This window comes from Mesorhizobium sp. B2-6-2, assembly GCF_006440615.1.
Lineage (GTDB): Bacteria > Pseudomonadota > Alphaproteobacteria > Rhizobiales > Rhizobiaceae > Mesorhizobium.
The window spans coordinates 281,295-338,680 of sequence record NZ_VFUG01000002.1 but is presented as its reverse complement, the minus strand read 5'-3'; the positions used below and the strand labels follow the sequence as shown (position 1 = coordinate 338,680).

General features: G+C 64.3%; 56 protein-coding genes (2 of these 56 cut by a window edge). 39 read left to right on the top strand and 17 right to left on the bottom strand.

Going from position 1 to position 57,386, the window contains the following annotated elements; translation table 11 throughout:
• A protein-coding gene (locus FJ419_RS07000) for an acyl-CoA dehydrogenase (protein WP_140688824.1) crosses the window boundary here: on the bottom strand, positions 1–679 show its 5' portion. It extends 518 nt beyond the left edge of the window; 679 of the gene's 1,197 nt are visible here — the first part of the coding sequence; the start codon lies at positions 677–679; its stop codon lies off the left edge, out of view.
• A 106-nt stretch (positions 680–785) separates the two neighbouring features.
• Between FJ419_RS07000 and FJ419_RS06995 the strand changes: the two genes are divergently transcribed.
• Positions 786–1,697 carry a LysR family transcriptional regulator gene (locus FJ419_RS06995; protein ID WP_140688822.1) on the top strand — a complete coding sequence of 304 codons (912 nt, stop codon included), beginning with the start codon at positions 786–788 and terminating at the stop codon, positions 1,695–1,697.
• Here FJ419_RS06995 and FJ419_RS06990 read toward each other — a convergent pair whose 3' ends face one another.
• The 8 genes from FJ419_RS06990 to FJ419_RS06955 all read right to left on the bottom strand — a co-directional run bounded on the left by FJ419_RS06990 (position 1,698) and on the right by FJ419_RS06955 (position 12,476).
• Positions 1,698–4,019, bottom strand: a complete 2,322-nt coding sequence (locus tag FJ419_RS06990; RefSeq protein WP_140688820.1) for a Tex family protein — start codon at positions 4,017–4,019, stop codon at positions 1,698–1,700. It abuts the gene before it with no gap.
• Between the two features lie 122 nt (positions 4,020–4,141).
• The gene (locus FJ419_RS06985) at positions 4,142–5,320 is read right to left on the bottom strand and encodes a serine hydrolase (protein WP_140688818.1); all 1,179 of its coding nucleotides are present in this window, start codon (positions 5,318–5,320) and stop codon (positions 4,142–4,144) included.
• A gap of 29 nt (positions 5,321–5,349) precedes the next feature.
• Entirely contained in the window at positions 5,350–6,546 is a 1,197-nt protein-coding gene (locus FJ419_RS06980; RefSeq protein ID WP_140688815.1) for a serine hydrolase, read from the bottom strand.
• A 229-nt stretch (positions 6,547–6,775) separates the two neighbouring features.
• Positions 6,776–7,810, bottom strand: a complete 1,035-nt coding sequence (locus FJ419_RS06975; RefSeq protein ID WP_140541766.1) for an extracellular solute-binding protein — start codon at positions 7,808–7,810, stop codon at positions 6,776–6,778.
• Positions 7,811–7,838: 28 nt separating this feature from the next.
• On the bottom strand, positions 7,839–8,642 hold the full coding sequence (locus FJ419_RS06970) for an ABC transporter permease (RefSeq protein ID WP_140688813.1): 804 nt from the start codon (positions 8,640–8,642) through the stop codon (positions 7,839–7,841).
• Entirely contained in the window at positions 8,635–9,558 is a 924-nt protein-coding gene (locus FJ419_RS06965; RefSeq protein WP_140688811.1) for an ABC transporter permease, read from the bottom strand. The genes FJ419_RS06970 and FJ419_RS06965 overlap by 8 nt, the downstream gene beginning before the upstream one ends.
• 9 nt (positions 9,559–9,567) lie before the next feature.
• Positions 9,568–10,668, bottom strand: a complete 1,101-nt coding sequence (locus tag FJ419_RS06960; RefSeq protein WP_140688809.1) for an ABC transporter ATP-binding protein — start codon at positions 10,666–10,668, stop codon at positions 9,568–9,570.
• A gap of 140 nt (positions 10,669–10,808) precedes the next feature.
• The gene (locus FJ419_RS06955; protein ID WP_140688807.1) at positions 10,809–12,476 is read right to left on the bottom strand and encodes an amidohydrolase; all 1,668 of its coding nucleotides are present in this window, start codon (positions 12,474–12,476) and stop codon (positions 10,809–10,811) included.
• A 146-nt stretch (positions 12,477–12,622) separates the two neighbouring features.
• Here FJ419_RS06955 and FJ419_RS06950 point away from each other — a divergent pair, with 146 nt between their 5' ends.
• The 4 genes from FJ419_RS06950 to FJ419_RS06935 all read left to right on the top strand — a co-directional run bounded on the left by FJ419_RS06950 (position 12,623) and on the right by FJ419_RS06935 (position 16,366).
• Positions 12,623–13,381 (top strand): TetR/AcrR family transcriptional regulator, encoded by a 759-nt coding sequence (locus FJ419_RS06950; RefSeq protein ID WP_246679135.1) that lies wholly within the window; start codon positions 12,623–12,625, stop codon positions 13,379–13,381.
• Between the two features lie 42 nt (positions 13,382–13,423).
• Positions 13,424–14,455, top strand: a complete 1,032-nt coding sequence (locus FJ419_RS06945) for a histone deacetylase family protein (RefSeq protein ID WP_140688805.1) — start codon at positions 13,424–13,426, stop codon at positions 14,453–14,455.
• A 433-nt stretch (positions 14,456–14,888) separates the two neighbouring features.
• Positions 14,889–15,599, top strand: a complete 711-nt coding sequence (locus FJ419_RS06940) for a helix-turn-helix transcriptional regulator (RefSeq protein ID WP_095766396.1) — start codon at positions 14,889–14,891, stop codon at positions 15,597–15,599.
• Complete coding sequence (locus FJ419_RS06935; protein WP_140688803.1) at positions 15,596–16,366, top strand: helix-turn-helix transcriptional regulator; 771 nt, start codon at positions 15,596–15,598, stop codon at positions 16,364–16,366. Before FJ419_RS06940 ends, FJ419_RS06935 begins: the two co-directional genes overlap by 4 nt.
• A gap of 162 nt (positions 16,367–16,528) precedes the next feature.
• Here FJ419_RS06935 and FJ419_RS06930 read toward each other — a convergent pair whose 3' ends face one another.
• From FJ419_RS06930 to motA, 6 genes are read right to left on the bottom strand one after another with little or no spacing between them, the layout of a single operon-like run.
• Entirely contained in the window at positions 16,529–16,966 is a 438-nt protein-coding gene (locus tag FJ419_RS06930; RefSeq protein ID WP_140541758.1) for a hypothetical protein, read from the bottom strand.
• Between the two features lie 17 nt (positions 16,967–16,983).
• Positions 16,984–18,066, bottom strand: a complete 1,083-nt coding sequence (gene flhB / locus FJ419_RS06925) for a flagellar biosynthesis protein FlhB (RefSeq protein ID WP_140688800.1) — start codon at positions 18,064–18,066, stop codon at positions 16,984–16,986.
• 24 nt (positions 18,067–18,090) lie between these two features.
• Positions 18,091–19,113, bottom strand: coding sequence for a flagellar motor switch protein FliG (locus FJ419_RS06920; RefSeq protein ID WP_140688798.1), 1,023 nt, complete (start codon positions 19,111–19,113; stop codon positions 18,091–18,093).
• Between the two features lie 43 nt (positions 19,114–19,156).
• Entirely contained in the window at positions 19,157–19,537 is a 381-nt protein-coding gene (fliN, locus tag FJ419_RS06915; RefSeq protein ID WP_140541755.1) for a flagellar motor switch protein FliN, read from the bottom strand.
• A 30-nt stretch (positions 19,538–19,567) separates the two neighbouring features.
• Complete coding sequence (locus FJ419_RS06910) at positions 19,568–20,506, bottom strand: FliM/FliN family flagellar motor switch protein (protein WP_140688796.1); 939 nt, start codon at positions 20,504–20,506, stop codon at positions 19,568–19,570.
• Between the two features lie 34 nt (positions 20,507–20,540).
• Positions 20,541–21,416 carry a flagellar motor stator protein MotA gene (gene motA / locus FJ419_RS06905; protein WP_140541753.1) on the bottom strand — a complete coding sequence of 292 codons (876 nt, stop codon included), beginning with the start codon at positions 21,414–21,416 and terminating at the stop codon, positions 20,541–20,543.
• A 148-nt stretch (positions 21,417–21,564) separates the two neighbouring features.
• Between motA and FJ419_RS06900 the strand changes: the two genes are divergently transcribed.
• From FJ419_RS06900 to FJ419_RS06735, 34 genes are all read left to right on the top strand, one after another.
• Positions 21,565–22,686, top strand: a complete 1,122-nt coding sequence (locus FJ419_RS06900) for a DUF1217 domain-containing protein (RefSeq protein WP_140688794.1) — start codon at positions 21,565–21,567, stop codon at positions 22,684–22,686.
• A 7-nt stretch (positions 22,687–22,693) separates the two neighbouring features.
• The gene (flgF, locus tag FJ419_RS06895; protein WP_140688792.1) at positions 22,694–23,416 is read left to right on the top strand and encodes a flagellar basal-body rod protein FlgF; all 723 of its coding nucleotides are present in this window, start codon (positions 22,694–22,696) and stop codon (positions 23,414–23,416) included.
• Between the two features lie 4 nt (positions 23,417–23,420).
• A complete protein-coding gene (gene fliI / locus FJ419_RS06890) occupies positions 23,421–24,827 on the top strand; it encodes a flagellar protein export ATPase FliI (protein WP_140688790.1) in 1,407 nt (468 codons plus the stop codon).
• Entirely contained in the window at positions 24,808–25,584 is a 777-nt protein-coding gene (locus FJ419_RS06885) for a hypothetical protein (protein WP_140688787.1), read from the top strand. The genes fliI and FJ419_RS06885 overlap by 20 nt, the downstream gene beginning before the upstream one ends.
• A 195-nt stretch (positions 25,585–25,779) precedes the next feature.
• Positions 25,780–26,160, top strand: a complete 381-nt coding sequence (flgB, locus tag FJ419_RS06880; RefSeq protein ID WP_140688785.1) for a flagellar basal body rod protein FlgB — start codon at positions 25,780–25,782, stop codon at positions 26,158–26,160.
• Positions 26,161–26,162: 2 nt separating this feature from the next.
• Positions 26,163–26,579 (top strand): flagellar basal body rod protein FlgC, encoded by a 417-nt coding sequence (flgC, locus tag FJ419_RS06875; protein WP_095766383.1) that lies wholly within the window; start codon positions 26,163–26,165, stop codon positions 26,577–26,579.
• A complete protein-coding gene (locus tag FJ419_RS06870) occupies positions 26,579–26,908 on the top strand; it encodes a flagellar hook-basal body complex protein FliE (protein ID WP_140688783.1) in 330 nt (109 codons plus the stop codon). Before flgC ends, FJ419_RS06870 begins: the two co-directional genes overlap by 1 nt.
• Positions 26,909–26,912: 4 nt before the next feature.
• Positions 26,913–27,701 (top strand): flagellar basal-body rod protein FlgG, encoded by a 789-nt coding sequence (flgG, locus tag FJ419_RS06865; protein WP_140688781.1) that lies wholly within the window; start codon positions 26,913–26,915, stop codon positions 27,699–27,701.
• 3 nt (positions 27,702–27,704) lie between these two features.
• Positions 27,705–28,229: a flagellar basal body P-ring formation chaperone FlgA gene (gene flgA, locus FJ419_RS06860; protein WP_140688779.1), complete on the top strand. Its 525-nt coding sequence runs from the start codon at positions 27,705–27,707 to the stop codon at positions 28,227–28,229.
• A 149-nt stretch (positions 28,230–28,378) separates the two neighbouring features.
• Complete coding sequence (locus FJ419_RS06855) at positions 28,379–29,467, top strand: flagellar basal body P-ring protein FlgI (protein WP_245442033.1); 1,089 nt, start codon at positions 28,379–28,381, stop codon at positions 29,465–29,467.
• 68 nt (positions 29,468–29,535) lie between these two features.
• Positions 29,536–30,081 (top strand): MotE family protein, encoded by a 546-nt coding sequence (locus FJ419_RS06850; protein WP_246679134.1) that lies wholly within the window; start codon positions 29,536–29,538, stop codon positions 30,079–30,081.
• Positions 30,078–30,782: a flagellar basal body L-ring protein FlgH gene (flgH, locus tag FJ419_RS06845; protein WP_140688776.1), complete on the top strand. Its 705-nt coding sequence runs from the start codon at positions 30,078–30,080 to the stop codon at positions 30,780–30,782. Before FJ419_RS06850 ends, flgH begins: the two co-directional genes overlap by 4 nt.
• Before the next feature lie 18 nt (positions 30,783–30,800).
• The gene (locus FJ419_RS06840; RefSeq protein ID WP_140688774.1) at positions 30,801–31,295 is read left to right on the top strand and encodes a flagellar basal body-associated FliL family protein; all 495 of its coding nucleotides are present in this window, start codon (positions 30,801–30,803) and stop codon (positions 31,293–31,295) included.
• Positions 31,292–32,023 (top strand): flagellar type III secretion system pore protein FliP, encoded by a 732-nt coding sequence (fliP, locus tag FJ419_RS06835; RefSeq protein WP_140688772.1) that lies wholly within the window; start codon positions 31,292–31,294, stop codon positions 32,021–32,023. The genes FJ419_RS06840 and fliP overlap by 4 nt, the downstream gene beginning before the upstream one ends.
• Before the next feature lie 244 nt (positions 32,024–32,267).
• Positions 32,268–33,263 carry a flagellin gene (locus FJ419_RS06830; protein ID WP_140688770.1) on the top strand — a complete coding sequence of 332 codons (996 nt, stop codon included), beginning with the start codon at positions 32,268–32,270 and terminating at the stop codon, positions 33,261–33,263.
• A gap of 256 nt (positions 33,264–33,519) precedes the next feature.
• A complete protein-coding gene (locus tag FJ419_RS06825; protein WP_140688768.1) occupies positions 33,520–34,590 on the top strand; it encodes a flagellin in 1,071 nt (356 codons plus the stop codon).
• Positions 34,591–34,764: 174 nt separating this feature from the next.
• On the top strand, positions 34,765–36,423 hold the full coding sequence (gene fliF / locus FJ419_RS06820) for a flagellar basal-body MS-ring/collar protein FliF (RefSeq protein WP_140688766.1): 1,659 nt from the start codon (positions 34,765–34,767) through the stop codon (positions 36,421–36,423).
• 3 nt (positions 36,424–36,426) lie between these two features.
• A complete protein-coding gene (locus FJ419_RS06815; RefSeq protein WP_140688764.1) occupies positions 36,427–37,053 on the top strand; it encodes a hypothetical protein in 627 nt (208 codons plus the stop codon).
• Positions 37,050–38,447, top strand: coding sequence for a MotB family protein (locus tag FJ419_RS06810; RefSeq protein WP_140688762.1), 1,398 nt, complete (start codon positions 37,050–37,052; stop codon positions 38,445–38,447). Before FJ419_RS06815 ends, FJ419_RS06810 begins: the two co-directional genes overlap by 4 nt.
• A gap of 122 nt (positions 38,448–38,569) precedes the next feature.
• Positions 38,570–40,009, top strand: a complete 1,440-nt coding sequence (locus FJ419_RS06805; RefSeq protein WP_140689326.1) for a chemotaxis protein MotC — start codon at positions 38,570–38,572, stop codon at positions 40,007–40,009.
• Complete coding sequence (locus tag FJ419_RS06800) at positions 40,006–41,355, top strand: flagellar hook-length control protein FliK (RefSeq protein ID WP_140688760.1); 1,350 nt, start codon at positions 40,006–40,008, stop codon at positions 41,353–41,355. Before FJ419_RS06805 ends, FJ419_RS06800 begins: the two co-directional genes overlap by 4 nt.
• On the top strand, positions 41,285–41,875 hold the full coding sequence (locus tag FJ419_RS06795) for a transglycosylase SLT domain-containing protein (RefSeq protein ID WP_140688758.1): 591 nt from the start codon (positions 41,285–41,287) through the stop codon (positions 41,873–41,875). The genes FJ419_RS06800 and FJ419_RS06795 overlap by 71 nt, the downstream gene beginning before the upstream one ends.
• 221 nt (positions 41,876–42,096) lie before the next feature.
• On the top strand, positions 42,097–42,765 hold the full coding sequence (locus FJ419_RS06790; RefSeq protein ID WP_140688756.1) for a response regulator transcription factor: 669 nt from the start codon (positions 42,097–42,099) through the stop codon (positions 42,763–42,765).
• A gap of 214 nt (positions 42,766–42,979) precedes the next feature.
• Positions 42,980–44,233, top strand: a complete 1,254-nt coding sequence (locus FJ419_RS06785) for a flagellar hook protein FlgE (RefSeq protein ID WP_140688754.1) — start codon at positions 42,980–42,982, stop codon at positions 44,231–44,233.
• A gap of 29 nt (positions 44,234–44,262) precedes the next feature.
• The gene (gene flgK / locus FJ419_RS06780) at positions 44,263–45,714 is read left to right on the top strand and encodes a flagellar hook-associated protein FlgK (RefSeq protein ID WP_140688752.1); all 1,452 of its coding nucleotides are present in this window, start codon (positions 44,263–44,265) and stop codon (positions 45,712–45,714) included.
• Positions 45,715–45,717: 3 nt separating this feature from the next.
• Positions 45,718–46,767 (top strand): flagellar hook-associated family protein, encoded by a 1,050-nt coding sequence (locus tag FJ419_RS06775; protein WP_140688750.1) that lies wholly within the window; start codon positions 45,718–45,720, stop codon positions 46,765–46,767.
• A 31-nt stretch (positions 46,768–46,798) separates the two neighbouring features.
• On the top strand, positions 46,799–47,146 hold the full coding sequence (gene flaF / locus FJ419_RS06770) for a flagellar biosynthesis regulator FlaF (protein ID WP_040989989.1): 348 nt from the start codon (positions 46,799–46,801) through the stop codon (positions 47,144–47,146).
• Positions 47,143–47,580, top strand: a complete 438-nt coding sequence (flbT, locus tag FJ419_RS06765; protein ID WP_140542852.1) for a flagellar biosynthesis repressor FlbT — start codon at positions 47,143–47,145, stop codon at positions 47,578–47,580. Before flaF ends, flbT begins: the two co-directional genes overlap by 4 nt.
• A gap of 1 nt (position 47,581) precedes the next feature.
• Positions 47,582–47,989: a flagellar hook assembly protein FlgD gene (flgD, locus tag FJ419_RS06760; protein WP_027165132.1), complete on the top strand. Its 408-nt coding sequence runs from the start codon at positions 47,582–47,584 to the stop codon at positions 47,987–47,989.
• Positions 47,990–48,114: 125 nt separating this feature from the next.
• Positions 48,115–48,381: a flagellar biosynthesis protein FliQ gene (fliQ, locus tag FJ419_RS06755; protein ID WP_095766361.1), complete on the top strand. Its 267-nt coding sequence runs from the start codon at positions 48,115–48,117 to the stop codon at positions 48,379–48,381.
• Between the two features lie 161 nt (positions 48,382–48,542).
• Positions 48,543–50,408 (top strand): asparagine synthase (glutamine-hydrolyzing), encoded by a 1,866-nt coding sequence (gene asnB, locus FJ419_RS06750; RefSeq protein WP_140688748.1) that lies wholly within the window; start codon positions 48,543–48,545, stop codon positions 50,406–50,408.
• 150 nt (positions 50,409–50,558) lie between these two features.
• Positions 50,559–52,202, top strand: coding sequence for an MFS transporter (locus tag FJ419_RS06745; RefSeq protein ID WP_140688745.1), 1,644 nt, complete (start codon positions 50,559–50,561; stop codon positions 52,200–52,202).
• 248 nt (positions 52,203–52,450) lie between these two features.
• The gene (locus FJ419_RS06740) at positions 52,451–53,050 is read left to right on the top strand and encodes a molybdopterin-dependent oxidoreductase (protein WP_140688742.1); all 600 of its coding nucleotides are present in this window, start codon (positions 52,451–52,453) and stop codon (positions 53,048–53,050) included.
• Positions 53,051–53,066: 16 nt separating this feature from the next.
• Positions 53,067–55,037 carry a bifunctional diguanylate cyclase/phosphodiesterase gene (locus tag FJ419_RS06735; protein ID WP_140688740.1) on the top strand — a complete coding sequence of 657 codons (1,971 nt, stop codon included), beginning with the start codon at positions 53,067–53,069 and terminating at the stop codon, positions 55,035–55,037.
• Positions 55,038–55,173: 136 nt separating this feature from the next.
• Here FJ419_RS06735 and FJ419_RS06730 read toward each other — a convergent pair whose 3' ends face one another.
• Both FJ419_RS06730 and FJ419_RS06725 read right to left on the bottom strand, forming a co-directional pair.
• Positions 55,174–56,955: a chloride channel protein gene (locus tag FJ419_RS06730; RefSeq protein ID WP_140688738.1), complete on the bottom strand. Its 1,782-nt coding sequence runs from the start codon at positions 56,953–56,955 to the stop codon at positions 55,174–55,176.
• A 235-nt stretch (positions 56,956–57,190) separates the two neighbouring features.
• Positions 57,191–57,386, bottom strand: partial view of an NAD(P)-dependent oxidoreductase gene (locus tag FJ419_RS06725; protein ID WP_140688736.1) — the final stretch only. It continues 530 nt past the right edge of the window; the window shows 196 of its 726 coding nt (coding positions 531–726); the start codon falls outside the window, past its right edge; its stop codon occupies positions 57,191–57,193.

Sequence of the window (57,386 nt, the reverse complement as noted above, 5' to 3'; positions counted from 1 at the left end):
CCTCGCCGGTAATCGACGCCCGCAACGACAACTTGCCGCCGATCTTCGGCGCCGACAGTCCCTTCATGCCCTTTTCCAGCACGAAGCCGCGGATCTCATCCTTGCCGCTGTCGCCCTTCAGCTTCGCCCACACGACGAAGACGTCGGCGATCGGCGCGTTCGAGATCCACATCTTGGAGCCGGAGAGCTTGTAGCCGTTCGCCGTCTTCTCGGCGCGCGTCTTCATGCCGCCTGGATCGGAGCCGGCGTCCGGCTCGGTGAGCCCGAAACAGCCGATCCATTCGCCCGACGCCAGCTTCGGCAGGTATTTCCTGCGCTGCGCTTCCGAGCCATAGGCATGGATCGGATACATGACCAGCGAGGATTGCACGCTCATCATCGATCGATAGCCGCTATCGATGCGCTCGACCTCGCGCGCCACCAGGCCGTAGGTCACATAGTTGGCGCCCAGCCCGCCATATTCTTCCGGAATGGTGATGCCGAGCAGGCCCGCTTCGCCCATCTCGCGGAAGATCGACGGGTCGGTCTTCTCGTCGGCATAGGCTTCCTCGATTCGCGGCGCCAGCTTGTCGGCGGCGAAGGCGGCAGCGCCGTCGCGCACCATGCGCTCGTCCTCGGAAAGCTGGTCCTCGATCAGGAAAGGATCGTTCCACACGAAGGCGTTCTTCTCGGCGGTCATGGCCTCGTTCTCCCGACAAATTTGTGAGGTGGCCGGCTTATCGGCTTCCGCCGAGGAAAAATCAAACGAAATTGCATCACGGATCAATGAGCGTTAGTAATGGATCATGAATGTCCAGCGCCGCCTTCTACCCAACACCGCCGCCCTTGCTGCCTTCGAGGCGGTGGCGCGTCTCGGCTCCTTCACCGCCGCCGCGCGCGAGCTCGATCTGACGCAAGGCGCTGTCAGCCGGCAGATCAACCTCTTGGAAGAGCAATTCGGTCGCCGGCTGTTCGAACGCGACAGCCGCAACGTCCGGCTGTCGCCGCCCGGCGAGATCTATGCCGAAGCGGTGCGCTTGGCACTTGGCCAATTGCGTGATGCGGCGCTGGGATTGATGAGCAATCGGCATAGCGGCGTTCTCAACCTTGCTATCCTGCCGACTTTCGGCACGCGCTGGCTGATGCCGCTGATCCCGGATTTCGTCGTCCGCCATCCCGACATCACCATCAACTTCGCCACCCGCATCGGACGCTTCGACTTTGCCCGCGAACGGCTCGACGCCGCGATCCATCACGGCATGCCCGACTGGCCCGAGGCCGACTGCACGCTCTTGATGCGCGAGGCCGTGATGCCGGTGGTTTCGCCCGAATTCCTCGCCACCCGCGCCATCGTCACGCCGGCCGATATCAGCCGCCTGCCGTTGCTGCATATGGCAACCCGCCCCGGCGCCTGGAGCGAATGGTTCGAGCATCAGGGGCTCGAGGCCCCGACCGGGCCCGGCATGCAGTTCGAGCAGTTCGGCACCGTCGCGCAGGCTTGCATGGCTGGCCTCGGTGTGGCGCTGCTGCCGGAAATCCTGATTGCCGGCGAATTGCAGCGCGGCCAGCTGGTGCCGGCGCCGGGCACGCCGATGCAGAGCAGCAGCGCCTATTACCTCGTCGTGCCGCACGACAAGCACGGCCACCCGCCGGTCGCCATGTTTCGCGACTGGCTGCTGGGTCAGATCGGCAAGGAGCCGTCTGTCCTGGCCTGGTAGCTATTTGCGCTTCATCGCCTCGGCGAGCGCGGCGCCGAACGCGCCCTGCGAAGGCCGCTCCGGCTGGCGTTGTGGCACCTGAGATCGCGGCGCCGGCTTGCTGCCGCCGTGATCGCGCTGGCCGCCACGGGGCGCCCCGCCCTCGCCGCCATCCTTGCGCATCGATAGGCCGATGCGCTTGCGCTTGATGTCGACATCGACGACCCGCACCTTCACCACATCGCCGGCCTTCACCACCTCATGCGCGTCCTTGATGAAGCGGTCGGCCAGTTGCGAGACATGCACCAGCCCGTCCTGGTGCACGCCGATATCGACGAAAGCGCCGAAGGCCGCGACATTGGTGACGGTGCCTTCGAGCAGCATGCCCGGCTTCAAATCCTTGATGTCGTCGACACCCTCGGCAAAGGTCGCCGTCTTGAAGCCGGGGCGCGGGTCGCGTCCGGGTTTTTCCAGCTCGGCGATGATGTCGCGCACCGTCGGCAGGCCGAACCGCTCGTCGACGAAGACGCGCGGGTCGAGCGCCTTCAGCGCGGCGCTGTCGCCCATCAGCGCGCGCACGTCGCGGCCGCAAGCGGCGACGATTTTCTTCGCCACGCCATAGGCTTCCGGATGCACCGATGAGGCATCGAGCGGCTCTGTCCCGCTCGGGATGCGCAGAAATCCGGCGCTTTGCTCGAATGCGCGCGGCCCGAGCCGCGCCACCTTGAGCAGATCCTTGCGGCTGGCAAACGGCCCGGCCGCGTCGCGATGCGCGACAATGGCCTCGGCGAGCGACGGCCCAAGTCCCGACACGCGCGCCAAGAGCGGCGCCGACGCCGTGTTGAGGTCGACACCGACAGCGTTCACCGCATCCTCGACCACCGCCTCCAGCGAACGGCCGAGCCGGTATTGGTCGACATCATGCTGGTACTGCCCGACGCCGATCGATTTCGGCTCGATCTTGACCAGCTCGGCCAGCGGGTCCTGCAGGCGCCTGGCGATCGACACCGCGCCACGCAGCGAGACATCGAGACCAGGGAATTCCGCCGCTGCCGTCGCCGAGGCCGAATAGACCGAGGCGCCAGCCTCGCTGACGATCACCTTGAGCGGCTTCGGTCCGGCACCTGCCGGCAGGTCCGCCAGCATGTCGGTCACCAGTTTCTCGGTCTCGCGGCTGCCGGTACCGTTGCCGATCGAGATCAGCTCGACCTTGTGCTGGCGGATCAGGGCGGCGAGCTCGACCTGCGCGCCGCGCACATCGTTCTTCGGCGGGAACGGATAGACGGTCGTCGTCGCCACCAGCTTGCCGGTGCCGTCGACCACCGCAACCTTGACGCCGGTGCGTATGCCCGGATCGAGCCCCATGGTCGGTCGCGAACCGGCGGGAGCGGCAAGCAGAAGATCCTTCAGGTTGCGGGCAAAGACATGGATCGCTTCTTCCTCGGCCCGCTCGCGCAAGTCGCGCATCAGATCGAGCGTCAGATGCAACGACAGCTTTATCCGCCAGGTCCAGCCGGCTACGTCCATCAACCATTTGTCGCCGGGCAAGCTGCTGCCGATCGCATAGGCGTTGGCGATCATGCGCTCCACCGGTTTCATCGGCGATTGATCATCCGCATCGACCTCGATGTCGAGCGACAGCACCTCTTCGTTGCGGCCGCGCAGCATGGCCAAGGCGCGGTGGCTGGGCACGCCTGCCCAGCGCTCGACATGGTCGAAATAGTCGGAGAATTTCGCGCCGGCCTCCTGCTTGCCGTCAACGACTTTTGCGCGCAGGAAGGCGCGTTCCTTCATATAGGCGCGCAGCTTGCCGACCAGATCCGCATTTTCGGCGAACTGCTCCGACAAGATGTCGCGCGCGCCTTCGAGCGCGGCCTTGGTGTCGGCCACCTCGTCCGTGACATAGGCGAGCGCAAGCTCGGCGGGAATTTTCGAGCGATCGGCGAGAATCGCCTCGGCGAGCGGCCCGAGCCCGCGTTCCCTGGCGATCTCGGCCTTGGTGCGCCGTTTCGGTTTGTAGGGCAGATAGATATCCTCGAGCTCGGCCTTGGTGCTTGCCGCCGCGATCTTGGCTTCCAGTTCCTCGGTCAGCTTGCCCTGTTCTCGGATCGAGCTGACGATCGTCTCGCGCCGTGCATCGAGCTCGCGCAGATAGGCGAGCCGCTCGGAAAGGTCGCGCAATTGCGTGTCGTCGAGCCCGCCGGTGACTTCCTTGCGGTAACGCGCGACGAAGGGCACTGTCGCGCCCTCGTCGAGCAGCCCGATGGCCGCCGCTGCCTGCTCCGCCCGCGCGCCGATCTCGGCCGCGATGATTGCGGCGATGCGTTTGATGTCCGATGCCATGCTGGTTCCTGCGGAAATGAGCGGCGACCATAGGCCGGGAGAACCGCTACGCCAACCGCGACGGTTTCATCACGCGCCGAAGGTCCACAGAAAATAGCCCTTGGAACCAGCCTCTGCTCGGCTCAAACCATCCCGCTCAACGCCTCGAAGAACGCCACGAGCTCCCCATCCAGCTTGTCGTCCACCGGTTCCGGCTGCGACGACATCTTGGCGATGACCACTTCCGTCTTCGGATTGACGTAAAGCCATTGGCCGTGAATCCCGATGCCGCAGAAGGCGCCGCTGTCGTGGCCGGTCTGGTACCATTTGTTGCGGTAGCGTCCCTTCGGGAACAGGAACGCCATCGTGCCGCGCTGCCAGGCCTCAAAGCTGCCGCCGGTGGCCACCGTGTCGCGCACCCAGGCTTCCGGCACGATGCGGCGGCCATTGGCCGTGCCGCCCTGCCGCATCATCTCGCCGATACGGGCAAGGTCGCGCGGCGTCATCGACATGCCGCCGGCGGTGCGCGCCGTGCCTTCCATGTCGACCGTCACCGACATTTCGCTTCCAGCACCCAGCGGCTGCCACAGTTTCTCACTGAGCAATTCGATGACGCGCCTGCCCGACGCGCGTTCGATCAAGATGCCGAGCACATCGGAATTGGGCGAGCGGTAGCGATAGGTCTGGCCATGCGGCTCGGCAAGGCGCTGGATGGTCATAAGGAACGCGGCGAGGCTCTCCGTTCCGCCGCCAGGGTTCCACAGAGTCGAGCGGCGGTAGCGGGCGAAGGCGCTTTCCGGATCGAGATAGGCTTCCTCGAAATCGAGGCTGACCGTCATGTCGAGCACGTTGCGCACGCTCGCGTCGCCATAGGCCGAGGCCTTGGCTTCAGGGATGTAGTGCGTTACCGGCGCGCTGGGATCGAACAACCCCTCGCCTTCCAATATGCCGGCGAGGATCGCCGTCACCGACTTGCTGATCGAAAAGATGATATGGCGCGCTCCGAACGGCATATGCGGCGCCGACCAGTTGCCGACCAGCTTGCCGGCTTTCAGGATCGTCAGCCCGTCTGTGTCGGAACGCTTCAGGAAGCTCTCGACGGTCTCGCTGCCGCCGGCAAGCGATATCCTTTCCTCAAGCAATGCGCCGAGCGGTTTCGCTTGGCTTTCGCCGCCAGGCGCCGCCGCGACATGCGCGCTCGGCACCAGCTCGCCGACATTCTGGAACGACCATCGGTTGAACGGCGAAAGCCGCCAGTTGTCGAGCCGCACATCCTTGCGGGCAAAGCCGTATCTGGCCTCGAACGCGGTCTTGCCGCTCATGATACTCTCCCGGATCTTGTTTTGCGGTTTCAGGCCAGCGCGGCGGCAATGGCATGCACCGCCTTCTGCGTCGCCATCGAATAGGCGGAGTTGACGAAATCCGGATAGGTCGAAAGCTTCACCACGACCATCCTGTGTTCCCAGTCCATATGGATCAATTGACCGAACACCCCGCGGCACATCAGCGAGCGCGAGCGCGAATCCTCGATCCAGAACTGGTTGCGGTAGCTGCCGTCGGGAAGGCTCGGGCTGAAATTCGGCCCGTGCCTGCCGCTGCGCGTCGCCTCGATCCAGTCGGCGGGGATCACGCCGCCGCCATTGTCGAGGATCAGCTGCCCGAAGCGGCCATAGTCGCGCAGCGTCGCGTTGAAGCCGCCATCGGCCAGCGCATAGCCGGCGCTGTCGACGGTGAAGCAGGCGCTTTCGTCGGCGCCGAGCTTCTGCCAGAGCTCTTCCGAGACCAACTGCGCCAGGCGCTTGCCGCTCACCCGTTCCATGATGAAGGCGAGCACGTCGGTCTCGATCGAGCGGTATTCGAAGGCTTCGCCATGCGGGCGCACCCTGTCCTTCAGCCGCAGGATCAGCTCGAACAGGTGCGAGGGCCACTGAAAATCCGGGTCGCTGCCCGGCGGGATGGGCTTCCAGCCGGTCGCCACATCGACCTGGCCGATCTCGGAATAGCGATCGGTATATTCCTCGGAAAAGCGCACGCCCGTGGTCATGTCGAGCACATGCTGCACAGTGGCGCCGGCCCAGCCGGTCTCGACAAGCTCCGGCAGATAGTCGGTGACCAGCCTGCCCGGATCGATCAGGCCGCGCCCGACCAGGATGCCGCACACCGATCCGGTGACCGACTTCGCCATCGATTGCGACAGATGCAGCGTGCGCTCGTCCATGCCGTTGAAATAGCGCTCATAGGCGATCCTGCCGTCCTTCAGCACCAGGAAGCCGTCGGCATAGGTTTCGTCGAGCAAGCCGGCAAGCGTCGTCGGCGCTCCGTTGCTGTCGGCCACCGGCAGATCGTCGAGATCCACCTCCGCGCGCTCGAGGCGATGGCGATGGCCGCTGCCGCGCCACACCTCGATGGTCGGCAGGAATTCGCGGATATGCTGGAAGGCCCAGCGGTTCCAGGGCGGCCGATCCCAATCGAGCCTCGGCGGCACCAGCCTGGGCGGCGAGCCCTGCATGATCGGCGGCCGCGGATCGGAGCTGCGATAGGATTGCATGAGAATTTCCCTGCCGCCGCATGCCGCCCCTTCCGTTTACTTGAACGAGGAGCGGTCTGCACAGCGGACGAAAGCCCCGAATGGGCCCTCGAGTGACGACGCCCGACGCCATGGCGAAGGGCAGCCCCGGCATGCCAGGTGAGGGGCGGCGCGAACGTGCGAATTGAGCGCCACCCCTCATCCGGCCCTTGACCCTCTTCGCGCTCGCGCGGGAAGAGGCGGCGTGCCGCTATTTCTGAACGTCCGTCCAGATGCGCGTGTAGAGTTGCTGCACTTCGGGCGAGCAGGGGGTGAGGAACTGGCCCGCTTTCTCCAATTCTGGCGGTACCACCAGTTCGGGCGCATCCTTCATGTCGGCTGGCATGAACGCCTTCGAGCCCTTGATGCCATTGGCATATTTGGCGAAGGCGGAGATCATGGCGGCGTTCTCGGGATCCATGATGAAGTTCATGAACAGCTTGGCGTTGTCGACATTCTTGGCATCCTTCAGGATGGCAACGCTGTCCATGAAAAAGGGGAAGCCCTCCTTCGGGTAGCCGAATTTGATGTCGGGGTTCTTGATGCGCGAGCGCATGATGGCGCCGTTCCAGTAATAGACGGCCGAATAGTCGCCGGCCGGCAGCTTCTCGGTCACGCTATAATCCATGGCCAGCCATTTCGGCTTGGCCTCCACCAGCTTGTCGCGCACTTTCTTGAGCAGTTCCTTGTCGTCCGTGCACCAGTCGCCGCCCAGATATTTGATGGTGGCGAACAGCACGTCGTTCATTTCCGGCGCGACGTTGATCTTGCCGACCAATTCCTTCGGCGGATCGAGGAAGATGGCCGACGTGTTGATATCGCCGCCATAGACCTTTGTATTGACGCCGATACCGGTCACGCCCCACTGCCACGGAACCGTGTAGTGACGGCCCGGATCCCAAGGAACGTTCACCCAGCGCTCGTCGACATTCTTGAAGTTCTCCATCTGGTCGGGCCGTGCCTCGAGCAGAAGCCCTTCCTTCACCCAGATCTGCACGTAATTGGCGGACGGCACTACAATGTCGAAGCCGTGACCGCCGGCGCGTACCTTGGATAGCGCGGTGTCGTTGGAGTCGTAGTCGGTGATCGTCACCTTGACCTTGTAGGTATCCTCGAACTTCTTGATCATTTCGGGGCTGGTGTAGTCGCCCCAATTAAAGATGTTGAGTTCGCCGTCCGCATACGCGCTGCCCGCAAAGGCAAACAATGCGAATGCCGCCGTGGCGGCCGTTGTCTTCCATTTCATTGCTATTCTCCCGTTTGGCAATCGTTGATCATGGCTTGCGCCGATTGACGAAGTAGAACGCGGTTACGAGCACCACCGACAGCGCCAGGAATACGGTGGCGATCGCATTGATTTCCGGGCTCGTTTCGCGCCGCAACTGGCCGAGCATGTAGGTGGGCAGCGTATCCTGCCCGCCGGATTTGACGAATTCGGTGATGACCACATCGTCGAGCGAAATGACGAAAGCGAGCATGAAGCCCGCGATGATGGCCGGCCTCAAAAGCGGCAGCGTCACGAAACGGAAGGCTTTCCAGGGCGTGGCGTATAGGTCGGCGGCTGCGCGCTCCAGCGTCAGGTCCATGCTCTCCAGCCGCGCCCGGATCGGCAGGTAAGCGAACGGGATGCAGAAGGCGGTGTGCGCGGCGATCAGATAGCCGAGTCCTGAATAACCGGTCCAGACCTTGATGCGCGAGAACACGATCAGGAGCGCGACGCCGGTGACTATCTCCGGCACCATCAGCGGCTGGTTGATGAAGGCGTATTTGAAGGTAAGGCCGGGATAGGGACGCGTGCGGGTCGTGGCAAGCGCAGCCATGGTGGCGGCGATCGTCGACAGCGCGGCGGCCGAGACCGCCAGCACAAGCGAGCGGATGGAGGCGTCCTGCACCGCCGAATTGTGCCAGGCCGAAATAAACCAGCGCAGTGAGACGCCATCCCAGCGCGAAAGCGAATCCGCCGCGTTGAACGAATAGGCGACGAGCGCCGCGATCGGCAGATAGAGCGCGAAGAAGGTCAGAAGCGCCATGAAGCCGAAGCCGGGCTGCGCCTGGATGTCGAACGGACGCTTAGCCATGGGCGCCCTCCGACCCGGATGCGTTGCGCACGTAGAACAGCAGCGCGATCATCACCAGCACCATGAGCGTAATCGAGATGGCCGCGCCCAGCGGCCAGTTACGGCCCGCGCCGAATTGCAGCTCGATCAGATTGCCGAGCATCATGTTCTTGCCGCCGCCCAGCACCCGCGGAATGACATAGGCGCCAAGCGAGGGAATGAACACCAGTATCGAGCCGGCGATGACGCCTGGCTTGATCAACGGGAAGATGATGCGGCGCAGAACCTGCCAGCGGCCGGCATAGAGGTCATATCCGGCCTCGACCAGCCTGAAATCGAGTTTCTCCATCGAGGCGTAGATCGGCAGCACCATCAGAGGCAGGTAGATATAGATCATGCCGAGCAAGATGGCGGCGTCGGTATTCATGATTTGCAGCGGTTGCTTGATGATGCCGAGCGCCATCAGCGCCGTGTTGACCAGCCCTTCGTTGCGGATCACCTGCTGCATGGCGAAGGTGCGGATCAGGAGATTCGTCCAGAACGGAATGGTGATGAGGAAAACCCAGACCTCGCGTGTCTTCGGCGGTCGCGTGGCGATGAAATAAGCTGTGGGGAAGCCGAAGAGCAACGTCAGCACGGTGGTGTAGAAGGACAGGCTTATCGAACGCCAGAAGATGGACAGATGCGCGTCCGCCAGGCCTAGCGTGTCGTCGAAGATGTCACGCTGGAACAGGACCGATGTCCATCCGTCCAGCGAGAAGGTGCCGAACTGCACGTCGCCATAGTCGCCCTTCAGCATGAAGGAATAAGCCAACATCACGAAAAGCGGCCCAGTGGCAGCCAGAAGGATGATGACGAGCGCCGGCGCCGAGAGCAGCCAGCGGTCGCGTATGTCCCTGGCGTCGGCGGCGCGAGCAATTTCCTCGGCGTTGGCCATGATTGTCCTCTAGTCCTTCAGCGCCTGAGCGGCATTCGGGCCGATCGCGACGCCCACGCGGTTGCCCGGCGCAAGCGCTTCGCCACCGCCGCGGCTGTTCTGCCGCCGCACGATGAAGGCGCTGCCGTCGTCGAGCTTGAGATGGAGATGCGTGTCGGTGCCGAGATAGACGACGTTCTCGACCGTGCCCCTGAGCGAAGCGTTGGCGTCGGCCGGACCGATCTGGGCGTGCTCCGGCCGCACCACGAGCGTAACGCTGCCCGACGGCGTAAAACCTTCCGGCAGCGATGCCGGGATTTCCGCGCCGGTCGAGAGCCTGACGGTGGCGCTCCCGTCGGCTGCGCTTTTCACCTCGCCTTCGAGGAAATTCGTCTCGCCGATGAAGTCGGCGACGAAGCGTTCGGCCGGCCGATCGTAGATGTCGCGCGGCGTGCCGACCTGCAGGATCTTGCCGGCCGACATGACCGCGATGCGGTCGGACATCGTCAGTGCTTCCTCCTGGTCGTGGGTGACGAAGATGAAGGTGATGCCGGTTTCGTGCTGCAGACGCTTCAGTTCGATCTGCATCTCCTTGCGCAGCTTGTAGTCCAGCGCCGACAACGGCTCGTCGAGCAAGAGCACCTTGGGCTGCGGGCCCAGCGCGCGGGCCAGCGCCACGCGCTGCTGCTGGCCGCCCGAGATCTGGCTGGTGCGGCGCGCCTTCAGCGCCTCCATCTTGACCAGCTTCAGCATCTGGGCGACGCGCGCCTCGATCTCCCCTTTCGGCTTCCCGAGCATCTCCAGCCCGAAGCCGATGTTCTGCGCCACCGTCATGTGCGGGAACAGCGCGTAGCTCTGGAAGACGGTGTTGACCGGGCGCTTGTAGGGCGGCAACGGCGCGATGTCCTGCCCGTGCAGCAGGATCTCGCCGGCGGTCGGAAAATCGAAACCGGCAATCAATCTCAGCAGCGTCGTCTTTCCGCATCCGGACGGGCCGAGCAGTGTGAAAAACTCGTTCTCGCGGATCGACACCGACACGGTATCGAGAGCGGCTACCTGGTTCTCGCCTGTTCCAAAGACCTTGCGAACACCGCGAACTTCGATCGCGTTCTTACCCGGTTGTTCCGGCACGATTACCCCATTGAGAGCGCCTGCTCTTGTCGGCAGGTGTGTTCCTGTTTTGATTGTCACCATAAGCCGGTCGGCTTGGCAACTGCGCGGCAGTGACTCGATCCGAGTCCCCGTTCAATTAAGCAATTCCTATGCCATCGTTAGGCTTGGTAGGTGATCCTCCCCCCACAGATGGTGGTCACCGGATGCACGGTGTGCAGCGCTTCCGGCGCGGTCGCCTCGACATCGGCCGACAGGACGACGATATCGGCGAGATATCCGGTTTTGAGGCGGCCCTTGCGATGTTCGTTGAACTCCGCATAAGCGCCCTCGACCGTGTAGCCCTCTATTGCTTCCTGCAACGAGAAGCTCTGGTCCAGCATGCCTTCTGCCCAAGGCTTGCGCATCACTGCCGCCTGGATCGACAGGATCGGATCGACCGGCGAGACCGGCCAATCGGATGCGAACACCACGCGCGCGCCGGCGTTTTTCAGTGTGCGACAGGCATAGCTCAACGGCCATTTGTTCCGGCCGATGCGCGAGATCGTCGGTTCGAGCGGGAAGTTCATGGCGCCGGGCGGATGCGCCGGCTGCATCGACGCCAACATGCCGAGCTCGGCGAAGCGCGGCACGTCGGCGGCCGTGATCACCTCGATATGCTCGACGCGATGCCGGCTGTCGCGCCGACCGTTCTTCTTCAGCGCCGCCTGGTAGCCGTCGAGCACTGCCCGCACGGCGCCGTCGCCGATCGAATGCACGGCAATCTGCAGGCCGCGCCTGTCGGCCTCGACCGCCAGCTCGGCGAAATGCTCCGGCGAAAACAGCGGCTCGCCGCGCCATCCGGGCCGATCGGCATAGTCGTCGACCATCACCGCCGTCCAGGAATCCAGCACGCCGTCATAGAAGAGCTTGACCATGCCGGACGACAGCCACTCGGAATTGTAGCTCGCGGCCATCCGCGAGGCTTTCTCCAGCATGTCCAGCTTCATGAAGTTCTTGAAGTGGAACGGGATCTTGGTGCGGCAAAGGAGCCGCCCCTCTTCTTCCAGCCCGGCCAGCAGCTCGAGCTGGTAGAGATTGCCGTCCATGTTCTGGATCGAGGTGATGCCATGCTTGGCGCACCATTCAAGGCCGCGATGCATCAGATCGCGATCGGCCGCCAGTTCCTTCTCCGAAGGATACGGATCCGGCTCGGCACCCTCGACGCCAAGCCGCGCCCGGCTCGCCCCGTAATGGTCGAGGACCGGTCCGAATGCCTCGCTTTCGCGCAGCTCGCCGGCGGCAAGCCCGTCGGCGCCCATGACGATCTCATTGCCCTGTCCGACCTGCCTGCCATGAAGCAGGCCGGCCTCTTCCAGCGCCTTGGTGTTCGCCCACATCGTGTGGTGGTCCGAAGCCGACATGGCGAAGGGGCGGTCGGGAATGATGCGGTCGAGATCGTGGCGCGTCACCGGCTCCGGCAGGATGGCATAGTCGACGCCGGCCCCGATCAGAAGCCTGGCGTCCGGGCGCTTCGCCGCGAAATCCTGGATCGCGTCGCGCAGCGCCTCGAAGCCGTGCACGCCCGCCAGATGCAGATTGTCGAGTTCGGCCGCGCCGCCGAACAGATGCATATGCGCTTCGATGAAGCCAGGCAGCACCGAACCGCCCTGGGCGTCGACAACCTTCGTTGCCGGTCCCTTGAGGTCTTCTATGGAAGCGCGGCTACCGATGGCGATGATGGCGCCGTCCTTGACGGCAATGGCCTCGGCAGCGGGATTGTCATTGTCCATGGTCAGCACGCGGCCGTTGACGACCACAAGATCCGCACCACCATCCGCAACCGACATCGCGACTCCACATTTTGCTGAGTGATCGACAGCGCACGTCCAACGAGCCGCCGCTCCACCGGGGCGGCGCCATGGGACAAAAATCGATGCCGATGCGCCGTCTTCGAAATTCCCCTTGTTATCATTGAAGACAGCGTGGATAAAGAATGCGACTGTTTATTCGCGTTTGTCAACAGCCGGAATTTGGAATGTATAGTGGACGGCACCGCGCGCCGATGGTGGGGTCGAGCGGGGAACGGGGGCGACGAGCAGTGAAGCGCAGTCTCGACCGCAAGACCAGGATAGCGCTCGAACCGCGCAAGCAGCCGCGGCAGCAACGGTCAAGCAAGGTGGTCGACAGGATTCTCGATGCGGCCCTGATCCTGACGCGAGAGCAAGGAACCAGAACGCCGACGACGCTCGCCATCGCGCAGCGCGCGGGCCTGTCGGTCGGTTCGGTTTATCAGTACTTTCCCAACAAGGAAGCCATTCTTCTGGACCTGGCCCGGCGCTGGCTGTCGTCTTTTCCGGAGGTGATCCGGAAACGCATCAACGTCCCCCGCCCGACCAACCGTGACGAGTTTCGGCGCGAGGTGCGCAAGCTCTTCGCCGACACATCGAGGCTCTATCTCGAAAACGCCACGCTGATGCCGGTGATCGAGGCCATCTCCGGCAACGCTGACCTGAGGCCGATCCAGGACGAATATGACAAAGAGATCGTCGCCCTTTACGCCGCGTGGCTGCGGCATGTGAATCCAGCGCTTGAAGACAAGATCGCAAGTCGGCTCGGCGTGCTGATGATGGAAGTCGGCCATGTCTGCCGGCTTGTCGGGCTGAAGAGGGACCGCAGGACCTACGACCTCATCGAGGACGATGTGGAAACCATGTGGCTCGCCCTGGTCAGCCCCCATCTCAATCTCGAGTGATTTCGTCCTTCCAACCGATTTCGCACTTCCAGGGGAGTTTCCATGAAAACTGTCTATTCGCCACTTCATGCCGGCCATTCAGGCCAGATGGAACTGGTCACGTCGGCGATCGTGCCGGGTTTCGAGAAGCCGTCGCGGGCGGAATTCATCAAGGCGCGGGTTGAGAGCGAAAAGCTCGGGCCGATCATCGGACCGGCCGAGCATGACCTCGCCGCCGCAAAGCGTGTCCATGAGGCTCACTACATCGACTTCCTGCCGACGGTGTGGCCGCAATGGGTCGCCGCCGGCTTCACGGGATCGGCGATGGGGTTCACCTGGCCGACGCGCGGCCTGCGCGGCGATGTGCCGCCGAAGCGCGTCGATGCCTTGCTCGGCTATTATTCCTTCGACGCCGGCGCCACCTTCGTCGAAGGCACCTGGGCGGCGATCAAGTCGTCCTATGATGTGGCGCTGACCGCCGCCGCTTTGGTCAAGGACGGCGAGCGCAGCGCCTTCGCGCTTTGCCGCCCGCCCGGCCATCATGCCGGCGCTGCCTTCATGGGCGGCTATTGCTTCATCAACAACGCCGCCGTCGTCGCGCAGTGGTTCCGCGACAACGGCGCCAGCCGTGTCTCCATTCTCGATGTCGACTACCATCACGGCAACGGCACGCAGGAGATCTTCTATCGTCGCGGCGACGTCCAGGTCCTTAACCTGCATGGCGATCCGATGGTCGAGTATCCCTTCTTCCTCGGCCATGCCGACGAGCGCGGCGAAGGCGACGGCGAAGGTTTCAACATCAATTACCCGATGCCTTTCGGCACCGATTGGGACGGCTGGAGCGCGTCGCTGGAGGATGCCTGCGCCAGGCTCGCGGCCTACGCCCCCGATGTCGTCGTCGTCTCGCTCGGCGTCGACACTTTCGAGAAGGACCCGATCAGCCAGTTCAAGCTGAAGAGCGTCGACTATCCCAAGATCGGCCGCCGCATCGCCGGGCTCGGCCTGCCGACGCTGTTCGTCATGGAAGGCGGCTACGCCGTCGAAGAGATCGGCATCAACGCCGTCGGCGTGCTGACGGGTTTCGAGGATCGCTGAACCAATCCCGTTCACGGAACATACGCCCTCGGATGCAACCGCGGCCGTATTTCTTGCGACCCCGTCGGGAAATCCGCCCAATTCGGCGTTGAAAGCACCCCCCAGCAACGCGAACGTCGGCTGCTGAGTCGCAATGCGAGTCCATCAGATTCGATTTTGTCAAATCGCGTTTGATGTCGGATTCATCTGCGGGTAGATTAGACCCGAATCAGCCGGTCCATGGGGGGCGCGGCGACCACCCAAAGTCTCAAGTTCCGGCGCCAGGCCGGTACCAGACGCGGACGGTTTCGCGTTCCCTAGAGGGATTCGGCGCGGTTGGGCGCCGTTCGCGCCCGTGGGTGTGTCTTCGTAAACGTGACGCGTTTCGGGTCCGGCCGCTGGCTTCGCCAGCACCGGGCACAAGGATCGATTCCGGCAAGAATCCAAGAATAAAATGAGCAGTCCCGCCGCGCTTCTCCAACCCGACGCTTCAGGCTCGCGCCTGACGTCGCGCGGCGATCTCACCAGTTTCTTCATGCAGCTCGCCGCCGATATCGGCGCCGACAGCTACATGCTGGTCGCCATCGTGCATGACCAGGACCGCAACGATGCGCGCATCGTCTCCTCCAACTGGATCTTCGACGCCATCGAGCTGATCGGCAAAAGGCTGATCGCCAATTTGGCGCTGGGTCCCTTGACCGTGGCGCCGGGCGTACGCCCGAAGCCGTTGGTGGCGGCGCACGCGCCCGACGCCGGCGCGTTGCTGACCGGCGAGGAAGCCCGCCTGCTCGACGTGCTCGGCCACGCCGAGATCTATTCGCTGCGGCTCAATGTCGGCCGGCAGCGCCTGTTCGTGCTGTTCTCGGCCGCCGAGGCAGGCAGGATCGATCTGGCCGCGCTAATGAAGGCACAGCTCAAATGTTGCTATGCGCTTTCCAGCATCCCGCAGCTGATCGCGGCGGCATCCATGCAGGACCCGCTGTCGGACCGCGAACGCGAATGCCTGTTCTGGGTCTCGGAAGGCAAGACCACCGATGAGGTGGCCGTCATCCTCGGGGTCTCGTCGAACACCGTCAACAGCTACATCACGCACGCCATCCAGAAGTTCGCGGCCAGCAACCGCGCGATGGCGATCGCGACCGCGATCAGGAGCGGCATCATTTGAAGCACGCACAGGTCAAAGAGGCGGCCGCCGCCCTTTTCAACGATCAGCGCAATCCGTTCGGCGCCTTCTCGCTCGGCTCGGAGACCCATCAAGCGGTCACCATTCCGGATGCCGTGCGTCGCTGCCGCTGGATCGCCGTCGATATCAATGCCTCGGCGTTCGGCCTCTATTTCGTCAGCCCCTCGCCCGAGCGCGCGCGTCTCGTGGCGTGTTTCGATTCCGACTATCCCGGCACCGCTGTCGCGACCAAGTTCATCTCCGGCGCCAATGGCGAGGACATGGTGCGCCACAGCCGCCTCTCGACGGCGCCGCGCTGGTGGGCCGACGACGGCAGCGACGGATCGCGGCAGGTCTTCCAGTCGCTCGCCTGGGCCGAGCCGACCACGCCGCTGGCGCCCGGCACCAACGGCATCGCCTTTCCGGTGCATGCCGATCGCGGCCAATGCGGGCTGGTCGTCTTCCTCGGCTCGGAGATCGCGCTGTCCGACGAGACGCTGTGCGAGATCCACGCCCGCTCCTTCGCGCTTTTCGCGGCGGTCGCCCGCATCCGCCCCGGCGACACCGGCAGGGCGCGTTCGATTTCCAAGCGCGAGCTCGAATGCCTGAAGCTGACCGCCAACGGCAACACCAGCGAGGAGATCGCCAAGCTCCTCAAGCTCTCGGTGCATACCGCCAACCAGTATCTCACCCAGTCGACGCAGAAGCTCAACGCGGTCAACCGCAACCAGGCGGTCGCCAAGGCGTTGCGGCTCGGCTTGATTGAGTGACGTCACGCCTGCGACGCTGAACGTGCCGCGGCTAAAGCATGTCTCCCGAATGTGGGAACCGGTTTCGGGGCAAAGACATGCGCAAAATCAGAAGCCTAAAGCGCAGGGAGCGAATCTAAAAGATCGCGACGCGCTTTAGGTCGGCTCGCCTGCTATCAAATCTCAGGGGAATGCCAGCGGCTCGGTCCTGCGGATGCGAGCCTCTTCGATCGCGTCCTCGAGCAAGGCCGTGTTGTGCTCGGGCGTTTCGCCGGGCTTCTCGAACGACACGTAGTTGACCGTCACGGATGCCTCGCGCTCGGTCAGGGTGAGCTGGAAATAAACCGTCACGCCGCGCGGCCGAAGCTCGAGGTCGAGCACGATGCGCGGGCTGCCGCTCCAGTCGACATGCGCCTCGCCGCCATGGCCGAGCCGCAGCGTGCCCGGCCGGAAGTAGAGCTCGGCCGCCGAATCCACCAGGTCCGAGAGGCAGGCGAAATGCTCGAGCCGGATGAAGGCGATATAGTCGGCAACGTCGATGAGCCTCAATTCGCCCACCACAGGCTCAATGGCGCTGGCGACGATCAGCTCGCGGGAATTGGCGTGTGGTTGCCGGTCCATGGGTTAGCGGCGTCCGTTCATCGGGTTGCTTTTCGCGCTGCCTTCTTCGAGTAGACGATCCGCACCAACTCGGCGACCGCCTGGTAGAATTGCGACGGGATCACGCTATCAACCGAAACTTGCTTGTACATGGAGCGCGCGAGCGCCACGTCCTCGAAGATCGGGATGTTGTTCTCCCTGGCGATCTCGCGGATCTTGAGCGCCACCAGGTCCTGTCCCTTGGCCAGAACGATCGGCGCGGAATCCTCCTCGCGCACATATTTCAGCGCGATCGAATAGTGCGTCGGATTGGCGATCACCAGCGTCGCGCGCGGCACGGCCGTCATCATGCGTTTGCGCGCCCGGTCGCGCGCCAGCGAGCGCAGCCGCGACTTGACGATCGGATCGCCTTCCGACTGCTTCAGCTCGTCCTTGACTTCCTGCTTGGTCATGCGCAGGTCGCGCCGCCAGTGGAAACGCGACCAGACGATGTCGACCACCGCGATCAGCCCCATGACGAAGACGATCGCCACCAATATGTCGACGAAGATGCCGCGTATGACCAGGCCGAACGAGGCCGGATTGGTGATCATGCCGGCGAGCAGCTTGCGATGATCTTCCGAGAGCGTGAAGGTCAACACCGCGATAGCGAAGCCGAGCTTGGCCAGCGACTTCAGGAATTCGACCCAGCCCTGCACGCCGAACATCCGGCTCCAGCCCTTGGCGATCGAGATGCGCGACAGCTGCGGCCTGATCCGCTCGCCGACGATTTGCGGCATGTTCTGGAACACCGAGGCGCCGATGCCGGCAACCGTCAGCAACACCAGCAGGCTGACGACGGCGCCGCCGATCTCGACCAAGACCTGCTTGTAGAGCGAGATGACGTCGGTCTCGGTGTCCATCGGCCAGGCTTCCGGCTTTTCCAGGAACGTCGACAGGAACATGCCGAGATCGACGATCGCGTCCTTGGCGTAGAAGACGGCGAAAACCAGTATGGCGACGAAGGACGCAAAGGTCGCGGTCTCGCGCGAATGGGGCAGCTTGCCCTGTTCGATTGTGTCGCGGATCTTCTTTTCTGTGGCTTCCTCTGTTTTGGAATCCTTGTCGACCGCTTCAGCCATGGCGTCGTGACCGGGCTATGATCGTCAGGCGGCTTCGGCGGTGGCGGTCTGCGTCGAGGGCAGCTCGAAAGCCCCTTCGCGCGACAGCCGGATGGCGGCGACCGATATGCTCTTGCGCGCCGCCATGATGTCGGCAAGGGCAATGCCTTCCGAACCTTGTCCGAGTTCGGATTCGATCATGCGGCGAGAGCGCGCGCCGATCGCCGACAATGCGGATTCGGCGAGTTCCGGCGACGCGCCGCGCAGTGCCAGCGTGACGAGCTCCGTCGACAATCCGTCGAACAGCAGAACCCGGGCTTTCTGCGGCAGCAGCGGCAGGTCGTCGAAGGCGAACAGCCGCGACTTGACGCCGGCGAGATCTGGCGTGCCGGCGTCCTCCAGGTCCTGCATGAGGTCGTCCAGCTCCGGCTTTGCCATTTCGTTGAGCATGCTGGCGACGCGCTCCTGGCCGGCAGTGGTGTCCCGGCTGGCTTTCTGCGACAGCACGCTCACGCGCAGTTGGTTCTCGACGATCCGCGATGCCGCGTCCGGGATGTTGGCCATTGTCACCATGCGTTTGATGATCTGGCTGCGCATCGGTTTTTCCATCGTGAGCAGCACGTTGGCGGCTGTCTGCGGCGCAAGCTTCGACAGCACCATGGCCGATGTCTGCGGATGCTCGCCGGCAAGGAAGCTGCCAAGGCGCGACGGCTCGAGCTTCTCGAGGTCCGGCCATATCGGCGCAGGTCCTTCCGGGACCGGCTCGAACTTCTTGTCGCCCATGATGGCGCTCATTTCCTCGGGCGACAGCGATTCGTTGAGGATCGTGTCCATCCGGTCTGCTGAATCGAGCAGGCCGGCGCCCTCGGTGAACTCGGCTTCGAACTCGGCGACGATGCGTTCCAGATCGGCCTGCGGAATGGTGCGTAACAGACGCGCGCCCTCGATCAGCGCCTTCAGCTCGTCCTGTTTGAAGAATTTGAGCAGGCGGCTGGCCGCGGGCTTGCCCATGGCCACCAATATGGCCGCCGCCTTTTGCGGACGTGTGAGCGCCAATGCCGTCGTCATGCGTGTTGCCCTCTCTGCCGATTGGTCCGCCCGCCGGCCATTCTCAGGCGCTCTTCGTCGCGGCGATGATTTCGGTGAGCCGGATGCCGAAACGCGTCGGATCGCTTTCCAGCACCGTGATCTCGCCGCGCGCTATTCTGCGGCCGTTGACCACGACGTCGACCGGCTCGCCGATGCGGCGGTTGAGCGCGACGGTGGAACCCTTTTGCAACGCCATCAGCTCCGACACGGGCATCTCCGTGCTGCCGAGGATGATCTGCACGTCGACCGGAATGGTCATGATGATCGAGGAATTGGCACCCGAATACAACGCGCCATCCGGGCGCTTTTCCTCTTCCCGCAGCACGCCGCGCAGTTCCTCGATGGCGCGGTCGAGCTGTTCGTCGGGCTGATCGGGTTCGGCTTCCACCTTGGTTTTTGCCATCTGTCGTCTCCATGAATCCCGTGCCTGGCGTCAGCCCGGCAGCAGTCCGTCGATGAAATCCTGCCCGGCATCATGCGGATGGCTGATGCGGACGGTGTAGTTCTGCCCCAGCTTGCCGAACTCGCAGACAAACAGGGTCTTGTCGCGGGCGCTGAGCTTGGCGTTGATCTGCGCGTTCTCCTCGAATTCGATCACCTGGCCGGGTTCAAACGCGGCGAGGTCGCCGAGCGTCAGCCGGGCGAGCGGCATCGTCGCTTCGAGCCGGACGGTCGAGCGCATCACTTCTTCGGAGAAGCGGGCCCGCCAGTCGAATTCGGTGGTCTCGCCGTCCTCGCCCGCCGCGACGTCGCCGCTGCGCGAGGAAAGCAGCAGGCGCTGCGGGATCATCACGGTGAGTGTGCCGCTGTCGGACGGTATCGACAGGCCAAAGACGATGCGCACGGCGGCGCCGTCGCGCAGCACGCGCCGCCTCGCATCGTTGCCCGACATTGCTTTCGGCACCGGCAGCCGCAGGTCGAGCGAACGTTTGCCGGAACCGTTGAGCGCCGTCGCGACCTCCTGGAACACGCTTGTCGCGACATCGGCCTCGATCTGCGACAGGTCGCGCTCGATCGGCGCCACCGGCTGGTCGGGATCGCCGCCGAACAGCGCGCTCACCATGACGGCGACCGCTTGCGCATCCATCACCAGCGTCATGGCGTCGGCTGAGGTCGGCGAGGACACGACGGTCAGCGCGAAGGCAGCGCCGGCGCGCGACCGCGCCTCGGGAACGCGGCCGACCTCCACCACTTGCAGATCGACGGTCACCGGCGCGCCCAGCTCGCCTATAAGCGCCTTCTGCAGCACCGGCAGCGCCCGCTCGGCCATGCCGCGGCCGGCGCCGATCACCTGCGCCGCCTCGCCGCTGTCGCCGACGAGCCGCTCAATGATGAGCTCCCGGGTTTGCGAAGGACTGCCCGGACTTGTCATGACGGCAGGCGGCCCTGTCTGCGCTGCTGCATGCTCAGGCCGCCTTCTTCTCGGCGTTGCCGGTGTTCATGGTGCTCTGCTCGACGGCATCGATCGTCGGACGCTCGTAGGAGGATATCGTCTTGCGGCCGAATTCGATCGCCACCTGCGGCAGGGCGCCGTTCATGTACGCAAGCAGCGTCTGCTTGACGATGATGTAGAGGCGGTTCTTCTTTTCGCGCACCGTCTTGATCTTGGTGGCCACCGGACCGACCACGGCATAGGACAGGAAGATACCGAGGAAGGTACCGACGAGTGCCGCGCCGATCAGGCCGCCGAGGATTTCCGGCGACTGGTCCAGCGCGCCCATCGCCTTCACCACGCCGAGCACGGCCGCGACGATGCCCAGCGCCGGCAGGCCGTCGCCGACCGCGACCATCGCGTGATACGCCTTCAGCTTGTCGGTACGGATCGTCTGGATCTCCTCGTCCATCAGCGCCTCGATCTCATGCGAGCGGGCGTTGCCGATGATGATGATGCGGCAGTAGTCGCAGATGAAATGGGTCAGGTCGTGGTTCTTCAGCACGGTCGGGAAGGCCTGGAAGATGGCCGACTCCTCCGGATTGTCGATATGCGCCTCGACCTCGCTGCGCGACTTCGAGCGCAGTTCGCGCATCAGGCTGTGCAGGACGCCCAGCGTCTCGAGATAGTCGCGCTCCTTCGGCACCGCCTGCTTGAAGGCTTCGAGAATGCCCTTGCCGGTATCCTTGACCGTCTTCATCGGATTGGCGACGAGGAAGGTGCCGAGCGCCGCGCCGCAGATGACCACCGCTTCCCACGGCTGCAGCAGCACATGCAGATGCCCGCCCATGGCCATGAAGCCGCCGAGAACGCAGCCGAGCGTCACCACAAGTCCGATCAGAATACCCACGACAGGTCCTTCCGCATGTCACATCGTGGATCAGGGATAGTCCCCGTGCCTTGTGTGAGGCTTGAATCGAAGGCATCGAACGCGATTCAGCTTCGCGCAAGGAAGTGACGCTATTGTGCGGGGATAGCTTCGGCCGGAGGCATGCCCTTTGCTTAGCACCTACATCAGCTACCAGTTGATCGCCAAAGACATCCCTAAGTCTATCGCCCGCATCGAGCAGCAGCCGACGGTCGATCGCGACACCCAATACTATCTGGCCAACATCACCAAGGTGAAATCGATCGACGATTTCGTCAACAACGACCGCCTGTTCAAATACGCCATGAAGGCTTACGGGCTGGAGAACATGGACTATGCCAAGGCCTTTATGGTCAAGGCGCTGAAGGAAGGCGTCTCCAATCCCGACAGCTTTGCCAACAAGCTGACCGACAAGCGCTACGCGCAGTTTGTCGCCGCATTCAACTTCGCGGCGGACGGCGCCGCTGCGACGGTCTACAACCCGGCGCAGCAGCTGGTGACGAAGAACTACGCCACGCAGGCTGAGATCGCCGGGCTCGATCCGGATTCGGATTATGTGAAGGGTGAGACGACATATTATCTCGCCAACATCACCAAGGTGAAATCGGTCGACGACCTGATGTCGAACGGCCGGCTCTACACCTACGCGCTGGCCGCGTTCGGTCTCGACTCCGCCACTGAAGACAAGGACCTGATCAAGCAGGTCCTTGAGGGCGGCGTGCGCGATCCGGACAGCGTTGCCAACAAGCAGACCAACAAGGCCTATGCCGGGCTGGCTGCGGCCCTCAACTTCGAGCAGTACGGTGCAAACGCTACCAGCTATGTGCCGGCGCAGCAGCCGACCGTAGACATGTACATGCGCCAGACACTGGAGGAGGATGCCGGCAAGACCAATGAAGGCGTGCGGCTGGCGCTCTATTTCCAGCGCAAGGCACCCGACATCACCAGCTGGTACGATGTTCTCGCCGACACCGCTTTAGCCAGCGTGGTCCGCACCGCGCTCGGCCTGCCCGATTCCTTCGCCACCGCCGATATCGACAAGCAGGCGCAGCTCTTCGAGCAGAAGCTCGACATCAAGGACTTCACCGACCCCGAGAAGCTCGGCAGATTCCTGACCCGCTTCACCAGCATGTACGAGATCAACCATCCGACCTCGACGGCGGTGACGTCTGTCAGCGTGCTCTTCGCGCAGCCGACCAGTGTCGGCATCTCTACCGATCTGATGATGGCCATGCAGCAGTTGAAGTTCTGAGAAGATCATGCAGGATAGCCTTTACGTCGCCCTTTCCTCTCAGATCGCGCTTGAGCGCCGTCTCGACACCATCGCCGACAACGTCGCCAATGCCTCGACCATCGGCTTTCGCGCCACCGGCGTGAAGTTCGAGGATGTGGTTTCGGGCACCGGGCCGAAGTCGGTTTCCTTCGCCTCCTCCGGCAAGACCTATCTTTCCGGCGCGCATGGCGCGCTGACCGAAACCGGCAACCCGTTCGACTTCGCCGTCCAGGGCGACGCCTGGTTCGCCATCGAGACGCCCGCCGGCACGGTGATGACGCGCGACGGCCGCTTCTCCATGAACGAGAACGGCGAATTGATGTCGATCGAAGGCTACCCCGTCCTGGACGGCGGCGGCGCCCCGATCCAGCTCGATCCGCGCAACGGCCCGCCCAAGGCGGGCGCCGACGGCTCGCTCAGGCAGAACGATCAGCTGGTCGGCGCGATCGGCCTCTACAATTTCGACCCCGGCGAGAATTTCGTGCGCTACGGCAATTCGGGTGTCGTTCCGGCGCGCACGCCCGAACCGGTCACCGACCGCTCGGACGTCGGTATCGCTCAAGGGTTTCTGGAAGAGTCGAACGTCAACCCGGTGCTGGAAATGACTCGGCTGATCCAGGTGCAGCGCGCTTTCGAGAACACGGCGGCGCTGATGCGGCAGACCGATTCCTCCACCGACGACGCGATCAAGACGCTCGGCTCGAAGTGACGGCATGACGACCGGATCGTCCCTTTTGCGCGCTTCCGACAGTCCGCCGGCCACCGAACGGCCCGACAGGCTGGCCGCGCTCGAACGCGTCTGGCGGCGGTTCGATGATCCGCAGGCACTGCTTTCGCACGGCGGCCGCGTCGTCGAGATATCGCCGACGCATTACAAGGTCCGCGGGCTGTCCGGGGTTGCCAGGCTCGGCGACATCGTCGAGCAGCGCGGCAAGGCCGGCGCACGCCGCGGCGAGATCGTCAAGATCGGCAGCGACGAGGTGGTGGTCGCGCCTTTCGAACGCAGCGCCGACGCCGGCATCGGCGATGCCGTCTTTCGCCGCGGCCCGCTCGCGGTCGCGCCGCATGTCTCATGGCGCGGGCGCGCCATCGATGCCTTGACGCGGGTCATAGACGGCGGACCGCCGCTGATCAGGCCGAGTGCCACCGATGTCGCGCATGGCGCGACGCCCGGCGCCCTGGCGCGTCAGCGGGTCGGCACCGGCTTTCTCACCGGCGTCAGGGTCATAGATATCTTCACGCCGCTCTGCTTCGGCCAGCGGCTCGGCATCTTCGCCGGCTCCGGCGTCGGCAAGTCGACGCTGCTTGCGATGCTGGCCGGCGCCGAGGCCTTCGATACGGTGGTCGTGGCGCTGATCGGCGAACGCGGTCGCGAGGTGCGCGAATTCCTCGAAGATACGATCGGCGCCCAGAGCATGGCCAAGACCGTCGCCGTCGTCGCCACCAGCGACGAAAGCGCCATGATGCGCCGGCGCGCGCCCGATACCGCCATGTGCGTGGCAGAGCATTTCCGCGACCAGGGCCATCGCGTGCTGCTGGTGCTGGATTCCATCACCCGCTTCGCCCATGCGCTGCGTGAGGTGGCGACGGGAACCGGCGAGCCGCCGGTCGCGCGCGGCTACCCGGCCTCGGTCTTCACCGACCTGCCGAAGCTGCTCGAACGAGCCGGGCCGGGGGCCGAAGGCAAGGGTTCGATCACCGCCATCATCTCCGTGCTGGTCGACGGCGACGACCACAACGATCCGGTCGCCGATTCGGTGCGCGGCATCCTCGACGGCCACGTCGTGCTCGACCGCGCGCTTGCCGAGCAGGGTCGCTATCCGCCGGTCAATCCGCTGTCGTCGATCTCGCGCCTCGCCGACAAGGCATGGAGCGCGGAGCAGCGCATGCTGGTGACAAGGCTGAAATCGATGATCGCGCGCTTCGAGGACACGCGCGACATCCGCCTGCTGGGCGCTTACCAGAGCGGCGCCGATGCCGAGCTCGACGTCGCGGTGCGCCAGGTTCCGCTGATCTACGAGGCGCTCGCGCAATCGCCGAGGGACCGCGCATCGGCCGATCCGTTCGCCGACCTCGCCCGCCACCTCAAGGGAAAGCTGAATGGCGATCATGGAGACTGAGCTCCAATACACCGAGCGCATGTTGCGCGACATGCTTGCCGAGGCCGAGGCGGCGGAGAAAGCCGCTGCCGATGAAGCAAGAATTGCCAGCAACAAAGCCGCGCGTGCCAGGACGGAGAAGGCGGCGGCTCTTCTAAACAGGGCCAACAGGCCGCATCCGCCGAGGGCGACCGCCGACATTGCACAGGCCAGCCGCGATTCGTTGCTCGACGGGCTTTTTCCTCACACCGAGTGGCCGGAGCCGCCGAAAGCCCAGTTCCCGCGCCTCACCGACAAGAGCGCGGACCGCCGCAGCGATTTCGTCATCGCCGCGCTCGGCATCACGCTCGGCCTGATCTGCGCCTTGTTTCCCTGGTACATCTTCTTCAACCAGGAGCAGTTCGGGGTTCAGGCCATCAAGTTCGGCGGCAGCGGCAGCAATTCCGGACGCGAAGGCGGCGGCGTTGTGGCCGAACGCAGCGGGCCGCTGACGGTCAAAGACATTCCAAATGCCGATGTCGACCTGTTTGCCACCGGAACGGTGCAGGACGACCCCGCGCCGGCGCCCGGCGACCAGCCCTTCCCGGCCGCCGCGTCGGAATTCAAGATGGTGCATGTCGCCAACGGCCGCGCCATGATCGAGGACGATACCGGTCTGTGGATCGTGCAGCGCGGCTCCGTCCTGCCGGATTCCAGCCGCGTCGCCTCGATCGAGCAGCGCGGCGGCAAATGGGTGATCGTCACCAGCGCCGACAAGGTGATCCAGCTCTCGAGGTAGCCGCTAGAGCATGATGCCGAAAAGCGTGAAGCGGTTTTCGGACGACATCGTGCTCTATTTCTTGATTTAGAAGCGGATTCGGATTTCGGGTCCATAGACCTGAAATCATCCGGCTCCAGGGCGCAAGCCCACCCCGCGCAAGGTCCACGCAAGACTGGCCGCCTAGTCTTGCGCGTACTTGCCCGGGAGATTCCCATGGAACCCGTAAATCTTTTCGATCTCGCCACGCGGCAGTCGCAATGGCTGGCCGTACGCCAGTCGGCGATTGCCTCCAACATCGCCAATGCCAACACGCCCGGCTACACCGCCAATGACGTCGAGCCTTTCGAAAAGCTCCTCGACCGGACCGCAGTGACGCTTGCCGCAACGCAGACTGGCCACCTTGGCGCCGAGGCGGCCAATGCCGGTTTCAATGTCAAGCCCGAGGACCCTGACGGCGCGATCATGCCGTCGAAGAACACCGTGGTTCTCGAACAGGAATTGATGAAAGCCGGCGAGGTCCGCCGCTCCTTCGAGCTCAACACTGCGATCGTCAAGGCCTTCCACTCGATGATGACCATGGTGGTGAAGAGCTGATCATGGACGCCCTCACTGCAGCCCTCAAAGTCGCGGCTTCCGGCCTTGGCGCCCAGTCCGAGCGGCTGCGCGTGGTCTCGGAAAACCTTGCCAACGCCCAGTCGACCGGCAGCACGCCCGGCGCCGATCCCTATCGCCGCAAAACCATCACCTTCCAGTCCGAGGTCGACCGCGCAACCGGCGGCTCGCTGGTGGAAGTCAACGCGATCTCCCGCGATCCTTCGGACTTCCCGATCGAATTCCAGCCCGGCAACGAAGCCGCCGACGCCAAAGGGTACGTCAAGATGCCCAACGTCAACACGTTGGTCGAAATGGCCGACATGAGCGAGGCGAACCGCTCCTATGAAGCCAACCTGCAGGTCATCAAGCAGGCTCGCGATCTGATTTCCATGACCATCGACCTGATGAGGAACCAGTAATGATCGGCGGTATCGGAGCAATACAATTCAAGACGGCGATTGACGGGGCGGGGCAAGCGTCACCGAACCTGCTGCAGGGCGGCGTCGGAACGCAGGCCGGCGAAAGCGTCGGCAGCAGCTTCGCCGAGGTGCTCAGCCAAGCCGCGACGAAGACCGTCAACACGCTGCAGGGCGCCGAGCAGATGTCGATACAGGCCCTGAAGGGCGACGCCGATACGCGCCAGGTCGTCGATGCGGTGCTGAGCGCCCAACAGGCGCTGCAGACCACCATCGCGATCCGCGACAAGGTCGTCTCGGCCTATCTCGAAATCAGCCGCATGAGTATCTAGCGTCATGAAAGCCCTTGCCATCGCCGCCACCGGCATGAACGCCCAGCAGACCAACCTGGAAGTCATCGCCAACAACATCGCCAACATCAACACCACCGGCTACAAGCGGGCGCGGGCCGAATTCTCCGACCTGCTCTACCAGGTCGACCGCACCCAAGGGGTGCCCAACCGCTCCAACACCTCGCTGGTGCCGGAAGGCGTCTCGATCGGTCTTGGCGTCAAGACGACGGCGGTGCGCAACGTCCACACGCAAGGCGAGCTGACCAGCACCGGCAACAGCTTCGACCTGGCGTTGACCGGCAGGGGCTGGTTCCAGATCGAAGGCGCCGATGGAGCCACGCTCTACAGCCGCGCCGGCGCCTTCAACACCAACGCCACCGGACAGCTCGTGACGGTGGACGGGGCCAATGTCGTTCCGGCCATCACCGTGCCGACCGACGCGGTCGAGGTGATCGTCAACAAGACCGGCCAGGTCTTCGCCCGCATCCAGGGCCAGACCGATCTCCAACTGCTCGGCCAGCTTCAGATCGCCAACTTCGCCAACGAAGCGGGCCTGGCGCCGCTCGGCGACAACCTCTTCCAGGAAACGGCCGCGTCAGGCCCAGCCAATGTGGGCGTGCCCGGCGATCCGGGCTTCGCCACGATCCAGCAGGGCTATCTCGAATCCTCCAATGTCGATCCGGTCAAGGAAATCACCGAGCTGATTTCGGCGCAGCGCGCCTACGAAATGAATTCCAAGGTCATCCAGGCCGCCGACGACATGGCCTCGGTGGTCTCCAAGAACATCAGGTAACGGATGATGGCCTGGCCGATCTCCTCCGCACTCCGTCGCGCCGTGCTGGCCGCCGCCCTGGCGGCCGCCGGCACGCCGGCCTTGGCGCAGGAAACGACCGGCCAGTCGGCGACCCAGATCGCCGCCGGCCAGGCCGTCGGCGAGGCCGTGCTGATCCCCAACCGGGTCATCTATCCCGGCGAGACCATCGAGCCCGCCTCGCTCAAGCAGGTGACGCTCATCCCCGGCAAGCACAAGCCGGACGGCATGGCGACGCGCTTCGAGGAGCTCCGGGGCAAGGTTGCCAAGCGCACGCTGCTGCCCGGCCGCTACATCCCGGTTGCGGCTATCCGCGACGCCTGGCTGGTCGAGCAGGGCGCTTCCGTGCAGGTCTATTTCACCGCCGGCGCGCTCACCATTTCGGCCGCCGGCGTGACGCTGCAGCCAGGTGCTGCCGGTGACCAGATCAAGATCCGCAACACCGACAGCGGCAAGATCATCTCGGGCACGGTGATGGCCGACGGCACCATCAAGGTCGGCGCTTCGTGATGCGCGCCTTTGTTCTTCTGCTGAGCGCCGCCATTGGCCTGCAGCCGGCATTGGCGGATGGGCTGACGCCCAAGGCCAAGCGGGAACTCGCGCAGAAAAACGGCGGTGTCTACGACGATCCGGAATACGATCCAGCCACCACCCAGCGCATGTTCCGGGTCTCGACCGGGCCAAGCACGCTGCCGCCCGGCCAGGTCGCGGCGCGCATCAAGGACATCGCTCAGCTGCAGAGCGCGCGCGACAACCAGCTCGTCGGCTATGGCCTGGTCATCGGCCTCGCCGGAACCGGCGACAGCCTGCGCAACTCACCGTTCACCGAACAGTCGATCCGCGCCATGCTGGAGAATCTCGGCATTGCCACCGAAGGCGGCAGCGCGCGCGCCAAGAATGTGGCCGCCGTCATCGTCACCGCCAACATGCCGCCCTTCGTCCAGTCGGGCAGCCGCATCGACATCGACGTCTCCTCGATGGGCGACGCCACCTCGCTCGCCGGCGGCACGCTGGTAATGACGCCGCTGAAGGCGGCCGACGGCGAAATCTATGCCGTCGGGCAGGGCTCGGTGATCGTCGGCGGTTTCACCGCCCAGGGCCAGGCCGAGCAGTTGACGCAAGGCGTGCCGACCGCCGGCCGCGTGCCGAACGGCGCCATCGTCGAGCGCTCGGTGCCGGCCGAGTTCGACGACCAGGGCGTGTTGACGCTGCAATTGCGCAATCCCGATTTCTCGACCGCCATCCGCATCGCCGACGCCATCAACGACTACACCTCGCAGCGCTTCGGGATGCGGGTCGCCGCCGAACGCGACGCCCGCACGGTGCAGATCAGGCGGCCGAAGAATGTCTCCGCCGCGCGTTTCTATGCCGAGATCGAAAACCTCGTCGTCGAATCCGACGCCCCTGCCCGGGTCGTCATCGACGAGCGCACGGGTACGATCGTCATCGGCAGCAATGTCAGGATCTCGCGCGTGGCGATCAGCCACGGCACGCTTACCGTACGCATCACCGAAGCGCCGAAGGTGGTTCAGCCGGAACCCTTCTCCAGGGGGCAGACCGCTGTCGAGCCCTTCACCGCCATCGAGGCGAGCCGGCCCGACGCGCGCGTCGCCGTGCTCGACGGTCCCGACCTCGAAACGCTGGTCTCGGGCCTCAATCGCCTCGGCGTGAAGCCCGACGGCATCATCGCCATCCTGCAAGGCATCAAATCGGCCGGCGCCTTGCAGGCCGATCTGGTTCTCCAATAGGCACGCCGATGATCGCGCTTTCCTCCCCAACACCCCGCCGTCACCCGAGTTTCCGCGCCATTGCAGCAATGGTTGCTCTGCTTGGCGGCACCGCTGCCCACGCGGACGAAGTGCGGCAGGTGTTGCCGGGCGGTCAGGCGCCGGTTCAGCAGGCCCAGCTCACACACGAGGGCGCGCCGCTTCAGCCGGCTGCGCTCGCAGGCGGCAAGGCGCCGGACGAAAGCGAGATCCAGCGCTTCTGCTCCAACATCGCGGATGCCGCGCGCGACCGCCGCTACGCTCTCCAGGCCGCGGAATTGAAGCAGCTGCAGGCCGGCATCGATGAGCGCATGAAAGCGCTGGAAGCAAAGCGGGCCGAATACGAGGAATGGCTGAAGCGACGCGAGGTGTTCCTGGCGCGTGCCGAGGACGGCGTCGTCAAGATCTATGCCGGCATGAAGCCCGATGCCGCCGCCGAACGTCTGGCGATGGTCAACGCCGAGCTCGCGGCGGCCATCCTGATGAAGCTCGATTCGCGCAAGGCCGGCGTCATCTTGAACGAAATGGACCAGAAGGCGGCGGCGACGCTCACCGGCATCATGGCCAGCGCGGCGCGAAGGGTTGATCCGTCATGACGTTGAAATTGCTGGCCCTGATCGCCCTCGCCACCCTGGCCGGCTGCGGTACCGATCTCAAGGAGGTCGGCAGGGAGCCAGCTTTGTCGCCCGTCGGTTCCGGCATCGGTGAAGGCGGTCCGGGCCCTTACAGCTATCCCGAGCCGCCTGCCTCGCGGCCGAAGAAATTCTCGCTGTGGGACGATCGCCAGAGCCGGCTGTTTACCGATCCGCGCGCGCTGAGCGCCGGCGACATCCTTACCGTCAACATCAAGCTCAACGACAAGGCCAATTTCAAGAACCAGAACGACCGCAGCCGCACCGCCGCGCGCAAGCTCGGCTACGACGTCAATCTCGGCTGGGAAAAGGCAAGCACCAGTGGCAAGGGTGACGCCGGCCTGAGCTCCAGCACCGAGACCAATGCCGACGGCGAGATCAAACGCTCGGAAAACCTCGAGCTCAATGTCGCCGCCGTCGTCACCGAGGTGCTGCCCAACGGCAATCTGATGATCAGGGGCTCGCAGGAGGTCCGCGTCAACTATGAGCTTCGGGTGCTGACCATCGCCGGCATGGTCCGTCCGTCCGACATCGGCGCGGAAAACACCATCCCCTACGAGCGCATCGCCGAGGCGCGCATTTCCTATGGCGGCCGTGGCCGTGTGAGCGAGGTCCAGCAGCCGGCCTATGGGCAGCAGATCCTCGACCAGGTTTTGCCTTTCTAGGACCGGGAGAGCGCTGCCGTGGCAAATGTCGAGCAAGTCCAGCCGAAAAAGGGACCTTCCCTGGCGATCCAGCTCGCCATGCTGTTGGCCATGACCGGCGCGGCCGTCGGCATGGGTTGGCTCTCCGGCGGCTATCTCAAGCAGGGCGAAACGCCGGCACCGGTGCCCGCGGCGCCGGAAAACGCCGGCGCCGCGGAAAAACCCGCTGAAGGCGGCAAGGCGGTCGCCGGGCCGACGCTGGTTCAGCTGGCGCCGATCACCACCAATCTCGCCTCGCCGTCGGAAGTCTGGATCCGGCTGGAGGCGTCGCTGCTCTACGATGCTCCGCAGTCGCAGGAAGTGACCGAGCAGATCCACCAGGACCTGCTCGCCTATGTGCGCACGCTCAAGCTGCATCAGATCGAAGGCGCCAGCGGCTACCAGCATCTCAAGGCCGATCTCGAGGAGCGCGCGGCGCTGCGCAGCGGCGGCCACGCCAAACAGGTTCTCGTCAGGACGATGCTGCTCGAATGAGAAAGTTCCTCATAGCCACGGCGGTCATCGTCGTCACCACGTCCGTCGCCGCGGCCCAGCAGCTCGATCTCGGCGGCATCGGCAAGGCCGACGGAACGACCGTCGGCTATCTGATCCAGATGTTCGGCCTGCTCACCGTGCTTTCGGTGGCGCCGGGTCTTTTGATCATGGTGACGAGCTTCACCCGCTTCGTCATCGCCTTCTCGATCCTGCGCGCCGGCATCGGCCTGCAATCGACGCCGGCCAACCTGATCCTGATCTCGCTGTCGCTGTTCATGACCTTCTATGTCATGGCGCCGACCTTCGATCAGGCCTGGAACACCGGCGTCAAGCCGCTGATGGACAACCAGATCACGCAGGGCGAGGCGTTCGAGAAGATTTCCGGCCCGTTCCGCGATTTCATGCTGCACAATGTGCGCGACAAGGATTTCGACCTCTTCGCCGACCTCGCCCGGGAGCGCGGCCAGACCGTCTCGCGCGAGACCGTCGACCTGCGTATCCTGGTGCCGGCCTTCATGATCTCGGAGATCCGCCGCGGCTTCGAGATCGGCTTCCTCATCGTCCTGCCCTTCCTCGTCATCGACCTGATCGTCGCCACCGTCACGATGGCCATGGGCATGATGATGCTGCCGCCGACGGTGGTATCGCTGCCGTTCAAGATCCTGTTCTTCGTGCTGATAGACGGCTGGAATCTTCTGGTCGGCAGCTTGGTGCGATCCTTCACCTGATCGCCCCGCCGGACCGCGCGAGCGTTCCGCGCCAAGCCTCGACGGCTTGAGCAAACTGCGCGCAAATCTTCCAACATTATTTTCGATTAACCGTCCGATTTAGGTCTTTGGTAGCAACTTGCCGCCATAGTCGCCTGCAGATGGCGGGTGACCCAATCGAGCGGTCATTGGCATGATGCCGCACCGTCATACCGGACATGCCGGTATGCCAAAAAAATCCGTGTAAAAATAAGGTACGAGTACCATGGCCAGTATCATGACCAATGCCTCGGCGCTGACCGCGCTGCAGAGCTTGAACGCCACCCAGAAGAACCTCGACACCACCCAGGCCCGCATCTCGACGGGTTATCGCGTATCGCAGGCTTCCGACAACGCCGCTTACTGGTCGATCGCCACCACGATGCGCTCCGACAACCAGGCCATGTCCACCGTCTCGGACGCGCTCGGCCTCGGCGCCTCGAAGGTCGACACCGCCTACACCGGCATGGACAGCGCGATCACGACCATCAACCAGATCCAGCAGAAGCTGACCGCTTCCTACGGCCAGACGGATGCTTCGAAGGAAAAGACCCAGGTCGAAATCGCCGCTCTTCAGAATCAGTTGAAGGCCTATGCCGACGGCGCCACCTTCTCGGGCACCAACATGCTGTCGGTCAACAGCGGCGCCACCGCCACGACCGCGGCCGACGTCAAGATCGTTTCGGCTTTCAACCGCAGCTCCACCGGCGCGGTTTCGATCTCCACGATCGACGTCAACGTGGAAAGCATCAAGCTGTATGAAGCCGGCACCGCGGCAACCGTGTCGAAAGGTATCCTCGACGCCAACCGTCTCGGCACCGATGGCAGCGTCGTGACCGCGGCCTCGGCCCCGACGCTCGGCGCTGCTGCGGCGGCCACCGACACCTACACGGTCGCCAGCCTGAAGATCTTCTCCGGCACCACCGCAGCCAGCGACACTCAGATCCAGGCGATGATGAACGTCGTCGATGCCGCGCTCAAGTCCATGACGAACGCGGCCACCAAGCTCGGCGCCGCCAAGAGCTCGATCAACCTGCAGAAGACCTTCACCTCGAGCCTGATGGACTCTATCGATCGCGGCGTCGGCCAGCTCGTCGATGCCGACATGAACAAGGAATCGACCCGCCTCCAGGCGCTGCAGGTTCAGCAGCAGCTCGGCGTCCAGGCGCTGTCGATCGCTAACGGCTCGTCGCAGTCGATCCTGTCGCTCTTCCGCGGCTGATCGCTCCGTACTGACCGGACCAAAGCATCGGGCCGCGCCAAAAGCGCGGCCCGATTCGCGTTTGCTCAAGGCTCGCGCAACCCTCGTTCCCTAGCCTCTCGGAAGCCTACTTTTAACAGGCCATTAACCATATCGCGCTAGGTATGGTTAACCAATCACTTAGGTTGTCGAATCGGCCCGACCGGCACGATCGCAACCCATGGGCAGGTCGAGACCCGGCCTGTGGCATGCCGGCTTTTGAGAAGGAGCGAGTTTCTTGGCGAGCATCATGACGAACGCTGCGGCGTTGACTGCACTTCAAAGCCTCAACGCCACCAACAAATCGCTCGAGCAGACGCAGGCCCGGATTTCGACCGGCTATCGGGTTTCCGAGGCGGCCGACAACGCCGCCTACTGGTCGATCGCCACCACCATGCGCTCCGACAATCAAGCACTCTCCACGGTTCAGGACGCGCTCGGCCTCGGCGCCTCGAAAGTCGATACAGCCTATACCGGCATGAACAACGTCCTTTCGACGATCGGCCAGCTCAAGACCAAGCTTCTGTCGGCCGTCGGCCAGTCGGATGCAAACAAGGCCAAGACGCAGACCGAAATCACCACGCTTCAAGCGCAGATGAAATCCTTCGCCGATGCCGCCACCTTCTCCGGCTCGAATTTCCTTTCGGTGACGTCAACCCAAGTCGCCGCCGCCAATGACGGCGTCCAGCCCGACGCCCAGATCGTCTCCTCGTTCAACCGCTCCTCGTCCGGCGCCATCTCGCTCGGCACCATCGACATCAATGTCGAGAGCACCAAGCTGTTCGATTCCGGCCTCGCAACGGCCGTCAAGAACCAGGGCATTCTCGATCGCAAGACTTCGATTTATTCCACCGCAGCGGACCAGTCGGCATATGATGCCGCCTACGCGGCCTCGATCGCCGGCGGCGCCACCGACATCGCCGCCAACACCGCGGGCCAGGCCGCTGTGTCGGGCACGCCCGTCAAGATCGACAACGTTTCCGCCTTCAATCTCGACATCACGGCAGCGGGCGTGACCGATGACATCATCACGCAGATGGTCACCAAGATCGACAACGTCATGAGTCAGCTTACCGACGCCGCCACCGTGCTCGGCGCCGCCAAGAGCTCGATCGACCTGCAGAAGACCTTCACGCAGAGCCTGATGGACTCCATCGACCGCGGCGTCGGCCAGCTCGTCGATGCCGACATGAACAAGGAATCGACCCGCCTTCAGGCGCTGCAGGTGCAGCAGCAGCTCGGCATCCAGTCGCTGTCGATCGCCAACAGCTCCTCTCAGTCGATCCTGGCGCTGTTCAAGAACGGCTAATCGGCAGAAATATTCCGACCGGCGAAAGGCCGCGCCTCGGGCGCGGCCTTTTTCGTTTTTCGATAAGAGGCCGGGTCGACGCTTTGCTGGACCTTCGGCGGCACGCCTATCATCCTCGCACAAGCTTCGCGGTCTAGTCTTCCGGCGGACAGTCATGCTGGGAGCGGTTGAATCGTGCCGGAACAGATCCAGAGCATCATCGCGAATTTGAAGAGCTTCGGCGTGAGGCGTCTGGCGCTCATGGGCGGCATCGCGGCCCTGGTCATGGCCGTCATCGGCATCGCGTCGGTCTATCTCAACCGTCCGGCCTATGAGACGCTCTATGTCGGCCTCGAGCGTTCCGACGTCAACCAGATCGGACTGGTGCTGGCCGACGCCGGCATCGGCTTCGATGTCGGCTCCGACGGCACGTCCGTGATGGTGCCGGCCGGCACCACCGCGCAGGCGCGCATGCTGCTTGCCGAGAAAGGCCTGCCGACCAGCGCCAATGCCGGCTACGAGCTGTTCGACAATGTCGGCTCGCTCGGCCTCACCTCCTTCATGCAGCAGATCACCCGCGTGCGCGCGCTGGAAGGCGAGATCGCGCGCACCATCCAGTCGATTTCCGGCGTCAAGGCGGCTCGAGTCCACATCGTCATGTCCGAGCGCGCCAATTTCCGCCGCGACGAGCAGCAGCCCTCCGCCTCGGTGGTCATCCGCTATGCGGGCAGCGATGCCGAGAAGAGCGCCATGTCGATCCGCCACCTCGTCGCCGCGGCCGTTCCCGGCCTCTCGGCCGACAAGGTCACCGTGCTCGATTCCAACGGCAATCTTTTGGCCGCCGGCGACGACCCGTCCAACACGAGCGCCGCGCGCACGCTGGGCGTCGAGCAGACGGTCGAGACGCAGATCGGCGACAACATCCGTCGCGCGCTCACCCCTTATCTCGGCCCGGACAATTTCCGCGCCAGCGTCAAGGCCGACGTCAATACCGACACGCGCCAGACCGAGGAGACGATCTTCGATCCGAACTCGCGCGTCGAGCGTTCGGTGCAGTCGGTGAAGACCAACGAGGCCAGCAACCAGAAGCAGGCCTCGACCCCGACCAGCGTCGAGCAGAACCTGCCCGAGACGCAGACCACCAGCACCGAGGGCCCGCAATCCACCTCGCAGAACGACCGCAAGGAAGAGATCACGAATTACGAGATCAATTCCAAGAAGATCGCCACCGTCTCCAACGGCTACACGGTCAACAAGATGTCGATCGCGGTCGTCGTCAACCAAGATCGCCTGAAGACCATCCTCGGCAAGGACGCCACGCCGGAACAGATCGCCAAGCGCGTCGCCGACATCCAGAAGATGGTCGCCTCGGCCACCGGCTTCGACGACAAGCGCGGCGACATCATCGATGTCTCGGCGGTCGAATTCATCAATGGGCTCGACGGCGAGCCGATCGATCAGCCTGGCGTCCTCGCCTCCATCGGCACCTACACCGGCACGCTGATCAATGCCGGCGCCTTCATCGTCGTCGTCTTCCTGGTGGCGTTCTTCGGCCTCAAGCCGATGGCCGCCGCGCTGACGGCGTCGGCGAGGCCCGCGGCAATTGCCGGCCCGAGCTTCGACGACGTGCAGCGATCCCTGCCGACGCCCGATGCGCCGGTCGCCGCGATCACCGCCGAGACCCCGGCCGGCGCCCTGCCCGGCGCGCGCGCCGGTGCAACCCCGCTCGATGACCTGCGCCAGAAAATCCGGCCGGCGCCGCAGGACCGGCTTGCCCGCATGGTCGACCTCAACGAGGAGCGCACCGCGCAGATCCTGCGCAAATGGGCAGCCGTTCCGGAAGCCGTGGGTTAGGCCATGGCCTCGGTAGCCCTCTTCGATCTCCTGCCCGATTTTGGTTCGCGCACGCCGCGTGCCAATCAGGCGCCGACCGCACGCGACGCCGAGCATCTGCCGGCCGCGCCGGAGCCGCAGGCCGACATCGGCGCGCTGATCGCCGAGGCCGTGGCCGACGCGGAGGCAGCGCTCGAGGCGCGCCTCGCGCTCGCCCATCAGGCAGCGCTCGACGCCGAGCGCCAGGCCAGCGACCAGGCCGCGCAAACATTCCTTGAAAGCTTCGGCGGCGATCTCGGCACCGCTGTCGCCACGCGCATCGAGGCCATGGAGCAGCGCGTTGCCGAGCTTGCCGGCGCAACCGTCGCCCGTATCGTCGGCGGCCTCCTCAGCGACGACCTGCAGGAGCGTTCGCTCGCCGCCCTTTCCCGCGCCATCAGTGCGGCGGTTGCCGACAGCGAGGCCGTGCGCATCGCTGTCCGCGGGCCGCTGTCGCTGTTCGAACCGCTGCAGGCGGCGCTCGGATCCCGCGCCGCCAATCTCGACTTCAGCGAGGCGCCGGGCTTCGACCTGACCGCCACCATCGACGAGACCGTGTTCGAGACGCGTATCGCCGAGTGGTCGGCGTCCTTGTCGGAGGTCCTGTCATGAGCGCCGTCGATCATGCCGACACCCGGCACGAGATCATCATCGTCAAGCGCAATCACGACGGTCATGACGAGGGTCACCATGGCGGCGTGTGGAAGATCGCCTTCGCCGACTTCATGACGGCGATGATGTGCTTCTTCCTCGTCATGTGGCTGATCAACGCCGCCAACGAGCAGACCAAGGCAGCCGTCGCCAGCTATTTCAATCCGGTCGAGCTGATCGATCGCAACTCCAGCCGCAAGGGCCTGGAAGATTTGGGCGACGGCCCGAGCAAGGTCGGATTGACCGCGGACAACCCACAGCAGGGCGCGACCAAGGCGGGCGATGACGGCAAGGGCGGCGCCGGTTCATCCGAACGCCGCCAGACCAAGGACGGGGCGCAGGATACCCAGCTCTCCGACGAAAAGCTGTTCGCCGATCCCTACGCGGTGCTGGCGGAGATCGCCGCCGACACAGGCGTGATGCAGAACGTCGGCGCCAAGGGCGAAGGCGGCGCCCAGGCGGCCGGTCCGGCAACCGGCGCATCCGGCGGCGAATCCTATCGCGATCCGTTCGCGCCGGATTTCTGGTCGCAGCAAGTGGCGGCGCCTGGCGCCGAGGCCACCGCCGAACGCGCCAGGATCGAAGGCGACCCGATCAAGCCCGGCGAGAAGGTCGCCACGATCGCGGTGCCGAAGGTGAAGGTCGTTCCCGCCGCTCCTGCGCTGACGGCCGCGCCGCTGGAGCCGCTGGCAACCCCAGAAAAGTCCGACGCCAAGAGCGGGCCAAAGGCCGCGCAAGCCGGGGCCGAGACGCTGTCGGGCGAAGCAGACAAGACCGAGAAAGCCCAAGGCGGGAAAGCTGAAGTCGACAAGCGCGAGGCTGCAGCGGCCGAAACCGCGAAGGCGGAAAAGACTGAACTCGAGCAGGCCGCCGACAAGGCGCCGAGCAAATCCGCTCTTCAGGAAGCGGCGGATATCAAGAAGGAACTCGCCAAGGCATTCCTGCCGGGTGAAAAGCTGGCCGACGGCGTCTCGGTCGAGGCCACAGACAAGGGCGTCGTCATTTCGATCACCGACCAGCTCGATTTCGGCATGTTCGAGATCGGCTCGGCCATGCCGCGCCGCGAGCTGGTGCTGGCGATGGAAAAGATCGGCCGCATCGTCAACGAGAAGAAGGGCACCATCACCATCAGCGGCCACACGGACGCGCGGCCGTTTCGCAGCGACACTTACGACAACTGGCGGCTGTCCACCGCGCGCGCCCATTCGGCCTACTATATGCTGGTGCGCGGGGGCGTCGACGAAAGCCGCATCACCGAGGTCGCGGGGTTCGCCGACCGGCAGCCAAAGATCGCCTCCGATCCGATGGCTGCCGCGAACCGACGCATCGAAATCCTGATGGCGGCCGGCGGATGAGGGCCAGGACCGTCATCGGCCATGCGATGGAGCGCTTCGCCGTTTCAGCGAAACAGCGAACTGCTCCACCTCTTCGCCTTGGCGCAATTCCGAACGGAAAGCCGCGTCACGCTTTTCCTGGGATGGCGCTGGCGCTGGCGCTGTTCGTCGCCGGGCCGTCATCGGCGGCCTTCGCGCAGGACGCCCTGCAACCCTATCAGCTGGTGCGTTCGCTGCAGCTGATCCAGGATCGCATTGCCGGCGGCGATCATGCTGCGCTGCCGATGCAGGCAAAACTCCTCGAAATGATCGACGCCCGGATGCGCAATGCCGATGCCGAGGATTTCAAGGAGCCGAAGAACTTCCGCGCTTTGCTCGTCTACGGCATGAGCGGCGGCAACCCGGTGACGGTCGCGGCGGCGGCTTCGCGCGCGGCAACCGATCCGCAAAGCTTGGCCATCGCCAAAGGCGTCGTCGCCTATCTGAGCGGCCGGCCGGCCGAGGCGATCGAAATGCTGAAGCCGATCGATCCGATGGGCGTGCCCGCCGACCTCGGCGCCTTCCTGGCGCTGGTAAAGGGCTCGCTGCTTGCGACCGATGATCCTGCGGCAGCGCTGAACCTGCTCGACGAGGCGCGCCTGCTCAGCCCCGGCACGCTGGTCGAGGAGGCGGCGCTTCGCCGCTCCGTGGGCATCGCGGCCGCGCAGGGCGACGCCGCCCGTTTCGCGCTGGCTTCGACCCAGTACGTCGCGTCCTACCTTTATTCGCCTTACGCCAGCCAGTTCGCCGATGCCTTTGTTTCCGGCGTCATCACGCTGCACATGGCGATCAGCCAGGACAAGATCGCCGACATCACCTCGATGATGGATCCCGAGCGCGAAACAGTGATCTACCTGCGCATCGCGCGCCGTGCCGCGATCGACGGGATGACGGAGCTCTCGGCTTTCGCCTCGGCGAAGGCCGAGCTGGGCCGCAACGGCAACGGCAACCGGGACGACCCGCGCACTCAGCTCTATTCGAGCCTTTCCACCATGACATCGGCCAGTGTCGATGAAGTGCGCGCCAAGCTCGGCAAGATCGATCGCGGCAAGCTTTCGCAAAGCGACCGCGACCTGCTCGACGCCGCGCAGGCCGTGGCGGGCGAAGTGATGGCGCCGGTGAAAGCGCCCGCAAGTGCCGAAGCCGCACCGACAATCATTGCAAGAGGCGACGGAGGGAAATCCGCGACCGAGGCCTCAGCCGACCCGGCCAATGCGGACTTGCCTCCCGTGGAAGGAGCAATGCCCGAGCAGCCACCGGTCGCGGCACGCGATCCAGCGGTCGCGGTGGGCGATCCGCCGGTCGCGGCGAGTGATCAGGCGAAAGACATGCCGCCCGCCGCTTCGCCCCCGTCTGTGCAGCGGCCGGCGCAAGCATCAGCTGAAACCCCGGCGGCCGCTCTGGCTCCGACCGGCGGCGCGCCGGTGGTACAGGCATCCGCGCCGGCGACGCCCGTTGCACAAGACCCGATCGATGCGGCGGTGACCAGCACGCGGCATCAGCTCGACCAGATCGACCAACTCCTCGGAGCAGCCCCAAAATGACCAGCGTCAACCCGACCTTGCCGGGCTTTGCTTCGACACAGTCCCAGCCCCGGCAGCACACTGCCGGCGGCAAGGATGGGGATCAGAATTTCGGCAAGATGGTGCATGGGACCGAGAGCCCACAGGACAAGCACGCGACCGGACCGGTGATGCCGGACGCGCATCCGCCAAGGCGCTTGCCGACCAATGTCGGCAAGCATGAGCCGGACCAGGACCCGCACGGGAAAACCGGTCCGCAGAAGGCGACGGGAAAGTCCGCGAAGACCAACGGGCAATCCTTATCCGCGAAGCAGACCACGGATAAGGATACCGCGGCGCAATCCGACGACTCCACACCGCTGCAGGACCGCTTGCCATTGCTGATAGCGCTAGGCGACATGAAGCATTTCGCGCAATCGTCAGGCGCGGGCGGCGCTGACGGTGAAGAAGCCGCCGGCGACCACGGATCGCTGGAACTTCGGCTGCGCGCCGGCAAGCGCGCGGCGGTCGGCAGTTCCGCCGAGCCGCTGTCGCGATCCACCCGTTCGACGGCAGCGGACGATTCCGGGCCCGATTTTGGGCAGAAGCCGGTGAAGGCGCAAATGGCTCTCGATATGCCGGGCCGGCGTGATGCCGATGCCTTGCCGGTGCAAGGGGATGAGCCGGCGGCCGACACCCCGTTGCCGCCGCAAGGCTGGCAGCCGGCTTCCGCATCCAAGGCTTCGCTGCAATCGCAGTCGGCCGCGCAGCAGGCTCCGGGCAAGCCGTCTTCTTCCGCCGGACGCATGGAGGTCGTCAGCCAGCAGAGCTTCCCGGCGCCGGCGCAAAACCCGATCGGCCAGACGGCATCGGCGCTGGTTGAAGGGCTTGCCTCCGACAATGGCGTCCAGCAAGCCTTTGCAAGCGCCTCGACGGGCTCCCAGACGACCAATTCTGTTGCCGTTCCGACACATGTGCTGAAGATCGAGCTGCACCCTTCGGAGCTCGGATCGGTTGTCGCCAGCCTGCGGCTCTCGGGGGAGCGACTTTCGATTGAGATGAAGCCCGAGACACACGAGGCATACCGCCGTCTCACCGCCGACAGCGACGCCGTCGTCAAGTCGATGCGCAGCCTCGGCTTCGACGTCGACAAGGTCACCATCCTGCAACCCTCGATAGCGACGCATGCGGCCAGCCACGCCGACGCAACCAGCGCCATGCCGATGTCGACAGGCCGCGACCAGCCTTCGTTCCAGCCTGGGAACTCGGGCGGCCACGGCGCGGGCGGCGGCCGGCAACCGGGAAGGAACAATGGCGATGGCGCACAGGAATTCGGTCGAGCCGCTTCGCCTCTTCGCGAGCGTGCTGACGACGATATGTATATCTAGTTTCGCTGCCGGCCCGGCCAGCGCCGCAGCCAATCCCTGCGAGCCGGAGATCCTGCGCGCCGCCGATCGCTACGGAGTGCCCGCCGGAATCCTGTACGCCGTCGGCCTGACCGAGACCGGAAAGAAGGGTAGTCTTCAGCCTAATGCCTTGAATATAGAAGGAAAAGCCGTGTTTCCTCGCAGTCGCGGCGAAGCGCTCGCCGCATTCAAGATTGCGCGTCGCGAGGGCAAGACGCTGATCGATCTCGGCTGCATGCAGATAAACCATCGCTATCACGGCGCGCAGTTCCGCAGCGTCGAGGATATGCTCGACCCGCATCGGAATGTCGACTACGCGGCGCGCTTCCTGGTCAGCCTGCATGCCCGGCACATGACCTGGTCGATGGCCGTCGCCCGCTATCATGCCGGCCCCGACAACGACCCGGCGCAGAAGGTTTATGTCTGCCGCGTCATCGCCAACATGGTCGCCACCGGCTTCGGCAAATGGACGCCGAATGCCAGCACTTTCTGCAACCAGTAGTTGTTGGACCTGAGAGCCGGCCGACCTTCGCCAGCCTATCCGCCGGCGCCGATATTCGTCAGTCAGCAGCTGGCGCGAATACACCAGCGCAACCGCTTTTATTACGGTTCCCAAAAAAACTCCCAAGAAAATAGCTACAAGAAATGATGGTTTTTCAGGATTCATCGAGCCGGGTACCCCTTTCCGCACGGGGCAAGTGAAATGATTCGGAGGGCGGGCCGATGATCGTGATCGTTGACGAGCGAGAGCTCGTGACAGAGGGCTACTCTTCACTTTTCGATCGCGAGGGAGTGGCCACTGCCGGCTTCGCGCCGGGCGAATTCGGCGAGTGGGTGAGTTCCGCCGCCGACGCCGATCTCAGATCCGTCAGGGCCTTTCTGATCGGCGACTGCCGCGAAGGCGCGATATCGCCGCGCCAGATCCGCGACCGCACCGGCGCGCCGGTGATCGCGCTGAGCGAACATCACTCGCTCGAGCACACGCTGCGGCTGTTCGAAAGCGGCGTCGACGACGTCGTTCGCAAGCCGGTACATATCCGCGAGATTCTCGCCCGCATCACCGCCATTCGCCGCCGCGGCTCCGAAGAGGCCGCCTATACCGAGGTCGGGTCGATGCGGATCTTCATGGACGGCCGCGATCCGGAGATCAACGGCGAGCCGCTGCCGCTGCCGCGCCGCGAGCGGCGCATCCTGGAATATCTGGCCGGCAACCGCGGCCGGCGCGTGACCAAGACCCAGGTCTTCAACGCCATCTACGGCATCTTCGACGAGGAGGTCGAGGAGAACGTGGTGGAGAGTCACATCTCGAAGCTGCGCAAGAAGCTGCGCGAGAAGCTCGGTCACGATCCGATCGATTCCAAGCGGTTCCTCGGCTACCGGCTGGTGTTTTGATGGCCGCCCTCGAGCATGATCCCGAACCGAAGGTCAGCGAAAGCAAAAAGTGGGAACCTGTTTTCGGACAAAGATCATGCTCCAACAAAGAGTCAGAGCGTGATGGCGATTCAACGAAGCGCCATCACCGTCTAGGCCCATCGCGCGCCAGCCTCGCGCAAGACACGAGGCATAATTTTATGGCCTCCTACCCGGGCAATGCGGAGATGTATCGATGAGCCTCTACGGAATGATGCGGACCGGCGTTTCCGGTATGAACGCGCAGGCCAACCGCCTCTCCGCGGTGGCCGACAACATCGCCAACTCCGACACCACCGGCTACAAGCGCTCTTCGGCCGAGTTCTCGTCACTGATCATGCCCGGCACCGGCGGCGCCTATAATTCCGGTGGCGTGACCACCACGATCCGCTCGGCCGTCGGCACGCAAGGCGTCATGACCTACACCACCTCGGTGTCCGACCTTGCCGTCAACGGCGACGGCTTCTTCGTCGTCCAGGATGCCGGCGGCACGCCCTATCTCACCCGCGCCGGTTCCTTCGTCCCGGATGCGCAGGGCCGGCTGGTCAATGCCGCGGGCTACCAGCTCATGGCCTACGACTACGCCAATGGCGATCCGGCAGCGACCGCCAACGGCTTCGAGGGTCTCGTGCCGGTGCAGATCTCCGATCAGCAAATGACGGCGACGCCGAGCACCGAGGGCCTGTTCTCCGGCAATCTGCCCGCGGGCGCGACGCCGCCCTCCGGCCCGCTGCCGTCCAGCAATAACGCGACCGCCGAGTACACGTCGAAAACCTCGCTGGTCGCCTATGACAATCTCGGCAACAAGAAGCTGCTCGACGTCTATTTCACCAACACCGGCACCGGAACATGGGAAGTCTCGGTCTTCGATCAGTCGAAGGCGACCCCCGGCACGTCCTTCCCCTATGCCGGCGGCTCGCTGGGATCGGCCAACCTCACCTTCGACACCACGACAGGCAAGCTCACCGGCGCGACCACGGGCGTCTCCTTCACCGTTCCGGGCGGCCAGACCCTCAACCTCGATCTCTCCAAGCTGACCCAGCTCGGCACCGGCTTCACCGTCGCCGACGCCAAGGTCAACGGCAACGCGCCGAGCTCCATCCAGAAGGTCCAGATCGGCCAGGACGGCGTCATCTACGCTCAGTTCGCGGACGGCTCGACCAAGGCGCTTTACAAGATCCCGCTTGCCGACGTTCAGAGCCCCGACAACCTCACCGCGATGCCCGGCAACGTCTATGTGCAGAGCACCGACTCCGGCGCCGTCCACATCGGCTTTGCCAATGAGGGCAAGCTCGGCTCCATCGTCTCCGGGGCGCTTGAAAACTCCAACGTCGATATCGCCGAAGAACTGACCAACATGATTGCGGCGCAGCGCAGCTACACCGCCAATTCCAAGGTCTTCCAGACCGGCTCGGACCTGATGGACGTCCTCGTCAACCTGAAGAGATAAACGACGGGCGCCGCCCGTGAAAGATCAGCATGTCGCTTTCCTCCGCACTAAGCATTGCCCAATCGGCGCTCCTGGCCACGTCCAAGCAGACCAGCGTCGTATCGCGCAATGTGGCCGACGCGTCGAATCCTGACTATACCCGCCGCATCGCCGTGGTGACCAGCACGGCGCCGGGCGCCCGGGCGGTGGAAATCCAACGCGCCGCGAACGAGCTCCTGTTCCGCCAGAACCTTTCGGCGCTGTCGGCATGGAGCGGCCAGAGCGCACTCTACAACGGCATGGATCAGCTCGAACTGTCGGTCAACGGGGTCGACAACGCGTCGTCCCCCTCGACGGCGATCGCCAAGCTGCAGCAGCAGTTGCAGCTCTACGCCACGACGCCATCGAACCAGAACCTCGGCACCAGCGTCATCGATGCCGCCAAGCAGGTGGTGAATTCCCTCAACAGCGGCACCAAGGCGATCCAGGACTTCCGCACCCAGGCCGACAGCCAGATCGCCACCGCCGTCGACGACCTCAACTCCCTGCTCGGCCAGTTCCAGGATGCCAACAAGGCCGTCATCTCCGGCACGCGATCTGGCACCGACGTGTCCGACGCGCTCGATCAGCGCGACGCCCTCCTGAAGAAGATATCGGAATATGTCCCGGTATCGACCTTTACGCGCGGCGACAACGACATGGTCGTCACCACCAAGGACGGCACGACGCTGTTCGAGACCGTGCCGCGCTCGGTGACCTTCGCGCCGTCGGCCGGCTATTCGGCCGGCACGCCCGGCAACACAATCTACATCGACAACGTGCCAGTCTCGGCCGGCACCGGCGACAACGCCACCGCCGACGGCAAGCTTGCGGGCCTGCTGAAGCTGCGCGACGGCGTCGCTTCGACCATGCAGAGCCAGCTCGACGAGATCGCGCGCGGCCTTGTCACGGCATTTGCCGAAACCGCGCCATCGCAGCCCGATGCGGCCGGCCTGTTCACCTGGTCCGGCGCCCCGGCAATACCGGCCGCCGGCACCCTGGTCGACGGCCTCGCCGGATCGATCGGCGTCAACGCCGCCTTCGATCCGAGCGCCGGCGGCAATCCCGCGCTGTTGCGCGACGGCGGCGCCAACGGCGTGGCCTATGTCGTCAACACCGGCGGCGCATCCTATTCGGACCTTCTGATCAGCTACGGCAACAAGCTCGATCAGCCGATGGCCTTCGATGCCTCGGCCGGCATCGCCGTCAGCTCCGGCGTCTCCGACTACGCGGCCAATGCCATCGGCTGGTTCGAAGGCGTGCGCCAGCAGGCCTCGACCAATGCCGACAGCAAGCAGGCGCTGGCAGCGCGAACGGCCGAGGCGCTGTCCAACGATACCGGGGTCAATGTCGACCAGGAGATGTCCCTGCTTCTCGATCTCGAGCACACCTATCAAGCCTCGGCGCATATGATGAAGACCGTGAGCGACATGCTGGACGCCTTGATGAACGCGGTAGGATAATTCATGAAAGCGACAGCCGTTTCCTCAGCCGCCATCTCCAACGCTCTGCGTTACCAGCAAGCAAAAATGCAGGCGGACCTTGTGAAGGCGACGACGGAATCCACGACCGGCAAGGTCGCGGATGTCGGTCTGGCGCTTGGCGGGCGCACGACCCAGGCCGTCACCTTCCAGCGCGACCTCGACCGGCTGAACGGCATCGTCGATTCCAACGCGCTCGTCACCGCGCGCCTGACATCGACCCAGGATTCGCTCGGCCAGATCGCCGGCGCCGCGCAGAGCTTCCTGTCGGCGCTGACCAGCGGCGTGTCGGGCGACTCCTCGACCAGCATCCTGCGGACCGCCGGCGCCTCGGCGCTGCAGCAGATGACGGGTATTTTGAACACCAGCGTCAACGGCGAATATCTGTTTGCCGGCACCAACACCGACGTCAAGCCGATCGACGATTTCAACGCCACGGGCTCGCCGGCCAAGGCCGCCTTCGATGCCGCCTTCTCGAGCTATTTCGGCTTTGTCCAGACCGCCCCGGCGGCGGCCAACATCACCGCCACGCAGATGGACGACTTCATCACCACCAAGGTCGAGCCGCAATTCCTGGGCGCCGGCTGGCAGGCCAACTGGTCGAGCGCCACCGATGAGCAGATCACCAGCCGTATCTCGCTCAACGAAACCACCCAGACCTCGGTCAGCGCCAACGAACAGGGTATCCGCAAGCTCGCCATGGCATCCGCCATGGTCAGCAGCCTGCTTACCGGCAGCATCAGCGAGGCCGCCCAGAACGCGGTCGTCAGCCGCGCGCAGGCGCTGGTCGGCGAAGCCATCGGCGGCATTACCCAGGTGCGGGCCGAAACGGGCCTTGCCCAGCAGCGCGTATCCGATGCCAGCGACCGCATGAAAACCCAGGTCGACCTGTTCGAGAAGCATATCGTCGATCTCGAAGGCGTCGATCCCGCGGAAGCCGCTACCCGGGTCGCCGACCTGACGCAGCATATCGAGACCTCCTTCGCCTTGACCGCGCGTCTGCAGCAGCTCAGCCTGCTGAACTATCTGACTTGAACACGTAAACCGGAACGCCAGAGCGCCGACGATGTATCAATTCTCCTACGCCGACATCCAGACCGACTCCGTCGCCGATGCCAAGGACCGCGAGCGGCAATTGCTCACCCGTTCGATCGACATGCTGGCAGCGGCAGCAGCCGTTGGCACCGAGTCGATGGAAGCCGTCGAGGCGCTGCATTTCACCAACCGCATCTGGACCACCTTCGTCGAGGATCTCGGCTCCAGCGACAACGCCCTGCCCAAGGAGCTGCGCGCCAACCTGATCTCGATCGGCCTATGGCTGCTGCGCGAGACGGAAGACATCCGCCAGGGCCGCACCAACAATTTCGAAGGACTGATCGAGGTCTCCCAGATCATCCGAGACGGCATTCAATGACCAACACGCTGAAGATCTCGCTAAAGCCCAACGAGAAGATCTATATCAACGGCGCGGTCATCCGCGTCGACCGCAAGGTCACCATCGAGCTGATGAACGACGTGCAGTTCCTGCTCGAAAGCCACGTCATCCAGGCCGATCAGGCCTCGACGCCGCTCAGGCAGCTTTATTTCATCGTGCAGATCATGCTGATCAACCCGCTCGGCGCCCCCGAGGCGCGCGAGATGTTCCGCCGCTCACTGCCGATGCTGATCGCAAGCTTCGACAACCAGGACATCTGCAAGGGCCTGAAGCAGATCGACCGGATGGTCGGCGAGGATGAGATCTATGAGGCGCTGAAAGCGATCCGCGCGCTCTATCCGCTCGAGCGCAGGGTGCTCGAAGACAATGACGACATCCCCCAAACGCCGCGCGCACTGGCTGTAGGAGCATAAGATGGCCGTGGACATGACGACAACGATCCCGGTTGGCGCCAACCAGGCCAGCCAGCAGACTTCGAAGACAGCCGTGGACTACCAGTCGTTCCTGAAGCTCCTGATCGCCGAGATGAAGAACCAGGATCCGACCAAGCCGATGGATTCCACGCAATATGTCGCGCAGCTCGCCACCTTCTCCCAGGTCGAGCAGTCGGTGCAGACCAACACCAAGCTCGACCAGATCATGCAGTCCTCGGCATTGTCGCAGGCCGATGCGCTGATCGGCCGCTCGATCACCTCGGCCGACGGCAAAACAACCGGAACAGTGGCTTCGGTGACGCTCTCCAGCAGCGGCCTGATCGCCGTGCTGCAGGACGGCACCCAGGTCCCTGTCGGCGCGGGCGTATCGATCAAGCCGGCCGCCTGAGCATGTCTCCCGAAAGCGGGTCCGGTTTCGGGACAAAGACATGCTTAAAATCAAAAAACCTAAAGCAGGTCGCGTGAAACTTTCTTCACGCGACCTGCTTTAGCCGGTTCGCATAAGGGTCAGCCATGAACGAGGCCGATGCCCTCGATATCGTCCAGTACGCCGTGTGGACGGTTCTTACCGCTTCCGCCCCCGTGGTGCTGGTGGCGATGGTCGTCGGCATCGGCATCGCGCTCATCCAGGCGTTGACCCAGATTCAGGAAATCACGCTGACCTTCGTGCCGAAGATCGTCGCCATCATGCTCGTGGTGGCGCTGACCGGCCCTTTCATCGGCGGCCAGATCTCGGCCTTCACCAACGTCATCTTCGAGCGCATCGAGCACGGCTTCTGACGCAAGGCGGCGAGCGTCGGGTGGCCTCCGCCCCGACCCGGATGATCTCTTGCGGCGGCATCTGTAGCAGCTAGATTGTAAGCCGCGCCGGCATCGGCCGGTGTCCTTGTCCTAAGCCACTTTCAGGAAGCGATGCATCAGGCAGGAACGGCCGGCGGGCCATGTGCGCAATAGCCGGCGTCTGGCGAAAGCGCGATCCGATCGGCAGCGGCGATCGTCGCGACGTCGCGCGCATGATGCAGGCACTGGCGCATCGCGGTCCCGACGATCACGGCAACTGGAACGACGCCCGCCTGGCGCTCGGCCACCGGCGGCTGGCCATCATCGACCCATCGCCCGCCGCGCGCGAGCCGATGTTGACCGCGTCCGGCGACGGTGTGCTGTGCTACAATGGCGAGGTCTATAATTTTCGCGCGCTGCGCAGGTCGCTGGAGGCGGAAGGCCTGACGTTCCGCACGGTGTCCGACACCGAGGTGGTGCTTCAGGCCCTGCATCACTGGGGCCCGCAAAAGGCGGTGCCGTTGTTCGACGGCATGTTCTCCTTCGCCTATTTCGATTCCCGCGCCGGCGCCTTGTGGCTTGCCAGGGACAGGCTGGGCATCAAACCGATGTCGGTCGCCGAGACCGGCGACCGCCTGCTGTTCGCCTCAGAGGACAAGGCGATCCTCGCCTGCCACGACTTTGCCCGCCGGATCGACACGCGCGAGCTGACGCTGCGGCTGGCCTGGCAGAGCCGCGATTCGAGCTATAGCGTCTTCGACGGCATCGAGCGGCTGCCGCCGTCCGGCCTCTGGAGGATCACGGCGGAGGGCATCGAGAAGCGCCGCTTCTGGCATGTCCTCGACGTCCTCGAGACCGCGCGCATCGCCAGCGACAAGACATCCGACGCCGAACATATGGCAACGCTCCAGACGCTGCTCGAGGAGAGTGTCGAGCTGCATTGCATCGCCGATGCCAGCCTTGCCGCCGCCTGCAGCGGCGGCATCGATTCCGGCCTGATCACCGCGCTTGCCAAACGCTTCAGGCCTGAGATGCACGGCTACATCGTCGACCCGAAGCTCGGCCGCAGCGAGGCCGAGGATGCCGAGCGGACCGGTCGGCATATCGGCGTCAGCCTGCGCCGGGTGCCTTTGGACAAGGACCGGTTCCTCGAGCTCTGGCCGCGCGCGGTCTGGCATCTCGAGACCGACGGCTGGCATGCCAGCCACGCGGCGCTGCTGGCGCTTGCCGAGCAGTGCCGCGCCGACGGCATCAAGGTGCTGCTGACCGGCGAAGGTTCCGACGAGCTTTTCGGCGGCTACAAATGGCAGGCATCGACGATCAGGCTCTGGCGCCAGTCCTGGCTGCAGCGCCTGTTCCGGTCGAAGGCCGGGCGTGACCGCAAATTCGCTGAATTGCGCCGCGCCCCGTTCCGCAACTCGATCGGTCGCGGCTCGCCGACGGACCGCGCCATGGCGCTCAGAGCCCTGTCGCCCGAGCTGAACTTCCTGCAGACCAAGCTGTTCGACAGGCTGGACGGCGTCGCGCCGCCCGGCGATCGCGCCTTCCTGGCAAGCTGCCTTTACGACCTCTACTCGCATCTGCAGGACCTGCTGCACCGGCACGACCGGTTGAGCATGGCGGCGTCCGTCGAGCTCAGGGTGCCGTTCCTCGAGAACCGGCTGATCGACTTCGCCCTTCACCTGCCGCGCCGGCAGAAATATCGCGACGGGACCGGCAAGTGGCTGCTCAAGAAGGTCGCCGAACGCCATCTGCCGCGTGAAAACATTCGCGCCGCAAAGAACGGCTTCGAGATGGATGCAGCTTTTTCGGCCGGCACGCAGGGTCTGCTGCGCGGTGGCCTGCTGCGCGACGCGATGAAATGGTCTGCTTCCGAACTGGACGACTTGATCGACATGGCAAGGAGCCAGGAAACGTCGCGCCTGCGTCTCGTCGGCATGGAAATGCTGCTCAGGCTTTACATGAATGGCGAGACAACAGGCGCGTTGACCGAGGCCCTGCATGCCGAGGAGAGAGGGGCGAAATAACCCAAAGTTGGTCCAGACGGCCGAGATGCTTGGCTTAAAGCTTCGCCGACGCATTTTCGCCTTTGCCATCCTATTGTTGGGTCGCACTCTTTGGCGAGTCGCCCGCCTCCGCGGGCGCGGCGAGCCTCTATAGCGAACGAAGGCGCAACCATGATCGACGACGAGCCGGAAAGCGAACGCGTCTCCGCGCTGGCGCCGTTCCGGCACGGCATCTTCCGCGCCGTCTGGTCGGCCAGCCTGGTGTCGAATTTCGGCGGCCTGATCCAGGGCGTCGGCGCCGCCTGGATGATGACCACGATCGCCACCTCGCCCTACCAGGTGGCGCTGGTCCAGGCCTCGACCACCTTGCCGATCATGCTGTTCGCGCTCGTTGCCGGCGCCATCGCCGACAGCTTCAACCGCCGCAAGGTGATGCTGGTGGCGCAGACCTTCATGCTGGTCGTCTCGGCGCTGCTGACCTTGTTCACCTGGCAAGGCTGGATGACGCCGTGGACGCTGCTTGCCTTCACCTTCTTGATCGACAGCGGCACGGCGCTGAACAGCCCCTCATGGCAGGCCTCGGTCGGCGACATGGTGCCGCGCGCCAAGGTGCCGGCGGCGGTCGCGCTCAATTCGCTAGGCTTCAACATCACCCGCAGCGTCGGCCCGGCGATCGGCGGCGTCATAGTCGCTGCCGCGGGTGCGGCGGCCGCCTTCGCCGCCAACGCCGTCAGCTATGTCGGCCTGATCGTCGTGCTCGCCCGCTGGAAGCCGGCGCTGCCCGAGCAAACCCTGCCGCGCGAGTCGCTTGGCGCGGCGATGGGCGCCGGCCTGCGCTATGTCGCCATGTCGCCCAACATCGCCAAGGTGCTGGTCCGCGGCTCGGCCTTCGGCTTCAGCGCCGGCGCGGTGCTGGCGCTTCTTCCCCTGGTGGCGCGCGACGTCGTCAAGGGCGATGCGCTGACCTACGGCATCATGCTCGGCGCCTTCGGCATCGGCGCGGTTGGCGGCGCGCTGATCAGCGTGCGGCTGCGGCAGCTGCTGTCCAGCGAGACGATGGTGCGCACGGCCTTTAGCGGCTTCGCGCTATGCGCCTTCAACGCCGCAGTCAGCCACAATGCCTGGCAGACATCGGCGGGCCTGCTCATCGGTGGCGCCTGCTGGGTGATCGCGCTCTCGCATTTCAACGTCACGGTGCAGATGTCGACGCCGCGCTGGGTGGTCGGCCGCGTGCTGTCGATCTACCAGACGGCGACCTTCGGCGGCATCGCGCTGGGCAGCTGGATCTGGGGTGTCGTCGCCGACGCGCATGGGGCGGAGACCGCGCTGGCCGCTGCGGCGGTCGCGATGCTCGCCGGCGGCGCCATCGGCTTCGTCCTGCCGCTGCCGCGGCAGACGGTGCTCAACCTCGATCCGCTCAACCGCTTCAAGGAGCCGATGCTGGCGCTCGATCTCAAGCCGCGCAGCGGCCCGATCGCCATCATGATCGAGTACATCATCCGCGAGCAGGACGTACCGGAATTCCTGGCGACCATGGCCGAGCGCGGCCGCATCCGCCGCCGTGACGGCGCCCGCAACTGGACTTTGGCCCGCGACCTCGAAAATCCGGCGGTGTGGATCGAGCACTACCACACGCCGACCTGGGTCGAGTATGTCCGCCACAACCGACGCGCCACCCACGCCGACGCCGTGGTCGGCGAACGCATCCGCGCGCTGCACAGCGGCGAGAACCCGCCGCGCGTGCGCCGCATGATCGAGCGTCCGACCACCGCCGGCACGACGCTTGTCTCGCCGAAGGGGCCGATCGATCACTGACGGCACGTCGCCCGAAGCGTGCTTCAGGCAAACGACATGCGCCGAAGGATCAAGGATCAGCCGGCACTCTGGATCATGTAGAGCTTGCGCGTGGTCTCGTGGATGCGCCATTCGCCCTTCCGAAAAATCGATCAAGTCGGATCCCATGAACAACGGCTTGTGATGGCAAGTGGGGAACGCGGGTTCCCACCGTCCTGCGGTCAGGGACGGGAGCCGACAAATAATTAAGCATTCAACGGCAGTATCGATTGTCAGCCGGCAAGATGTTGAACGGCAAGGACCCGTTGTTGGTCTGCTGGTCGGGAAGGGATTGCGATATGTCATCCTTGCTAAGGAAAAGTCCGCCAACGCTCGTGCGCAGCTTGCTGATGCTGGCTGTCCTGGCGGCCGGCACTCTGCCGGCACGGGCGCTGGAACCGGCCAGCTATCCGGAGCCGCCCGACTCCGTAGCTTTCACCCTTCAGAAGGACGGCAAGTCGGTCCCGGTCACATTGCGGCAGCTGGAAAAGCTCGGCCTTTACAAGGTCGTTACCACAAGTCCTTTCGAGGAAGGGCAACTGACGTTTCAAGGCGTTCTATTCCGGGACATGCTCAAATCCATGGGATTGGAAGACAGGGATTCCGTCACCCTGCGGGCAGCGGACGAATACGTGCAGGTAATTCCGCACGAAGATTGGACGGAAGGCCCCCTGCTTCTCGCGACGCGCCAGGACGGGGAATTGCTCACCCGACGAACACAAGGCCCGACCCGCCTGATCTACCCGCTCAAGGACTACCCGGCCTTCGACACGCCGATCCGCAAACCGCGGTGGATTTGGCTGATCAAGTCGCTCGAGTCCGGCAACTGATCGGCTGTCGACCGCCATGCTGCGATCTCGCCTGAGAGGCTGGCAAATTCCGCTTACCTACGGCAGCGCCATAGGGCTGGCGGCGATCGGTTCCGCGATACTGATCGTCATGTTGTTTGTCAGCATCAGCAAGATCGAGTCTTCTTTGCCCCGGTTCGGCTTCTTCGCCATCCGCGAATTTCATATCGCGATCCGCGACGTGACCCATCTGAGGGATATGATCTCGCTCGCCGAGGGAGCGCCCAACGCTCAGGAGAGCCTTGATCGGCTGTCCGCTGCAAACGACCTGGTTTACATTCGCTTCGAGCGCATCGACGGCAGCGAAACAATCAGCGCGATTCCGGCTTATGCAGGCATCGTGCCGCGCGTGAACGACGCGGTAAAGCGGCTCGACGCCGTTAGTGCGGCGGGTCTTCCGCTCGATCAGAAAAGCTTGAAGGAACTGGGTCTGGAGCTTGAGCAGATCATCGGCCGAATGAACGACGAGTACTACAAATATGGCGAGGAAGTTAACGCCGATCTCTATTCGTCGGAAGTCAGCCTGAAAAGGTTCAATTATCAGATAGCCTTTGCCTTGACGATTCTGTCGCTGCTGGCGATCGGGACGGCGGTTCTGTTCATCGGGCGCCGGGAAACGATAGACAAGCTGGAATTCCTTGCCTGGCGCGATGCAACGACCGGACTGAAGAATCGTGCCTGGATGTCGGCCAACAGGGACGCCATGCTGGATCGCGCGAGGCAGACCGGCAAACAGCTTCAGTTGCTCCTGGTCGACCTCGATCATTTCAAGAGCGTGAACGACACCTTCGGGCATCATGTCGGGGACTTGCTGCTGAAAGCAGTTGCCGAGGTCCTTGAGTCGGTCGAATGGGCGGGCGACGTGGCTGCCGTGCGATTGGGCGGAGACGAATTTGCCGTCATGGCTATCGCCGACCGGAACGCCGACGACGATCTGGGCGAACGCCTGCGCGAACGCTTGAACGGATTTACCGAATTGGAGGGCCACCAAGTGCGCATTGGCGCAAGCATCGGGATGGCATGTTTCCCTCAGCATGGCTCCGACATTTCCACCTTGCTGCGCAATGCCGATAGGGCTCTCTATACGGCGAAGGCCGAAGGGCGGTCCGGTTTCGTGACGTTCTCGCCTGCGATCCTCAGTCAGATCGACATGCAGCTTGGTGAAGAAGCGGGCATCAAGCGGGCGCTCAATTGCGACGAGTTCTTTCTGGTCTGGCAACCCCAGTTCGAGCTGGCGACCGGCCGCATGATCGGCGTCGAGGCGCTGGTGCGCTGGCGCGATCCGGTCTCGGGAGCAATTCGGCCGCCGGCATCGTTTATTCCAATCGCGGAACGAAGCGATCTGATATTGGAACTCGACAAGGTCGTTCTGGGCAAGGCTTGCGCCCAAGCCGCCCGGTGGATGCCTGTTTCCACCGAGGAATTCGTGTGTTCAGTCAACGTCTCTGGAAAAAGCCTCCAGGCCGATGCCTATCTGACGCATCTCACGCAGGTCTTGCAGCAAACGGGATTGCCGCCGTCGCGCCTGCAGCTGGAGATCACGGAAGGGATATTTGTCCAGAACAGCCGCAACGCCCTGGAGAGTATCGGCAAGATTCGAGACATCGGGGTGAGCCTGGCCCTCGACGATTTTGGGTCGGGCTATGCAAGCTTCGGATACCTTGCCGATTTCAACTTGAATCAATTGAAGATCGATCGTTCGTTCCTGAACGACCTGGCTTCCTCAACAAAGAAGCAGAACGTGGTGCGAGGGATCATCGCATTGGCCAATTCGCTAGGGCTGACGGTTGTCGCGGAAGGGGTGGAGAACGAAGCTCAACTCGACTTTCTGATCCGCGAGCGTTGCTACGGCGCTCAAGGGTTCTTCATGTCGGAGCCTGTTGAGGAAAGACTTATGACAAACTATCTCGCCGCAAAGCGCGGCGGCGCCAAACGTATGACAAAGTTCAGACTGGATCTCTCCGCCTGAAGCATGTCTCCTTTGGAACAAAGGCTTGCGTAATCGAAAGCCTCAAGTGCCTGAGAGATCGCGACGCGCTCGAGGCCATCCCTGCCGCGAGATCGCCGTAGTCGCCAAGCAGATCCAGAAAATCGCGAATTAGCGTCTAGCCCTCGCCGGAAAGATCCCGCCGCGCCTTGTCGAGTTCTTCGGCATAGCGGCGCATCAGATGGCTCTCGGTGAGCAGGCCGAGCACGATGCGCTCGTCGAAATCCTCGACCACCGCCAGTTCTTCGGCCCCGGTGCGCTGGAAGGTCTCGGCCGCGGTCTGGACATTCATCGACGGCACCAGAACCGCGTCCTTGAATTGGGCGAGCGTGCTCACCGGCGTTTCGCCATCGGAGCGATCGCTGTGCAGTTCCGGCACCAGCAGCATGCCGACATATTGGTCGGCCTGCTCGACGGCGATGACGCGCTGTCCGGAGCCGAGCGGCACCTCCTTGCGGAATTCGGAGAGCGTGGTCGAGGCAGGGATGGTGCGGACGTCCTTGCGCATCATCGAGCCAACGGTGAGGCTGCGCATCCAGCCGACGTCATGGGCGCTGCGGATCGTTTCGCCGCGCAGGTGGAAACGCCAGGTCGAGAAGGAGTAGCCAAAGGTCTCGCGCACCAGGATCGCCGACATGATCGAGGCGGCCAGCACCACGCCGGTGAGCGTCAGGTCGCGGGTGGATTCCAGCGCCAGGAAGGTCATGGTCAGCGGACCGCCGACGACGCCCACCGCAAGCGAGGTCATGCCGACGACGGCGGCGACCGCCGGGTCGACGCCGGCCGACGGCGCGGTCAGCGCCATGACGCCGGCAAAGACCTTGCCGAGCAAGGCTCCCAGGAACAGCGAAGCGAAGAACAGGCCGCCGCGGAAGCCCGAGCCGAGCGAGATGGCGGAGGCCGCCAGCTTCATCACGAAGACGCTCGCCACCACGGGAAGGGCATAATTCATGGCGAACTCGCGGTGCAGCGCGCCATGGCCGCTGGAGAGTACCTGCGGCGTGACCAGCCCGAGCAAGCCGACGAAGATGCCGCCGATGAACGGCCTGACCGACACGTCGATCGACAACCGCACAAAGAGCCGCTCGACGATGCTCACCAGATGCATGATGGCGATCGAGGCAGCCCCGCCGAGCAGCCCCAGCAGCAGGAACGGCACATACTCGCCGGCGGTCAGATTCGGCAGACCTGAAAGTTCCAGCGGGAACGGCACGCCGCCGAACATTTCCGCCGTCAGCGAAGCGGCTATCGCCGCCGCCATCACCGGCGCCACATTGGCGACGGAGTAGATGCCGATGACCAGCTCGAAACCGTAGAAGGCGCCGGTCAGCGGCGCGTCGAAGGCGGCGGCGATCGCACCGGCCGCGCCGCAGCCGACCAGCATGCGGACATCGTTGCGGCGCAGCCGGAAAGCGCGGGCAAGTCGGGAAGCTACGCCGGAGCCGATCTGCGTATAGCCGGCTTCCAACCCGACCGAGGCGCCGAAGCCGCTTGAGATCATCGTCTGCGCCACGATGATGAAAGTGTCGGTGAGCGACATGCGCCCGCCATAGAGGGCGTTGGCTTCGATCGGGTCGACAGGTGTGCGGAACTTGCGCTTTCTGAGCCAGATGACGGAAAGGCCGAGCAGCAGGCCGCCGATCGCCGGAAACATCGCCTGCACCGGATCGGCGAGCGAGAACATCGCCGAAAGCCTGCCGCCCGGCTGCACGTCGAACAGCAGGTAATGCATGCCTTGCACCAAGGCGCTCATGCCGGTGACCAGCGCGCCGGCGATGACGCCGACCATGCCGGCCATCAGCACGATCACGATGCCGCGCGCCTCGAGCACGGGGATCGAGCTGATCAGCACCGCGCGAAGCCGGCGGGCGTAAACTTGTGGGTCGTTTCTGGCAGGCAACGAAGCGGCTCGCCGGTGTGCGATAAGATAAACAACTGCCGTGCCTGATACGCGCGGCGGCTTTGCGTGGCAATCGCAATGCCGACCGCATGTGGCGCCATTTTGGCGTTGCGCCAAATAGCGTTACGAAAGACGTGTCGCCGCGACCAAGGAGACAGACTCAGTCAGGCACCAGAATGGTCAGCGCGGTGCCGAGCAGTCTCGGGAAGCTAAGGTCACGACGACAACTCCTTCATTATGCCAGGCGAAAGCCGGCGCGCCAGCCGAGCTCGCCGACGGCCTTGTCGGTCGCGATATGGCGGTTCGGCTCCGCGACATTGAAGGCGCCCTGCGCGTCCCGTTCAACGGCAAGCAGCGCGGCGTAAGCGGCGGCGTCGACATGGACGGCCGGCTCCGCGGCGCTTTCCGCACCGGTACCCGGTCCATAGAGA

Coding starts and splice junctions, on each gene's coding strand:
- flhB (WP_140688800.1), bottom strand. CDS start 18,066: ATGGCTGAAGCGGTCGACAAGGATTCCAAAACAGAGGAAGCCACAGAA.
- fliI (WP_140688790.1), top strand. CDS start 23,421: ATGACGACCGGATCGTCCCTTTTGCGCGCTTCCGACAGTCCGCCGGCC.
- FJ419_RS06975 (WP_140541766.1), bottom strand. CDS start 7,810: ATGAAATGGAAGACAACGGCCGCCACGGCGGCATTCGCATTGTTTGCC.
- FJ419_RS06885 (WP_140688787.1), top strand. CDS start 24,808: ATGGCGATCATGGAGACTGAGCTCCAATACACCGAGCGCATGTTGCGC.
- FJ419_RS06965 (WP_140688811.1), bottom strand. CDS start 9,558: ATGGCCAACGCCGAGGAAATTGCTCGCGCCGCCGACGCCAGGGACATA.
- FJ419_RS06970 (WP_140688813.1), bottom strand. CDS start 8,642: ATGGCTAAGCGTCCGTTCGACATCCAGGCGCAGCCCGGCTTCGGCTTC.
- FJ419_RS06910 (WP_140688796.1), bottom strand. CDS start 20,506: ATGACAAGTCCGGGCAGTCCTTCGCAAACCCGGGAGCTCATCATTGAG.
- fliQ (WP_095766361.1), top strand. CDS start 48,115: ATGAACGAGGCCGATGCCCTCGATATCGTCCAGTACGCCGTGTGGACG.
- fliP (WP_140688772.1), top strand. CDS start 31,292: ATGAGAAAGTTCCTCATAGCCACGGCGGTCATCGTCGTCACCACGTCC.
- FJ419_RS06855 (WP_245442033.1), top strand. CDS start 28,379: ATGTTCCGGGTCTCGACCGGGCCAAGCACGCTGCCGCCCGGCCAGGTC.
- FJ419_RS06805 (WP_140689326.1), top strand. CDS start 38,570: ATGGCGCTGGCGCTGGCGCTGTTCGTCGCCGGGCCGTCATCGGCGGCC.
- flgF (WP_140688792.1), top strand. CDS start 22,694: ATGCAGGATAGCCTTTACGTCGCCCTTTCCTCTCAGATCGCGCTTGAG.
- flgD (WP_027165132.1), top strand. CDS start 47,582: ATGGCCGTGGACATGACGACAACGATCCCGGTTGGCGCCAACCAGGCC.
- flaF (WP_040989989.1), top strand. CDS start 46,799: ATGTATCAATTCTCCTACGCCGACATCCAGACCGACTCCGTCGCCGAT.
- FJ419_RS06945 (WP_140688805.1), top strand. CDS start 13,424: ATGAAAACTGTCTATTCGCCACTTCATGCCGGCCATTCAGGCCAGATG.
- FJ419_RS06745 (WP_140688745.1), top strand. CDS start 50,559: ATGATCGACGACGAGCCGGAAAGCGAACGCGTCTCCGCGCTGGCGCCG.
- FJ419_RS06815 (WP_140688764.1), top strand. CDS start 36,427: ATGGCCTCGGTAGCCCTCTTCGATCTCCTGCCCGATTTTGGTTCGCGC.
- FJ419_RS06950 (WP_246679135.1), top strand. CDS start 12,623: ATGCGACTGTTTATTCGCGTTTGTCAACAGCCGGAATTTGGAATGTAT.
- flbT (WP_140542852.1), top strand. CDS start 47,143: ATGACCAACACGCTGAAGATCTCGCTAAAGCCCAACGAGAAGATCTAT.
- flgG (WP_140688781.1), top strand. CDS start 26,913: ATGAAAGCCCTTGCCATCGCCGCCACCGGCATGAACGCCCAGCAGACC.
- flgA (WP_140688779.1), top strand. CDS start 27,705: ATGATGGCCTGGCCGATCTCCTCCGCACTCCGTCGCGCCGTGCTGGCC.
- FJ419_RS06985 (WP_140688818.1), bottom strand. CDS start 5,320: ATGAGCGGCAAGACCGCGTTCGAGGCCAGATACGGCTTTGCCCGCAAG.
- FJ419_RS06990 (WP_140688820.1), bottom strand. CDS start 4,019: ATGGCATCGGACATCAAACGCATCGCCGCAATCATCGCGGCCGAGATC.
- asnB (WP_140688748.1), top strand. CDS start 48,543: ATGTGCGCAATAGCCGGCGTCTGGCGAAAGCGCGATCCGATCGGCAGC.
- FJ419_RS06785 (WP_140688754.1), top strand. CDS start 42,980: ATGAGCCTCTACGGAATGATGCGGACCGGCGTTTCCGGTATGAACGCG.
- FJ419_RS06995 (WP_140688822.1), top strand. CDS start 786: ATGAATGTCCAGCGCCGCCTTCTACCCAACACCGCCGCCCTTGCTGCC.
- flgK (WP_140688752.1), top strand. CDS start 44,263: ATGTCGCTTTCCTCCGCACTAAGCATTGCCCAATCGGCGCTCCTGGCC.
- flgC (WP_095766383.1), top strand. CDS start 26,163: ATGGACGCCCTCACTGCAGCCCTCAAAGTCGCGGCTTCCGGCCTTGGC.
- FJ419_RS06810 (WP_140688762.1), top strand. CDS start 37,050: ATGAGCGCCGTCGATCATGCCGACACCCGGCACGAGATCATCATCGTC.
- FJ419_RS06800 (WP_140688760.1), top strand. CDS start 40,006: ATGACCAGCGTCAACCCGACCTTGCCGGGCTTTGCTTCGACACAGTCC.
- FJ419_RS06735 (WP_140688740.1), top strand. CDS start 53,067: ATGCTGCGATCTCGCCTGAGAGGCTGGCAAATTCCGCTTACCTACGGC.
- FJ419_RS06850 (WP_246679134.1), top strand. CDS start 29,536: ATGGTTGCTCTGCTTGGCGGCACCGCTGCCCACGCGGACGAAGTGCGG.
- FJ419_RS06940 (WP_095766396.1), top strand. CDS start 14,889: ATGAGCAGTCCCGCCGCGCTTCTCCAACCCGACGCTTCAGGCTCGCGC.
- FJ419_RS06980 (WP_140688815.1), bottom strand. CDS start 6,546: ATGCAATCCTATCGCAGCTCCGATCCGCGGCCGCCGATCATGCAGGGC.
- FJ419_RS06775 (WP_140688750.1), top strand. CDS start 45,718: ATGAAAGCGACAGCCGTTTCCTCAGCCGCCATCTCCAACGCTCTGCGT.
- FJ419_RS06795 (WP_140688758.1), top strand. CDS start 41,285: ATGGCGCACAGGAATTCGGTCGAGCCGCTTCGCCTCTTCGCGAGCGTG.
- FJ419_RS06790 (WP_140688756.1), top strand. CDS start 42,097: ATGATCGTGATCGTTGACGAGCGAGAGCTCGTGACAGAGGGCTACTCT.
- FJ419_RS06830 (WP_140688770.1), top strand. CDS start 32,268: ATGGCCAGTATCATGACCAATGCCTCGGCGCTGACCGCGCTGCAGAGC.
- FJ419_RS06870 (WP_140688783.1), top strand. CDS start 26,579: ATGATCGGCGGTATCGGAGCAATACAATTCAAGACGGCGATTGACGGG.
- FJ419_RS06930 (WP_140541758.1), bottom strand. CDS start 16,966: ATGGACCGGCAACCACACGCCAATTCCCGCGAGCTGATCGTCGCCAGC.
- flgH (WP_140688776.1), top strand. CDS start 30,078: ATGACGTTGAAATTGCTGGCCCTGATCGCCCTCGCCACCCTGGCCGGC.
- FJ419_RS06955 (WP_140688807.1), bottom strand. CDS start 12,476: ATGTCGGTTGCGGATGGTGGTGCGGATCTTGTGGTCGTCAACGGCCGC.
- flgB (WP_140688785.1), top strand. CDS start 25,780: ATGGAACCCGTAAATCTTTTCGATCTCGCCACGCGGCAGTCGCAATGG.
- fliN (WP_140541755.1), bottom strand. CDS start 19,537: ATGGCAAAAACCAAGGTGGAAGCCGAACCCGATCAGCCCGACGAACAG.
- FJ419_RS06920 (WP_140688798.1), bottom strand. CDS start 19,113: ATGACGACGGCATTGGCGCTCACACGTCCGCAAAAGGCGGCGGCCATA.